Raw genomic sequence first — 57671 nt, forward strand, 5'->3', positions numbered from 1 at the left:
AAAAGCCGAGAAAGATGATGAAGACAATGCAGGTGAAGAGAACGAAGGAAACAACGAAGATGGAAACGGAAATGACCAAGGAAATGAAAATGGTCAAGACAACGAGAATGAAGACAATTCCGGCGGAGAAGGTGGAAATTCAGGTGGTGACGACGGCACAGCACCTCCTGAAGGAGACGGCACCGGGTCTGACGACGGTACAGGCGGCTCAGGTGGCGATACCGGAGGAAATACCGGCACCGGGTCAGGTACGGGATCAGGCAGCGGATCCGGAACGACAAATGGTACACCAGCCACTCAATCCGACTCCAGAAGATCACAGGAATAATCGAGTAGGAGGGGATGATTAATCCCCGACCTCTCACACCACCGTACGTACCGATCGGTATACGGCGGTTCAATCAAGATGGTTGACGAAGACTTTCATACCTACCGATAAGACTTAGGAGCCCTTGGCGATTCCAAAAGGAATTGCCAAGGGTTCTGTGTAGTATTGGACTTTGTGCGACCCTCCAATATCCCCTTCCGGGTATTTCCCCATTCATATGCCTTCCATTTTGGAACGCCGAGCGCAATGAGGTTACGGACTTTAGTTTTCGGCAGTTTCCACTGCTTCCACAGACACATTCGCAATCTTCTTCTGATCCATGCATCCAGGTATTTTAGGAAGCTGTGTGTATCAGCCAGCTGAAAATAGCCGATCCATCCCATTAAATATTGGTTCAGCTTTCTGATTCGTCCCTCCATCGACCATCCTGAAGATCTGGAAGTTAGATAACGGATTTTCTGTTTCAACCGTTTTATACTTTGGGAGGCAACTCTGACTTTTGGTTTACGATTCGATGTAAAACTAAAGCCAAGGAACGTTCTTCTCCAAGGTCGGTCCACCGCAGATTTCTTTCGGTTTACCTTCAGTTTAAGTTTCTTCTCAAGAAACGTTGTCACTGAAGTCATCACCCGGTTACCGGCTTTTGGCGAACGGACAAAGATATTACAATCATCTGCGTACCTTATAAAACGTAGCCCCCGTTTCTCTAATTCCTGGTCCAGCTCATTCAAAATGATGTTAGAAAGCAATGGACTGAGAGGTCCGCCCTGTGGCGTACCTTCCTCGCTTTTCACCTTTACACCTTCTATCATAATTCCTGCATTGAGGTAAGAACGAATCAGTTTCAGAAGTGCTTTGTCCTTTACTTTCTTCGCCAGAAGACCCATGAGCTTATCATGATTCACTCTGTCAAAGAATTTCTCTAAATCTATATCGATAACCCAGCGATATCCTTCCCGGATATACATCTTCGCTTTTCTAACGGCGTCATGGGCACTCCGATTTGGTCGGAACCCATAACTATGATCAGAGAAGGTCGGCTCGTATATCCCGGAGAGTATCTGGGCAATTGATTGTTGAATCATACGGTCTGTCACCGTTGGGATGCCTAACAACCGGACGCCGCCGTCTGGTTTCGGGATTTCGATTCGACGTACCGGGTCCGGCTTGTAGGTTCCCCCAAGGAGATTCTTGCGAATCGACTGCCATTCGCGCATGATATGCGATCGCAGGTTTTGTACGGGCATATCATCCACGCCATGGCTTCCCTTATTACGTTCTACACGTTTCAGTGCTTCAAGCATATTCGGTTTAGACAGAATCATATTCATCAACATCACTGATATTCCTTTCCTTCGTGTGTCACGTTTCCTCTTTCGATGGCCCTGCCTCACACTTCCACCAGCCCTCACGGAATTCACCGTTACCTCTAAATGGACAGCTCTTTTCAGATTGTCTGTGAGTCTCTCAGTTACCATGAGCCAGGTCGTGACACTCTCTTGATTGTTCAGTCCTTCCCGGCTTCCTCGAGAAAAGCCGGTACTATGACCTCGGCTGACTTCTGGCGGTTCAGCGGAGAATCGCTTCTCCGGTTACCAAGTGTTCAAGGCGTATCCGCCAGATCTCCCCGGGTAAGAGTGTAATCTTTCCCTCCATCTATCCGCCTCATTTACTTTCTGCACCTTCGACAGTTCGGACTTCATCTTGTATTGCAGACTCATCCAGTGCAACAAGCCTTATATGAGATTCGTGTTCCCCGGACCGGAGGTTTGCCGCCCGCTTCCTTCAGATTCCAGGTCACCCCGGACACCCTTGCGTTAAGCTAACCGCTACAACTGTCTTCACGGCTCGGGACTCTCACCCTATAGATTACACCCATGCCGGGCGCACAACGAAAGGCAACGGGAGAACTCCTCCCGTTGCCTTATTTTTTTCTATATTTTTTTAACGCGACCTGCTTGGCAAATAGTTTATGGTGTTCAGTAAAAAGCTGTGAAAGCTGAACATAAGCGTGATAAATGGATGCATTGGAACGAATGAAACTCAACCTTTCCGCTGCATTCACCGGCTTGATTGGCAGGCTATCTATCTTTCTCTCCCAATCCTTCAGCTGGACCGGCTGGCGGTTACTCCAGAATAAGAACATTAGAAATGCAGCAATCTCCCTTTTCATACTTTCACCGGTATGCTTGGAGCGGGATTTAAACAATGACTTGAGCTTCTCCTCTTCTTCTTTCCAGCATGAGAGGATTGAAGGAATGGCATCCTCGGGCTGGTTCCATGGGCGGACGTCCAGTTCGATTCCATTGTAATGGCGGATTTCAAAAGAGAACAGCGTGTGAACCGCCAAGTCCAACTCCACCACATCACTTGTGAAAAAAAAGGGATCCTTCAGCTCCTCTGGGACATTTAATACGGACATACTCATACCTTCGCCTTCTTTTTGAGTCTCTTTTGTCCTTCCCTGCACAAGTCCACCAATGGACATACCTCACATTGAGGTGATTGGGCCTTGCAGTGATAGCGGCCAAAAAAGATTAAGCGGTGATGGGTTTCCGACCATTCTTCCCGGGGAATCTTTTTCATCAGCGTCTTTTCCACTTCCAATACACTGTCTTTCCACCTGCAGATCCCCAGTCTTTTACTGACTCTCTCTACATGGGTGTCAACAGCTAAAGCCGGCACACCGAATGCAACGGACACGACGACATTCGCGGTCTTTCTCCCCACTCCAGGAAGCTTCACGAGATCTTCATGGCTTTCCGGCACCTCTCCACCATATTCGGTCAAAAGGATTTCGCACAGCTTGCGTATGTTCTTTGCTTTGTTCCGATACAGGCCGATTGAGCGGATATCCTGCTGCAATTCTTCCAATGATACGGCTATGTAGTCTTCAGGCCGCTTATATTTTTCAAACAGACCTTTTGTTACCTTATTGACAAGTGCATCCGTGCATTGGGCAGATAACAGCACCGCAATGACGAGTTCGAACGGATTTTCATGACGGAGTTCACAATGGGCATCCGGGAACATCCTTCTCATTTCATCCAGGCATATAGTGATTTGTTTTTTATTTAACATGAATCGATTTACCTCCATTTTGTCAGGGAGACATTGCTCCTTGGCCATATAGAAAACAGCTCTTCAAGTAAAAGGACTGAACGCCCACTGTATGAACGTCAGTCCCTCTCTATTTCTATTGCTCAAGCCAATTGTAAAATGGTACTGATTTTCGCTTTTGAGATGCCGGGGCATCATTTGGCGCCGGCGTCTTTTGATGTGAGCGGAAACGTTGGCTCTGATTGCGGGCATCTTCGATCGTCTTGACCCCATTTTTCTTCCATTCAAAAAGGATACGATCAATATATCTGAAGTTCAATTTCCCAGAAATGACGGCTTCCCTTAATGCTGCTTTGATGATGGTGGCATTATGATCATCCTGATCCAGCCACATGGCGAGCGTCTCACATTCCAGCGGGGAAAGCGGACGGCCAAATTCTTGCTCAAAAGTCGAATAAATATCAGCTTCTTCTTCCATCGACTGTTGCATTTGTTTCATCTTCGAATCCTGAATCACGAATTCAGCCATCTTTTCCCACAGGGGATTGAGTGAATACTTCTCAAAAAGGATGCCTTCTGCAGAATGACCTTCCTCAATCGCCAGGTATTGCTGTTGAATCAGCTTTCGCAGAAGGGATGAACAAAATTCGCTTGAAAGACTCATAGGTTTGGAAAGCTCTTCAGGTGTCGGAAAATGATTGCCTTTTTCCAGATGACCATAAATATGAAGAAGCAAAACAAATTCACTTTCATTCAAACCCATCTCATGATAATTCGATAATAATAATTGCGGGATATTCAGTGTCCCCTCTTCTATCCAGGACACCATCAAACGTTTATAATCCATAATCGGTACACCTCACTCATAAGTATATCATGATTAACTCTATGTGGACATGGCTATGGATTAGAAGAAATTTGGAAAAAAAGGACGTTTTAACTCTTTCAGCATTCTCCTGAACCGGACTGCACACACGAGGAAAGAAAAGAACCGGCCAGGATCGCCTGTTGGCAATCTGACCGGTCCGGGTTCGGTTTATTATGGATATAAGCGGTTCAACAGACGTGGGAATGGGATGGTTTCCCTTACGTGATCCACTCCGCTGATCCAGGCAACTGTTCTTTCGAGTCCAAGACCGAAACCTGAATGAGGTACAGAACCATATTCTCTTAATTCCAAGTACCATTTATATGCATCGGTCGCAAGCTCATGCTCTTCAATGCGGCGCTTCATAAGCTCTGCATCATGGATTCGCTCCGAGCCACCGATGATTTCTCCATAGCCTTCAGGCGCAATAAGGTCGGCACACAGCACGACATCATCACGATCTGGATCAGGCTGCATGTAGAACGGCTTTAATGATGTCGGGTAATGGGTGATGAATACCGGCTTATCATAGCTCTCTGCGATCGCCGTCTCATGTGGCGCACCAAAGTCGTCTCCCCACTCGATATCATCAAAACCTTTTTCATTTAATAATGTAAGGGCATCATCATAGGTGATGCGAGGGAAAGGTGCCTTGATCTGTTCTAATTTAGAAGTATCCCTTCCTAATCTCTCCAGCTCAAGCTTGCAGTTTTCCAATACCGATTGAACGATATAGGATACATATTGCTCCTGCACTTCCAGGTTATCTTTAAAATTATAGAAAGCCATTTCAGGCTCAATCATCCAGAATTCAATCAAATGACGGCGTGTCTTTGATTTTTCAGCCCTGAAAGTCGGGCCGAAAGAGAATACTTTCCCTAATGCCATAGCGGCTGCTTCCATGTACAGCTGCCCGCTCTGAGAAAGATATGCATCTTCTTCAAAATACTTTGTGGCAAATAACTCAGTCGTACCTTCAGGCGCACTTCCAGTCAGGATCGGCGGATCTACCTTAACAAATCCTTCTTGATTGAAAAATTCATAAGTGGCACGGATGATTTCGTTACGTACTTTCATAACAGCATGCTGTTTACGGGAACGAAGCCATAGGTGACGATGATCCATCAAGAACTCTGTACCGTGTTCTTTCGGTGTAATTGGATAATCCACTGCTTCATGGATCACTTCAACGCTCTTTACCTGCAGTTCATATCCGAATGGTGAGCGTGAGTCTTCAGAAACCGTTCCAGTCACATACAGGGATGTTTCCTGTGTTAACGATTTAGCTTTTTGGAACATTTCCTCTTCTACTTCACTTTTCACGACAACACCCTGAATGAATCCAGTTCCGTCACGAAGTTGAAGAAAGGCAATCTTCCCACTTGAACGTTTGTTGGCAAGCCAAGCCCCGATGGTGACTTCTTCCCCGACAAACTTACTTACTTGCGATATAGTAGTTTTCACAATATTTTCCCTCCAAAAAACGTAAGACGCTTATGTATCGATATTTATTATACATTTACCGGTACACCGTCGCAATAGATTGAGTAAAACGAGATCATTTTAAGGAAAAAGCAGACCGGTTATTGACGGCCTGCAAACCTCTCACTTATTCACTTTTATTTACGACAAATTCATGCATACGGCCGATTGCTTTTTCTAGTGCGTCAAGGCTTGTAGCATAGGACAAGCGGATATTGTCGTCTGATCCGAAACCTGAACCAGGAATCACCGCAACCTTCGCTTCTTCAAGCAAAGCTTTCGTAAAGGCATCGACATCATCGTATCCTGTCATTTTAGCGGCTTTTGAAACATTCGGGAATAAATAGAACGCACCTTGTGGCTTTAAGCAATGAAAACCGGGAATGGCGTTCAACTTATCGATGACAATATTCAAGCGTTCTTCAAATGCAGCCCTCATTTCCTCTACCGGCTGTTGATCGCCAAGATACGCAGCGATTGCCCCATATTGGGAGGTTGTTGTTGGATTCGAGGTCGAGTGGCTGGCAAGATTGGTCATCGCTTTAATGATGGTTTGATTCCCTGCTGCATAACCAATTCTCCATCCGGTCATGGAATGGGATTTCGACACCCCGTTGATGACGATGGTTTGTTCCTTTAACGCTGAAGATAATTCTGCAATGGACGTATGAGAATGCCCGTCGTACACAAGCTTTTCATAAATTTCATCCGATACGATCAAGATGTTGTGTTCCAAACACACTTCACCGATCTCCTGTAATTCCTCTTTGGAATACAGCATGCCTGTCGGGTTGCTTGGCGTATTGAGAATGACCGCTTTCGTACGGGTTGAAATGCTTTCCTTTAATTGTTGAGGTGTAATTTTATATTCATTTGCTTCTTTTCCTTCCACAATCACCGGATTCCCGCCGGCAAGCTTCACCTGCTCAGGATAGCTGACCCAATATGGCGTCGGGATGACCACTTCATCTCCATCATTCAGGATCACCTGAAATAATGTATACAGGGCGTGTTTTGCCCCGCTTGTTACAATGATCTCCGATGGTGAATAGGACAGATTTTGATCGGTTTGGAACTTTTGGATAATCGCGTCCTTCAAGGCAGCCGTGCCTCCGGATGGCGTATATTTCGTATGGCCTTCCGTCATCGATTCGTATGCAGCCTGGATGATGTGCTGCGGGGTATTGAAGTCCGGTTCACCTGCCCCAAGGCCGATCACATCGATCCCCTGTGACTTCATTTCCTTTGCTTTCGCGGTAATCGCTAAAGTAGTAGATGGTGTTAATGCACTCACTCTGTCAGCTAACGTAAATTCCATTGACTTATTCCCCCTGATCATAAGTTTTCGATCTTCCTCCACCATTCTCCGGTAGAAAATAATAGATAGAAATAATTTAAATTGTCCTGGTTATCCAAATACGTAATTTCCCACACCGGGCCAACCGATTCATAGCCCAATCGGACCGATAGAACTTCTTTAGGCTGCTTCTCATCTCTTAGTTTACTGAGGGCCTGATCTTTTGATAGACCATCTGCCCATTTCCGTTCAACAATCTTCCCTTTTTCATTCGGTATCCAAGCTACCATCGTCTCATTATTGCTGTTCTTCCCGGTCACAACCACATAGGGCTTTGAACCATTGTAAAAGCTGGTGTTTTCCACTGACTCAATTGACGTTTCTTTCTCGACCCTTAAAAGGGCCTTCTCTATCTTCAGATCCAGGGGATTACGGGAAGTCTGGTAGAGCAGAATCGAAGCTGCAGTGCCTATGACGATGAATACGGCTGCGGCGATTGTTATCCATTTTTTCATATCAATCACTCTTTATGTACGATAAATTGTTAGTACTGCTTGATTTTGATCTTCCGGATCTAATGCTAAACCAAACATATAATCATCTTTTTTTAACGTTCTATTCAATGTATCCACGATTTTATATAAATTATCCGTGTATTCGATACGGACGGTGGAAAGTATTTCAATTCGGCTCTCCATGGTGCTCCTCCTTTATGATGCTCGGGTGTATTCGTTTGTTTTCATTCTGACATGAAAACTCTACACATATTATAACAACATTGAGCACCGATATGGTAGAGGTTATCATAAAAATGAAACGGATGCCATAAGCTTATAGGCTGTTTTCCGTATACGCCGCTGCTCATAATCAGATTCCGGCTCAAGCACTCTTTGCAACAATCCTTAAGGAAATACTGTCAAAAAAGGAACCTGCACCTTTCCGAAGAGACGGCACAGGTTTCTTTCTGTTCAACCTCTGACTTTTTACGCTCCGTCCCTGTTGTCAAAGGTGAGCACTTCATAATTCCTGCGGTTGAATTTCACTGCAATCAGACCATGCTGACCTGTCAAATACAGGTCGATCCAAGCCTCATTGATCGCTTCAAGCATGTCACCATTGAGAAGCTTTTCTTTCGAACGGTAGAGGATCGCCGTCTGGGGATCAATATGCTTCAATAAGCGGTGAGACATGTTTTCCGCTTTGGAATGAAGGGGAATCTTCACGATATTAACGTTCTTAAGAGAATGGGTCAACAACACTTCTTCCCCGTGGGCGGATTGTGAACTGAGCCACAGGAAACGATGATGGAAGAAGGTGATGGAAAAATCCAACCCCTCCCCTTCATCGCTCCCCTCATGCAAAACATTCATGACCAGTCCTTCTGAAACTGTATAGGTTTGACCTTCTTCGAGTCGGCGTGTTTGCTGTGAAAGTCCCTCAGAAATGGAGGGGGCCAGTGTCTTCCCGATGATCAACTCATCCACACTGTACCTTTTCATCAATTCCTTGATCATATCCTCATGAACTTCACTTTTCTCTGTGATGACAATGGCTTTCAAATTTTGAATTTGAAGCTGTTTCAAGTAGTAATAAAGCTGATCCTTTTCCTTTATGGTTCCCGTATTGATCAGGTAATTTCCGCCGGATGATAAATGGATCACGGCTACCTCCCCGTGTAATACCGGCAGAAAGCTTATTGCATATTCCTCTTTTGTGATATGCAAATCCACCTGCGGGACTTTCATCCCCAGCACAGTCGCATGGGTAAGGAAAAAAGTAAGCATGACCGTTATGATGACTTTCATTTTATATCCTCCAATGATTTCATCTCCCCATTAGGTTGCGTTAAGGAATGAAATTTATCACAGAGGATTAGAGCCAGTCTTCGATCCAGGACACGAGATCATACAGGTCCCCTTCCCTCATCTCCATCGAAGGTATCGACTTTAAGAAAGCATTACCGTATCTCGTGGTCATGATTCTTCTGTCGTATACAATTACAATCCCACGATCACTGCTTCTTCGGATCAGCCTGCCGACCCCCTGTTTAAAACGGATGATTGCTTCAGGTAACGAATGGGCCGAAAACGGATTCTTTCCTTCCGCTTTGAGAATATCTGATTTCGCTTGGGTGACAGGCTCGTCAGGAGGGGAAAATGGCAATCTGACCATGGCAAGGCAGGAAAGGTCTTCTCCCGGTATATCCACCCCTTCCCAAAAACTGCTCGTCCCGAAGAGAATCGCCTTATCGAAGCGCTGGAAGTTCTTTGTCAGGCGGCTGCGGCTGCCTGAGGTAATCCCCTGCGCCATCAGTACGTATTCCTCCAACAATCCGCTTTCCTTCATAAGCTCATACGTCTTTCTCAGCATGTCATATGAAGTGAAAAGGATAAGCATTCTTCCTTTTGTCGCCTGTGCCACACCAATCAAATGAGAGCTGATCGCTTCGATATATTCTTCAGCCTGAACCTGCTGGATTTCAGGGACATCGGTCGGAACGAACAGCCTTGACACCTCATTGTAATCAAAAGGTGAAGATAGCTGCAGTTTTTTGACCCCCATGCCGGCAAGCCCTATCTCATTCAGGAAATATTGGAAAGAGCCGCTGACAGTCAGTGTTGCCGAAGTCAATACGACGCTTTTCTTTTTCGTGAATATCTCGTCCTGCAGATTCCTGTCGACCGTGACCGGCTGCGCCTGTATGGATAGGCTGTTTGGAAGGGATCTTGTGTCACCGTCCAGCCAGAGTACATGATCATCAAAATCCTTGATAAACACCCTTTGCAGATTCATCTTCAATTCAGACCAATCGACTAAAAAGCTGTGGAATTCTTCAACGAGGGCCTTTTCCTTGTCGGCGAGCTTAAGCTTTTTATCCTTGATTTCCTGAAGGATGTTTTGACATTCTTTTTCAATATACTTCATGCCGGAAATGACACGCTCCATCGCCATGATGACCGGCTGCCAATAACTGCTCTTCTTCATCTCCGCCGTGATTCTGAGCTGGATTTTCTGTACCCCGTGCCTTTTCTTGGCCTTTTTATAGAAAACACTGGTCAGGACCGTCATCGCTTCTTCCAGATCCTGATAGAACTGGCCGATACGTGCATCAATCTCGAATGGATGATGGCCCATTTCCACTGAATGTCCTGTAATCATCTGATCCAGACGATAAAACAACTGCTTATGATCCAGCATCCCTAATTGAGCGGTTGTGAATTTAATCGATAAGTAATCCAGTACAACCCCAAGGTGCTGCCTTGCCGATTTTTCGAGATGATGCGCTTCATCGATCACCAAATGATCATAAGAAGGAAGCATGCTGCTTTCCTTCACCATGTCCATCAGCAGCATAGCGTGATTTGTAATGATGATATCTGCTTCCTGTGCTTTTTTCCTGGCAGAGAGGTAGAAGTCCTTCCCGACCCACGGATCTTTCGTATGAGAAAGATGCCAGCCATCATGCTTTAAGCGATTCCAGAACAATTGCCCGCCAGATGTGAGGTTAAGTTCATCGCTATCACCCGACTCTGTCCGTGTCAGCCATACAAGGATTTGCATCTTGGTGAGGACAACGTCATACTGCGTTTCATCCTCTCTCAGGGACTGTTCGAATTTAAACAAGTTTATGTAATGATTTTTCCCTTTTAACAGTACTGTTTTGAAAGGGAACGGACACATTTTTTCCATGAGTTTGATTTCTTTACGGAGCAGCTGTTCCTGCAGCTGGATCGTGTAAGTACTGATGACCACCTTTTCACCTGTTTGTTTGGCAAAAAGAACGGAAGGCCATAAGTATCCCAGTGACTTCCCGACCCCTGTACCTGCTTCGATGACGATATGCTTTGATTCGTAGAAGGAGTTTTGAATTTCTTCCATCATCTGAATCTGCTGCTCCCTTTTTTCATAGAAAGGAACATGCCGGGAGAGATATTCCTCTATATTAAATGCTTCCGGATCAAGAACGTCCATGGGGGCTTCATCACTCGGTGAAGCATCCTTCTTTTTTAAAGCAATGCCCCGATAGACTTCCATCTCAGCCGGGAGATCGTCTACATGCCGTTGCTTTTCACTTACGATTCCATCAAATAATAACGACAGATCGCTCTTCAGGTGGTATGAAAGCTTGTAGAGTTTCTCCAGGGTGACCATTGGGAGCTTTGACAGCTCTTCAATGAAGTAAAGAAGAATCTCAGCCGTTACATAAGCATCACTATCTGCCTGATGGGGTCTCACGTGGCTTAAATCCAGTGAATTTGATAATTCACTCAATTTAAAGCTGTCAGCAGAAGGCAACACCACTTTTGCCAATTCCACCGTATCAAACGACGGTCCTTTGAAAGGGTTATAGCCTGCTTCTTCTAATTCAGCCTGAAGAAATGAAAGATCAAATTGGACGTTATGGGCAACGAACACCCCTTGATCCAGAATTTCAAGGATCTTTGGTGCAATTTCATGAAATGCCGGGGCATCCTTCACCATGTCGTCATTGATCCCGGTTAATTCCTCAATGAAAGCAGGAATGGGTTTACCTGGTGAAACAAATGAGGTGAACTGATCAATGATTTTTCCACCTTCTATAATAACCGCTGATATTTGAATGATTTTTTCTCCACGTTTTGGAGAATTTCCTGTTGTCTCCAAGTCCACGACAACGAGTTTGAATGGGTACATTTTCTTCACTGCCTTTATATAAATCCTGCATCATACTCTTATGATTTCTAAATAAGTGTACCATAATTCAATGTCGATGACACCAAAAGGGGTGGGGGCGTGAGGGCTGCATACAGCAAGGCTGAAATGAAGGAAATGATCCGTCAGTCTCAACATATAAAAAAATCCGGACGATCCCGACATTCATTGATGAAAGTCGGATTCGTCCGGATGATGATGAGAACCAGTTGTTTGCGGAAGGCAGTTCCCTGCTTTAATATGGCTTCTCCTTCCACCTCAATCATTCAACAGCTAACCGAGGCGAAACTGTCAGGTCCTTTCGTATAATTAATAGACTGTCGCTTCAGGCTCTGTCCCAATCATATCGATGATCGTATTGTTTTCACCCATGATCGCCACTTTCGGGATATGATCATGTACCATTTCTTCTGCAACGAGTTTATAAGAGATAATGATGACGATATCGCCTTTTTGGACAAGTCTCGCGGCAGCACCGTTCAAACAGACGACACCGCTCCCTCTTTCACCAGGGATGATATATGTCTCGAGGCGTGCACCGTTATTATTGTTCACGATTTGAACCTTTTCGTTCGCCATCATGCCGACAGCATCCAGGATATCCTGATCGATTGTAATGCTTCCCACATAATTCAGGTTCGCTTCTGTTACCGTTGCCCTGTGGATTTTCCCACTCATCATTGTTCTATACATGTGAATCCTCCTCTGTCCCTACACTGATGATGATATTGTCGATTAATCTTGCATGTTTAAATTGAACGGCCATGGCGATGATGACGTCGCCTTTAAGCTCATTCAAACTTTTCAATTCGGGATATGAATGTACTTCTATATAATCGATGATTCCTGATGTATGATCATGGATATAAGAAGTAATCATTGAAATGATGTCTGAAGGGTTGCGCTCCCCCGCTTCAATCTGCATCTTCGCCTTTACAAGGCTTTTGTAGATACAGGGCGCTTCTGCTCTTTCTTCTTCAGACAGGTATACATTTCTTGAACTTTTCGCCAACCCATCGCTTTCGCGGATGGTCGGTACCCTGATGATCTCGACCGGGAAGAAATAATCGCTTACTAGCCCTTCCACTACGGCAACCTGCTGGGCATCCTTCAAGCCGAAATAAGCGCTGTCAGGCTGAACGAGGTGGAACAGTTTCGTCAACACCGTGACCACACCGTCAAAATGACCTTCCCGCTTTCGTCCGCACATGACGCCGACCCGCTCTTTCACATTCATGACAATTGACTGTACGCCAGGGTAGATCCCTTCCACTTCAGGTATGAACAAGATGTCAACACCTGATTCGGCCGCCAACCTCGAGTCCCTTTCAACGTCACGGGGATAACGGTCAAAGTCTTCATTCGGTCCGAATTGAAGTGGATTGACAAATATGCTCATGACGACAACATCATGATTACTTCGCGCTTCCTTCACAAGAGTGAGGTGTCCTTCATGGAGGAAACCCATCGTCGGGACAAATCCTATAGATGCACCCTTTTTCTTCAGATGACCTATCTCTTTTTGTAAATGGGTGATTTCCTTGATTATGTTCATTTAGATAATCCTCCATACAGCGCCTGAAGCTCCTCATCACCCATGGTAAAAGATTGGGCATCATCCGGAAAGCTCTCGGCTTTCACTTCAGCTATATATGTGGCAATTCCGGAGCGCATGATCTCTGTGACATTGCTGTATTGTTTGACGAATTTCGGTACCCGGTCCACTCCAAACGTGACAAGATCATGAAAAACCAACACTTGACCGTCGGTATCCCTTCCTGCCCCGATACCGATTGTCGGAATCTTTAACGCTTCTGATACTTCTTTGGCAAGTTGTTTCGGTACACACTCAAGGACCAGGGCAAATGCCCCTGCTTCTTCACATTTTCGTGCATCTTCAATCAACTGCCTGGCTGCTTCGGCTGTCTTCCCCTGTACTTTGTATCCGCCTAGGACACCGACGGACTGTGGGGTCAACCCTAAATGTGCCACGACCGGAATGCCTGCAGAAGTCAGGGATTGGATGCGGTCGATGACATGTCCGCTTCCTTCCACCTTCACTGCATGTGCGCCTCCCTGCTGAAGGATCTCTGCAGCTGTCTTCAGGGTTTCTTCCCTTGATAGATGGTAAGACATAAACGGCATGTCCGTCACGATGAACGTGTCTTTCGCCCCTCTTTTAACTGCCTTCGTATGATGAATCATATCTGCAACAGTTACAGGCACCGTTGAATCATAGCCCAATACGACCATGCCGAGGCTGTCGCCGACAAGAATGACATCGATCCCTGCTTCTTCCGCAATTTTGGCGGTCGGATAATCGTATGCCGTCAACATCGAAATCTTTTTCTTTTCGTTTTTCATTTTGAGAAAATCTGTCGTTTGTTTCATAGTATCCTCCTTCTTTTCAGTCAGAGGTGACGAAAAACAATGAAAGCACTTTCATATTTAGAACAAAAAAACCTCCTGAAAAATGACAGAAGGATCATAAGTGTAAGATATCATTGTTTCGACCCTCTGTCCCAGTCCACAATGGATCAAGGCAGAAATTGTATTTATAGCATTTGTTTGACGCAGGGTGCAGTTCCAAGGATACTGCCCAAAGAAATTATACCATATTAAATGGGATGGAAGTACAAGTTTCGCTTCCATCCCTCTTCCTCTTATATATTCACTTCAATATCCGCAGAATATATCTGGTGCACGGTACCTGACGAGTCTTCTATTTTCAGCACCCCGTCCTCCGTGATGCCTAAAGCACGTCCTTCTATCGTACCGTTGATCGTCCGGGCACGAATCCTTTTCCCAATGCTGATGGCGTAACTTTCCCATAACAGCTTGATCGGCGTGAATCCTTCTTTCATATAAAGAGAATACAGCGCTTCGATCCGCTCTAACACTTTCTGGACAACCTCTGCCCTTGAGATATGTTCACCTTTTTCAAGTGAAAGGGAAGTGGCAATTCCCTGTATTTCGTCGGGGAAGTGCTCACTCTGTTGATTAACATTCATTCCAATCCCGATAATGATCGAATTGATTTTATCCGATTCAGCCTGCAATTCCGTCAGGATTCCGGTCACTTTCTTTCCGTCAATGAGAATATCATTCGGCCATTTGATCTGCGGCTCAAGGCCTGTTGCTTCCTCGATCGCCTGAACGACTGCGACTGCTGTGATAAGCGTGAACTGGGGAGCCTTTTGCGGAGGGAGTAACGGCTTCAGAATCAGACTCATCCAAATCCCGGTCCCCTTCGAAGAATGCCACTCCCTCATCAGCCTGCCCCTGCCTGCAGTCTGTTCATCCGCTATGACAAGGGTCCCTTCGACTGCTCCATCACTCGCCAGCATATGAGCGATTTTCTGGGTGCTTTCAACCGTTTCTTCGTAATGGATCACGGTCCCCAACGTCTTCGTCCCAAGGCCGAGCCGGATGTTGTTCCCTGAGACTCCGTCTGGTGTTTCAATGATCCGGTATCCTTTTTTCCTTACAGCTTCCAGCACAAACCCTTCTTTGCGAAGTTCTTCGATATGCTTCCAAATCGCCGTCCTGGAACAGCCTGCGATATCTGCCAGTGCCTGTCCAGAAAGGAACTCCTGATTCGATTCCGACAACGCTTGCAGGACCTTCTTTCTTATAGTCGATTGCATTCCTCCAGCCACCTCCTAATCTGATTTTTATCATTGGTGATTATTTCATCAAGGACTGCTATTTCAATGTCTGAGAGAAGCTCTTTTACCCATGGTCCGCCACTTAGATTCGTCCAGCCCATTAAATCCTTACCCGTTACGGCCAGCTCCTCCCTTGATGTAATCGATAACCGGCGGTATGCTTCCCTGATTTGTTCTTCATCCGACCGGCTATCGGCTTTCATACACCCGTAGACCGCTTCCACATTCAATGCAGCAACCAGGCCTGCCCTGTAAAGCAGAGCATTAGACCAGCCCGATTCAATTCTGTGTCCGAGGATTTCAAGTTCTTTGCAGCGCTCCTTGACCGTTTTCGTCGGCAGTCTCCAACCTTTTAAAAACGTCTGGGGATCTTTCATCTTCATCTCAGCCAATAGAAGGAGCCAGGATTTATCTCCACTCAAATAACCCACTGATGGCAAATCCGCCACTTTTTCCAACGCTTGCTTATAAGGAGAAAGGGAAGGGAGTTCTTGATAAAGATTTGTCTTTGTGAGAAGCTTCAAAGCCTCCTGAGAAAACGGACCAGACAGTAATTTCTGAAATTCCATCGTCTTTCTCTCAACCGCTATGTGGCCCAGCAGCTGAGAGTGCTCTGTCATTGCATCCATTGTAGCCCAATCGAGGCTAAAGCCCAATTGACTGACAAACCTGACTCCCCTCATCATCCGCAGTGCATCTTCTGAAAATCTTGAATGTGGAGACCCTACCGTACGGATTAATTTGTTATGTATATCCCGCTGACCATGAAAAGGATCATATATTTTCCCTTCACTATCCATGGCCATACTGTTCATGGTGAAATCCCGGCGGGTCAGGTCGCCATCAAGAGAACGGATGAATTCCACCTTGTCAGGCCTCCTGAAATCAGCGTACGCAGATTCTGTACGGAAGGTGGTGATTTCATAATCACTTCCTTCATACATCACGAGTATCGTGCCATGTTCGATGCCCACATCGACAGTTCTCGGGAAAATCTCTTTCATCTCTTGAGGGAGGGCAGAAGTGGCGATATCTACATCATTGATCGGCCTGCCCAGTATATAATCCCTGACAGATCCCCCAACGAAATAGGCCTCATAACCTGCATCTTCAATTTTTTTCAATACCGGTACAGCTTTTTGAAAAATTTCCGGCAACACTTTACACACCTGCTTTTATCATGGGCTCAGCCAACGATCGTTTTATTTCAGTACTTCATGATAAATACGCTCATACTGTTCGACAATCTTACTGGAATGAAACGTCGACCGTGCAGTGGTAAGGGCATTCTGAGAAAGCTCTTTATGGAGCGTCTCATCCTTCAGGACTTCGAGAGCCTTCCGGGTGACTTCCGTGATATTCCCCACTTCACAAATAAAACCGTTCCATCCATCCCGGATCACTTCAGGTATGCCGCCGACATTTGTTCCGATGCCCGGAACCCCGCAGGCCATCGCTTCGAGGGCAACCAGACCGAAGCTCTCCTTTTCAGAGAGGAGCAATTTAAGATCACTGATTGAATAAAGCTCCTCCAGATTATCCTGTTTCCCCAGGAATAGTACTTTATCCTTCAGTCCAAGCTCTCGTACCTGCCTGCATATGACCGTCATTTCAGGTCCGTCCCCTACGAGCAGGAGCTTTGCGGGAATCTCAGACTGAATACGGTGAAAGGCCGCAACTACATCCGTCACTCTTTTTACCCCTCGGAAGTTCGAGACGTGGATGATGACTTTTTCATCATCCTTGATCCCGTATTCTTTCTTCAGGTGATGGGAATCGACTGCCCGGTACACACGTTCGTCAATAAAGTTATAAACCGTCTCAATGTCTTTATCCGGTTGGATCAAATCATATGTTTGCTTTACGAGGGCAGAAGAAACAGCGGTCACTACGTCTGATTTTTCAATCCCGAAACGGATCGCACCGGTTAATGATGGATCATACCCAAGCACGGTAATATCTGTCCCATGCAGGGTCGTGACAATTTTCACGTCTTTTCCTGCCATCTGTTTGCCGAGGATCGCACATACAGCATGGGGGATGGCATAATGGACATGAAGGATATCAAGGTTCTCCCGCTCCGTCACTTCTGCCATTTTATTCGCAAGTGCTAGGTCGTAAGGAGGGTATTGGAACACCGAATATTGACTCACTTCCACTTGATGAAAATAAATATTATGATACATCTTATTCAATCTGAACGGAATGCTTGATGTGATGAAATGGATTTCATGGCCTCTTTCAGCCAATAACTTTCCGAGCTCTGTCGCCACGACGCCGGATCCCCCGACAGTCGGATAGCAGGTTATTCCTATTTTAAGTTTCATACTGTTATTCTCCTAACAAATCATGATGCAAGATAAGGGATTGATGGGAGAAGAAACCTTCTGCATATCGCAATCCTGCATCTTTCCCGATCATACGCTCCCTTGCCGCCACCGCTTCGATATACCCGTCCGTCAATGGCGTCATCACGCCGTCTGTCCCTTTGGCAAACTGGCTTTTATAAGCCTCCAGACTTAGGACCTTCTTCTCCATGAACCCTTCAATATCCACCACAAAATCCGGCTTATGAAATCCGTTGATCATATAAAAGAAAAGGTTCTCTGCCTTATGACCAGGGATGCTTGAATGGAATTTCCTGATTCCAGCAGAGAAAAAAGCTTCTTTCACCAATCTCGAAGCGTTTCCGTGGTCCGGGTGACGATCCTGTTCATACGGAGCGAATATCGCTTTCGGTTTATACTTCCTTATCACATTTACAACTTTCTTGATATTGTCATCTGTTATGTATATGCCCCTGTCGGGAATATCCAGCGTTTCCCGTTTATATGCTCCCAGTACGCGGGCAGCTTTCAAGGCTTCTTCTTTCCTGAGTGGAACGGAACCATTGGATGAAAGCTCTGCCTCAGTAAGGTCGCATATCACAATTTTCTTCCCAACTGACGCGTACTTCGCCAAAGTTCCGCCCATTCCGATTTCCACATCGTCTGCATGTGCCCCGAATGCCAGAATATCTGTTTGGTGCTCCACACTACTCCTCCTTATCCGTGATGACGCTTCTCCATTCGATATCCCCTTTTTCTAAGCCTCTGACCAGCACTTCCGCTGTCCCCATATTGGTGGCAAGCGGAACCGCGTACACATCACACAGCCTGATCAAGGCAGATACATCAGGTTCATGGGGTTGTGCCGTTAAGGGATCCCTGAAAAACAGGATGAGATCCATCTTATTATTTGCGATATAAGACCCGATTTCCTGGTCTCCCCCAAGCGGACCTGAACGGAATCGATGGACGGATAGACCGGTTTCGTCCTGTATCCGTTTCCCTGTCGTACCTGTCGCAAAGAGGGAATGCTTCTCAATGATTGATTTATAAGCCAATACAAAGCGAATCAGATCATCTTTTTTCTTATCATGAGCAATCAATGCAATATTCATCACACTCATCCTTAGTCTAAAATATTTTCTAATCCATATACCAGTGTGTCTAACTTCATGACGGTTTCAACCGAGACTTTTACGCCTGACATGAAGCTTCCCCGATTGAATGAATCATGGCGTATCGTCAGTGTCTGGCCTTCTGCCCCGAACATCACTTGCTGATGGGCAAGCAGCCCCGGCAGCCTGACGCTGTGGATATGCATGCCGTCGACATCGGCGCCCCTTGCACCAGGGATCGTTTCCTTCTCATCAGGATGTCCCTGCTTCTTTCCTTCCCTGACTTCCTTTATCATTTCAGCTGTCTTCACAGCTGTTCCTGATGGCGCATCCAGCTTTTGATCATGATGAAGCTCCAAAATCTCCACATCCTTGAAATATTTCGCTGCAAGCTGGGAAAATTTCATCATCAGTACTGCGCCAATCGCAAAGTTCGGCGCGATGATGCATCCTAATGACTTCGATTGTGCAAGCTCTTTCAATTCCTCCAGTTCATCCGTGGTGAATCCTGTCGTACCCACGACTGGTCTGACCCCGTATTGTAGAGCTGTTTTCGTATGATGATAACCGACTTCCGGAGTGGTCAGGTCAATCAATACATGTGGTGCCTCTTCCTGAAAGCATGATTCAATATCTCCATATACCGGGACATCCCCTAATGGCAGTTCCTTATGGTCGATGACGCTGATGAGTGTAAAATGCTCCGTATCATTTACCAACTGAACGGCTTCCTTACCCATTCTTCCCCTAGGTCCTGCAATGGTAACCTTAATTTGATCCATCTTCATCCCCACCTTCTATTCTAGTCCAGCGATCTTTATCTCTTGTATTAAATTTATGCATCACACGATCGTGGGCTTCCTCAAGGCTGATATCAAGTGAGTTCGCCAGACAAATGACGACAAACAGGAGATCCCCGAGCTCTTCCTCAATCGTTTTTTCTTTTTCGCTCTTCTTTTTTGGCTTTTCACCGTAGTGATGATTCACTTCCCTGGCTAGTTCACCGAGCTCCTCGCTCAGCCTTGCAACCATTGCCAACGGACTGAAATATCCTTCTTTAAATTGACTTATGTATTGATCCACTTCGTTTTGCATTTGTTGCATCGTTTTTTGATCCATATAAGAAGCCTCACTCCTTCATTATCTCCTATCATGTTAGCTAAATCCTGCATGATTTACAAATATAAAGATTGATTTGTGAACTCTTGATTGCCAGTTTGTTTTTCTTCTTATATAATGTCTCTGTCAACGAGATAATACAATAAAGGAGGGTATCGCTGATGCTCGGCTTACGTTTGAAGAATATTCTGTTCATTTTATTAGGTTCCGCTATTTTTGCTTTTGGCCTTGTCCATTTCAATATGCAAAACAAGCTGGCAGAGGGTGGGTTCACAGGAATCACACTTATCTTTTATTTCTTATTCGATATCGACCCGTCCTACTCCAACCTGGCTTTAAATATACCTCTATTCTTTTTGGGATGGAAGCTGCTCGGGAAGAGAGCTTTCTACTATACCGTCATTGGTACTGTTGCGTTATCGGTATTTCTTTGGATATTCCAGAGGTTCCAAATGACGATCAATCTTGAGGGTGATTTATTTCTCGCCGCGTTATTTGCCGGAGTGTTCATCGGAATAGGGCTCGGAATCATATTTCGCTATGGAGGAACGACCGGGGGCGTTGATATCATTGCAAGACTTGCCCATAAGTACATAGGCTGGAGTATGGGTAAGACAATGTTCATGTTTGATGCCGTCGTCATCGGTGCATCCCTTGTGACTTATCTTGAGTACCGGGAAGCGATGTATACATTGGTGGCAGTATTTGTGGCGGCCCGGGTCATTGATTTCATGCAGGAAGGCGCCTACTCTGCAAGGGGAGCGATGATCATTTCAGAAAGTAATGAGGAAATCGCGGACGCCATCAATGAAAAGATGGACCGCGGTGTGACAGTCTTAAGGGGACACGGATCATTTACGAAGCAGGAACGTGAAGTGCTTTACTGCGTTGTAGGAAAAAATGAGATCGTCCGACTTAAAAATATCATTACAAGCGTCGATCCCCACGCATTCGTCTCCGTGACCGTCGTGCACGATGTACTTGGAGAGGGATTCACACTGGATGCTGACAAGAACCCTTTACATGATTAGCTCTATACAAAAAGCAGCTGGACCCGTTAGCGGGCCCAGCTGCTTTTTATTGATTAATCTTCTCCATTCATTCCTGTGAAGATCAAGATAAGCCTTAACAGTTCAATAACTGCCACAGCCGCTGCTGCAACATACGTCATGGCTGCTGCATTCAATACTTTACGTGCATGCCGTTCTTCCTCGTTACGGATCAGACCGAGCGATACAATCTGGTCCATCGCACGGGAAGATGCATTAAATTCAACAGGCAGTGTGATTAATTGAAAAACAACCCCTGCCGCCATAAGAATGATCCCGAGAAGGAACATACCCGTCATTTGGGTAAACATACCGATCAGCAAGAAGATCCAGGACATATTCGACCCGATGTTCGCTACCGGTACAAGTGCGTGCCGGAATCTCAGGAACGCATAGCTTTCTGCATCCTGGATCGCATGTCCGACTTCATGGGCTGCAACTGCGGCTCCTGCTACAGAGTGGCCGTGATAATTATCGGGAGACAAAGCAACCGTTTTGGTGATCGGGTTGTAATGGTCACTCAAAAAGCCTCTGCCTTCTACCACTTTGACGTCATACAGGCCGTTTTCGTCAAGAATCCGCCTCGCCATCTCCCTACCGGTCATGCCTGAAGTGGTGGCTACCCTGGAATATTTCTTAAAGGTACTCTTCACACGCATCTGAGCACCTATTGGAATCAACGCTATCAGTAAAAAATAAATCAAAAATCCTGCCATTATCGCAATAACCTCCAGATGATTAGATACATAAATTTTATAGTTCCCCAAACGCTCTGTCAATTTTTTTGACGCTCGGATTTTTTCCCTTCATCCCGTCCCTTATACTTTCTCCAACCTACGTAAGATAATGTAGAGACGATGATACTGCCTGTTGAAATGATGACCCACCACAGGGACGGATCCGCTTCATCTTCCGTCATATTTTCAAATAAGTCGTGGAGATCTGTCTCAAGGGAAGCAAGTTCACTCATCGTTTCCGTGCTCTCTAACACATCCTGGCGGTAGTGATCCAAGTATGAGATCCGTGCCTCCAATGATTGGGATCTTTCCACCGGGATATCCAGCTTGATGCTCGGCTGAATGATATTATATTTGGATAAAAATACATTCAATGTCGTGTGGTAGGCTTCTTCATTCCCATTTTCCGCAGCCTGTTTCACCCCATTGAAGGCTTCCATGATCGGATCCTCCATTTCGACCCAGAGAGGCTGATAACGGCTGTTCAATGCATCCATCACCAGACGAAATTTCGTCATGGCGTTCACTTTTTGCTCTAAGTCAGCAGAAGTCTGATTGATACTCTCTACCGCATGATTATGTGAAATGGTAAGGATCCGGAGCTCATCCATGGAAAAAGAACGTTGGACGTTTAAAGAAGCAAATTCATCTGAAAAATAAACCAACAGCTGTTTCGCTTCTTCATATTTCCCAGCCTTGGTCATTTGCAAAGCCTGATCGGCGATATCATCCAGTTCGTTCATCGGAGACGTCGATTCAACTGCATTTAATGGCTGCGGCACTACTATAAGAAAAAAGAAAAGCGTAATCATGAATTGGATAAACTTCATACTTGTCCCCCCTAAAACTACTAATAAAGTTTATGAAGAGGTGGACAAGAGTAGACCAATTAATCAATCCAACGTAGAGCCAAGTGACAAACGGGTCGTCCTTTGGGTGAAGTAATACGCAATGGCGATGGACAAGATACTCAGCCAGAAAGTGAAATACCCGATATGCTGGATGTACATATATAATTTCGAATATACAGGGAACTGCATGTAGACATAGTCAATGATGTCATTATGCACCGTCCATACGGCCCCGACAGCAAGATGCCAAAGTTTCACTCTGTAAAATGATGAATACAGGATCCCCTGGATCGCCATTGCCCCGTGGGAGGCCATCAACATATATCCTTCCCAGGGCAAATCACCTGAAACCCACAGCGTCAATACATTCATGATCATCGCCCAGACGCCATACTTAAATAAAGTGATGATCGCCAACACCTCAAAAATCGGCCAGTTCCGATTCATTAAAAATGCAATCAGCACAAAGCAAAAAAACAGACTCGCCGTCGGGCTGTCCGGAACAAACAAAAAAAATTGCGAGGGGGTATTTCGTAATTGGGGGATATACCATATGTATCCATAAACAGTACCAAGTACGTTTATTACCAATAAAAGCCATAAAAAAAGCTTATTTCTTAAAATAGTCATGATCCAGAGCATGAATGATCCTCTCTTTCAGGTAGAAAAAAAGAGCCAACATGAGCCGGCCCTTTTTTTCATACTATTCTTCTAATCCAGAAATGAATTCAGAGAGCTTTTGCAACTCTTCATCCGTCCCTTTGAACAAACCTCCAGGCATACCTGGCGGCTTACCGTTCTTTGCGATGTCAGCTACTTCTTCTGGAGATAGTCCAGTTCCGATTAAGGATGGACCTGCTCCACCTTGAAGATTTTCACCATGACAGTTGATACAGCCATTTTTCTGATCTGCAAAGATTTTGTATCCTTCAGATTCCTTATCGATATCCACTTCAGCACGGATTTTCCCTTGTTCCTTAGCTGCCTCCCAATCATGGTTGACAACCGATTCCCAAGTAAGGAAATACGTAGCTGCGAGTGCCAATAACATGAAACCTACAGCAAGCGGACGTTTTGTCGGACGACGTTCAGGTCCTTTATCGATGAATGGTGCAAGTAAAAGCGCTCCAAACGCGATTCCAGGAATGACGAACGCGCCAATGACATTGTAAGGTCCAGATGCATACGTATACTTAAGTAATTGGTATAAGAATAAGAAATACCAGTCAGGTAATGGAATATATCCAGTGTCCGTCGGATCGGCAATACGCTCTAGCGGCGATGGATGAGCAATCGTCAAGCATAGATAACCGATTAGGAAAACAGCTCCAACCAACCATTCTTTCAATAAGAAGTTCGGCCAGAAAGCTTCTGTTTTACCAGGGAACTCCGAATAGTCTTTCGGTATATTCGGCTTTCTGTCTGCAGGAACACGGGAGTCCCCTACAAACTTCATCCCTTTTCCTCGATGCATAGTGTCCCCCTCCTTTTATTAGGTTCATTACTTACCATTGAATCTTATAGTGGTCCAGAAATACCTTGCTTACGGATCATCAGGAAGTGAGCTCCCATCAATCCAAGCAGTGCAGCAGGCAAGAAGAATACATGAATCGCGAAGAAACGAGTCAGCGTCTGAGCTCCAACAATATGAGCGTCACCGGCCAACAGCATTTTCACCTGATCTCCAATGAATGGAGTGGCTCCTGCGATTTCAAGACCTACCTTCGTTGCGAATAGCGCTTTCATATCCCACGGCAATAAATAACCCGTGAATCCAAGCCCTAACATAACGAAGAAAATAAGCACGCCAACAACCCAGTTCAATTCACGAGGTTTTTTGTATGCACCTTGGAAGAATACGCGCAGTGTATGTAAGAACATCATTACGATAACCAAACTAGCTCCCCAGTGATGCATTCCGCGGACGATTTGTCCGAAAGCAACTTCATTTTGCAGATAATACACAGATTCCCAAGCGTTCTTAATATCTGGAACATAGTACATTGTCAAAAACATTCCAGATAAAATTTGAATGACGGTTACGAAGAAAGTCAATCCACCGAAACAGTAAACAAACGCTGAAAAGTGATGCGCCGGATTTACGTGTTCAGGTACTTCGTGATCCGCGATATCGCGCCACATAGGCGTAATGTCTAAACGCTCGTCAACCCAATCATAGATTTTGTTCAGCACAGATTACGCCCCCTTACTTAACAAATTTATTTGGTTCAGGTTGTCCAAGATATAAAATCCCGTCTTTTTCTTTTGTTGGATATGAATCCAACGGTGCCGTCGGTGGAGTACCAGGTACGTTTTTACCGTTTTTGTGATAAAGTCCACCATGACATGGGCAGTAGAACATTTCTTTGTCATCTGGATTTCCATTCCAGTTAACAGTACAACCAAGGTGTTTACAAACTGGTGAAAGTGCAATGATTTTGCCCTCCTGGTTTTTATAAACCCAAGCAGTTTGTGTCACTTCTGATGTGTACCACGCATCTTTCTGCTCATAAGAGAAGTCGACGCGTACTGGTTCATTCGTTAATTCTGATACCTTTTGCTTTGTCGCTTTAAAATCTCCCGCAGCTTCCGTTTTCAACACTGGATCCACTGCAAAGCGAACCATCGGCATTAACATTCCCGCCGCCATGAAACCGCCTACACCCGTAAGAGTATAGTTAAGGAATTGACGTCTAGATACACGATGTTTGCTCATCCTTTTCCCCCCTCTATCGTAAGGTAAGTCCGTCGGACATATTTCGCACAAATATAAAACTAGGACATAACTATGATATATTAAACTCTATACAAGGTCAATAACTGTCTGTTCTAAAAGATGGAAACAATGTGAAGTTTTTATGAATTTTTTTGCCATTTTTGTACAATCACATTCAGCAGTTGTTTCACCTGATCTTCCATGATCGAGTGCTTATACTGATCATCAAGATTCTCAAGGGGAATGGAAGGAACCCAGATCAAGCGGTCGTCCATCCTTTCTTCTACTTGTTTCCATCCGCTGTCAGCTGTTAAGTAGAAGATATGCTTCACGCCGCTCTCACTCAATTCTCCTGCCCAAAGCGACAGCCTGGATACGTCGTCCTCTTTTCCCCCGTTCATTCTGTAAGTAAACGCCGGCGTCATCATCATCCTGCCTTTGAACTGCTTTTCAAGATGCATGGTGAGTAGATTGATAAATTCCGATTGTGCACCAGAATTCCTGATATCATCACCGAAGTCCACGGGGATCAATGGGATGACCGCCGTATCTATGTATGCTTTTTCCGCTTCAAACACTTCAATATCTTTCACATTCCAATTCATGTCATACCCTCACTTTATGTCTATTGTCACTCCCATCATATCATTTTATCTCCTTGCATATAAAGCGATTTCACTTCAGTGCGGGAAACGCCCGTCTTATGCCAGCCCTGCCGCATATTTCTAGTATGCTCCAACGGCAATCAAACTATATAAAATGACCATAAAAAAATCGAATGAAGAGCTCCCTCTTCATTCGATCATTCACGTTAAGCTATTCAATTCCTTCGTCAATTTCTTGAAGGTCGTTTCATCCCCCGAATCCAGCGCTTGATCGATCTGCTTCAACAAGCGGTCACGTTGAAACGATTGGAGGCTGTTCTTTAAGAATTGCTCTGCGACAATCCGGTCCTTTTCATTGATTAATAAATATTTCGGCATGAAAGGATTTTCTTCAAGCACAGCAGCAAATTGGTAACTGGAATTCGCCTTGCTGAAATTGAGCTGTATATAGATGTCTTCATCCTTGTTCAGCCGGATATCATGGAAAGACTTTTCAGCATCGGTCGTCATGATGTTTTCTTTATAAAATCTGAATGGCACATCTTCCACACAATGAGTCGACATCACCAAACCTCGCGGACAATATTGCGACTCTTCCACAAAATGAACCTTTTTCATTAACTGGTCATGACTCATCAGATAATTCAATATCCATACACATTCTCTTCTTTTTAATTGATAACGGTTCAAAAACCAGCGGATAAATTCTTTCTTCTCGTTGACAGAAACAGGGGTGGTCATGGTTTTCCCTCCTCTGCAGAATTTTTTTCAGTTCTTTCTCTCATTGGTCCATCAGTCAAAATGCGTGTATCCCCTCAGACGTCCACTTTGCTTGTTCAGCCCACCGACACCGGTCAGTCTTGTAATCTTTCAATCAAATCCTGCCATTCGTCATTCGAAGGATCCATTTCAATCAGGTGTTTATATACTTCTACTGCTTCACCCCTGAGTCCTTCTTCTACTAAAAATTGTCCGTACTCTATTAAAAACTCTTGATGATTCTTAAAATAAGTATATGCAATACGGTATTGTTTTAATGCATGATTATATTGTTCAAGCCCCTCATATGCTTTTGCAAGATCCCAGTTGATCTGTGGTTCTTCTTCCCCTTCAACCGTGATCATCCGGGCTATTTCCAATACATCTTCAAACCTGTCATGGGTAAAGAAAAATTTATTGATCACAAGTGCAGCTTCCAAATACCCGGGATCAAGCGCCAGCGCTTCCCTGAGAAATGCTTCAGCTTCCGTCTCCAGACCAAGTTTCAAGGAAATTTTCCCTCCGAATAAATTCAATTCCTTATTGAACTCATCCTGTTTGACTCCCTCCTGAACTGTTTCCAGGCTTTCCTGAAGCCGCTCTTCCCGTTCATATGATTGAGCCAACAGTAAATATACAGAGTGATATTCAGGGTCGAGCTCCCTGACCGCTTCAAACTTTTCAATGGCCTTCTCATAGAAGCCTGCCTGATAAGCCGTAAAAGCATATCCGAACAGTGTATTGATTTCCAGGTGGTCCTCGATCGCTTTTTCGTAATGGGTGAGCGCTTCTTCAAATGCACCACCCACACTATAAGCTTCCGCCAGCCTCTGATGGACATTCGTACCACCGATTTCGGTCGTTCCTTTGCCAATCAGTGTTTGATAATGTCTGATCGCCTCAAGGAACCTGCCTGTTTCGGAATATAACTCCCCGAGCCCGAAATCAATGACCGGTTCTTCAGGCAACAGCTTTTTCGCCTGCAGCAGCTTTTGTTCACTCACTTCAAATAATCCCTGCATTTGGTACAGGTCAGCCAATAGTAATAAAGCCCTTGGATAACTCGGGTCTTCTTCATCGATTTCCCCGAGCTTGTCGATGGCATCTTCTTCAAGGTCCATCTCTACTAGCACTTCTCCAAGCTCAATCAAAAGCTCTCCCTCACCCGGGTAATAGATGAGGAGATTTTCATACAGTTCCTTGGCTTCTTCCAGGAACCCCAAATGGTGCAATTCTTCTGCCAAACTATATTTTTCTTCGTGGCTTCCGAATTTCAACACTTGATTATAGTGTTTCTTCGCATCTTCTAATTTTCCTTCCTCCAAGGAAGATAACATTTGTTCAGCGTATGACATGGTCCATCCCTTTCTTTATAAAAAGCTTGTATTCATTTAAGTGAAGTAACCGGGCGTCTGGATGATCAATTCAACACCCGCTCCCGGATAAAAATAGCCTTTATCATTTACAAATTGATACTTCCCTTTGTTCATTGTACATTTTAGCACATGATGATCATTCAGGGATGATAATGGCTCATCGCCCAATTCTTCATGAGATTTCATATAAAGGTTATAACTTAATTCTCCACCAGCAAGAAAAGTTCCTCTATGGGGATATATACCAATTTTTTTCAGTGCATCCAAAGTCATTGGTTTATTTTGGGGAATTTCGTACGAAAGATGTGGAATTCTCTCCGAATCCATCGAAGTTTGCCATATTTTAAGATGCTTCATTTTCGTTTTATTGTCCATGGGTGTCGAAAAAAAGGGGACAAAAGTAATAGGGTAATCATACAATAAACCTTTTATCCATCCCCATGGAATGCTTTTGAACGATTCCAGCTCGTCTATCCGGATCCAGATGACAGGGACTCTGTGACGCTTGCAGGATCGTATGATGGATGGCGTGATGAGTTTCGGCTGCAGAATCAGCCCAATCGTGTAATCCAGGGGGCAGTTGATCAAAGAGGTCTTCCGTTCTTGAAGTTGTTTCATGAATTCATATTCATACGACAGGGAAAATGCTGTCAATACCGTAGTACAGCCTTTATGAATGAACTTACTGAGATAATATTCCTTGACTGAAGGGAAATTCCCACCCTCCGGCACATCCAAATCACACATCACATGCCCCGGTGTCATCATGAAGGGTGAAACATCCATCCTCATATGACGGTAATAGGCAAAACTGTCCCGCAGCGCTGACACTTTATGATCTTCCACCAGCATTGAAGTCTGAATGACTTTCTCCTCTTTTACCCAATTTGCATTTTCTATGATATAGGTACCCACTCTGCCATCCCCTTCCTTTATAGACAAGCTATGAAAGAAGAGAAGCAGACATGCAGACTGAACACAAAAAGAAGCGGTGGCAGGTCTCATATCCCCTGCCACCCCTTGATTCAGTTATGATTCATTCCCCAGCAGCAGATCAATATGATCAAAAAATTGAGGATAAGATATTTTCACAGCCTCTGAACCGTCAAGATAAACGTCTGAGTCGGTCAATAGAGACGCAACGGCAAGCGTCATCCCGATGCGGTGATCTCCCCATGAGTGGACTTCTCCACCGTGCAGTTCTGTCTTTCCATGGATGATCATGCCGTCATCCGTCCCTTCTATGTCTGCACCTAGTTTACCGAGCTCCTTTACGACCGCATCGATGCGATTGGTTTCCTTCACTTTCAGCTCCTCTGCATCTTTGATAACAGTCTTGCCGTTTGCCTGGGAGGCCAGCAGGGCAATGACAGGAATTTCATCAATCAGTGAGGGAATGAGCTCACCGCCGATTTCGATCCCGGTCAATTCTGATGATTGCACCACAATGTCTCCAATCGGTTCGCCTGACTTGGTGTGCTCAATCACCTCAATCGCGGCCCCCATCTTCTTCATGACCTCGATAATCCCGATTCTCGTTTCGTTCAGTCCGACATTTTTCAAGCGGACGCTGCTTCCGGGGACGATGGCAGCCGCCACCATAAAGAAGGCCGCAGATGAAATATCACCAGGCACATAAATGTCTGTGCCTTTAAATACTTGTCCACCCTTCACCTTGATTGTATCGCCTTCTCTTTCTACAGAACCCCCGAACTCGACAATCATTTTCTCAGTATGATTTCTTGTCTTTTCCGGCTCGACGATTTCAGTCGTTCCTTCAGCTTGCAGGCCTGCAAGGAGGATGGCTGATTTCACCTGTGCACTTGCTACAGGCAATGAATAGCGTATGGCCTTCAGGTTCCCCCCTCTGACCGACAGGGGCGTGTAGTTGCCCTCTGATCGCCCATCAATGTTCGTGCCGAACTGTCTTAACGGGATCGTCACTCTGTTCATCGGCCGCTTTGCAATCGAATCGTCCCCGATCAGGACAGAGTGAAACGGTCTGCCAGCCAAGATCCCCATAATCAAGCGTGTCGTCGTGCCTGAATTTCCTACGTCGAGTATATCTTTCGGTTCCTTTAAGTGATCCCAGCCTTTTCCGTGGACGACCACTTCATCTTCTGATACATCAATGTCGACACCCAGCTTACGAAAACAGGAAATGGTACTCAGACAATCTTCTCCCATCAGGAAATTATGAATGACCGTTTTCCCTTCCGCTATCGAACCAAACATGATGGACCGATGGGAAATCGATTTATCTCCAGGCACTTCAAGCTTACCTTTCAGCCCTCTTTTAGGATTTATCAGTCTTTTAGTCTCTTCCATCTTATTCACCCTCATCCCAATAATAATTCATAGCTAGTATATAGATTCAAACATTTTACAGCTCTGTCCCGGTCTGCCGAAGTTTGAAAACTGATGACCAGCACTCCGTATATGTCTTCTCTCGTCTCCATGATTCTGATATTAGTCAATGAGATTTCTTCCTTCGCCAGATACCCGGTCACTTCGGAAATCACCCCGGGATAATCGGGCACATTCACATAAAGATCATAAAATGAAGGGATGGCCCCTTTTTCAAGGATCGGCAGGTCATCCCGAAATGTTTTTGCTTCTTGAAAGTAATCATGGATTTTCTCAGAATCGCTTGCCGAGATGATTTCCATGACCTCATCCATCTCTTTCTTCCAATCGTCAAGAAGCGACAGCAATACGTTCTTATTTTGAAGCGTGATATCCTTCCACATCGTCGGGTTTGAGGAAGCGATCCGGGTGATATCCCGGAATCCACCTGCTGCGAGCCTCCTTAGATGAGGATGCCCTTCAGAAGAAGCCTTCGCCTGCCGTACGAGGGAAGCAGCCACCACATGTGGGAAATGACTGATCATACCCGTCAATTCATCATGTTCATGAGGCTCGACGATTAGGAATTTTGCATGTGTCCCTTTCAGCCATTCTTTCAGCTCATCCACTGTTTTTTCAGGCGTATCGGCACCGGGAGTCAACATGTAAAAGGCATTTTCAAACAGGATCTCTTTCGCAGCGGCCACCCCGCTCTTATGTGATCCTGCCATCGGATGACCGCCGATGAATGAAATCCCTTTTTCGATCAATGCTTCAGCACTGTTCATGATCTGTGCTTTTGTACTTCCTGTATCCGTGATCAATACACTCTCTTTAAGGGAGAATGCTTGAAATTGCTCAATGATCTTTTCTGTCTGAAACACGGGCGTAGAGACGACAATTAAATCTGCTCTTTCGGCGCCCTCTTGCAATGAAACAGCGATGTCGTCGATGACTCCTAACGATTTCGCCAACTTTACTTCTTTTTGGTTCACATCATACCCGATGATCACAGATTCGGGATGTTCTTTTTTTATTACCAGGGCCAGGGATCCTCCAATCAATCCCATCCCAATGACCAACACCGTCCCGTTCATAGTTGCCCTCCTCATCTGGTTTGAAAAAAAGCCGGAAAGGACCACATTCCCCCTCCGGCATTCCCCCGTTTATGCACGGTTTTGAAGGACTAAAAACTCCTTCATATTCTCAATCACTTGTTCATTTTGTTCAGTGGACCCGACTGTCACCCTGACTGTATGAGGATAGCCCAATGCTTCTCCAGATCTTACGATGAATCCCTTGCTCATCAGATATTGGAAAACTTCATCACCGCTCACGCCAAAATCGATGAGAACAAAGTTTGCCTGTGAAGGAAAGTAGTCCAGTCCATGCTCCCGGCAGAAGCTATAATACTGTTCGAGTCCTTTTCTATTATGCTCCCGGCACTCTTCGATGAACGACTGATCCTCTATTGAGGCAGCAGCGGCACCTTGTGCGAGTGCATTATTATTGAATGGTTCACGGATTGGCTCAAGCTTTCCGATCACTTCCTGACTCGCGACCCCAAATCCGATCCTGAAGCCCGCAAGCCCGTAAGCTTTGGAGAAGGTGCGTGTGATCAGTAATTGAGGATAAGATTTCAATAATTCCATTGAATCGTAATAGTCCTCTGCCACGACGTACTCGTAATAGGCTTCATCCAATACAACCAGTACATGGGAAGGAACCGAGTCCAAGAAGGAGACGAGTTCATCCTTCCTAATATATTCCCCGGTTGGGTTATTCGGTGAACACAGCCAAACGACTGAAGTGGTTTCATCGATTTCTTCCAACATGAGTGGCAGTTGATGCCGTCCTGCCGAATCAAGTGGCACTTCTCTTATTTCTGCCCCTTCCACGATGGCATTGTGCTTATATTGAGGAAAAGTCGGTGTTGCCATCACTGTACTTTTGTCCCGGTCAAGCAGTGCCCTTGAGATCATTTGTATCACTTCGTCAGATCCATTTCCGAACAGCAGCTGACCCGGATCAACCGACAGATGTCCAGCCACTGCCATACGCAATTTCTTTGCATAACCATCTGGATAAATCGCGTGGGAAAAGTCGTTCGATTTGAGAAACGAATCTACGTTTTTCGAGCAGCCGAACGGATTTTCATTTGATGCAAGCTTTACAACTTTCTCCAGATTGAACATTGCCTTGACATCATCCATCGTTTTGCCGGGCTGATACGCTTTGAGATTTTGAATCTGAGATTTCCACTTCATGTTTAACTTCCTTTCAGTCTATTTCAATTTAAATTACAGCGACTAGTATTACTTAAGGTCAGGCCGTAGACTGACCGCTTTTTTCATATAGATATGTTGGATATCCTTTTGGGGTGTTGATGTCTGATAATGGATCATCACCCTGATGCAAAGGGACAGGCCCTGTGGAATATCCAATTCTTGCATACACATGACAGGTACATATTTCCACTCTTCAAAACGCCTTAAAGCTTTTGCAGGAAATACACTTGTGATGTCCTCGGTTGCGGAAATGAAGACCGAAGCCACATTTTCCGGCTTGATGTCATTATGTATGATCATTTCTTTTAAGAGATTTTCAGTTGAAAGGAGAATGTCCTTTTCATCATCCCGATCTGCTGTCGTCGCACCCCGAATTCCCCTGATCATTCTTCCACTCTCCCTTATTTATGATAATTCCCTTATTTAAAGCGGAAGCTTACAGACTGCGAATAAAATCATCCGCTTGCCTTAAGTCCTCCACTGAAACATTCATCAGCGTGGGTTCGCCAATATCATTTAACAATACAAAAACAGGCTGTCCATTTTTTGACTTTTTATCATATTTCATCCCTTCATATAACATATCAAAGGTGATGCTTGAAGATATGGTCAAATCATAACCGAGGGATGATATCCACTCAATGAATGGGTCCAAATCAAATGAAAGGTTGCAGTATTGTCTGCTGAGGTATAGTGCAAAAACCATTCCAATCATGACCGATTCCCCGTGGGTTCGATTGCCATAGCCGCTTGCACTCTCAACTGCGTGACCATACGTATGGCCGAAATTCAAGAATGCGCGGACACCGGCCTCCCTCTCATCTTTCGATACAATTTCTCCCTTCACCCGTATCCCTTTCAAGAGGCAATCCATAAGGAAGTCCTGATCTATTTGGTCAGCTCTCTGGAAAGAATGCATCAAGTCAGTCAAGAAGTCATTGCCTGATAAAAAGGCATGTTTGATCACCTCAGAAATGCCTGACAAGACTTCTTTTTCCGGTAATGTCGCAAAGTATTTCAGGTCAAAAAACACTGCTTCAGGCTGAAAAAACTGTCCAACCATGTTTTTTCCCAGCGGGTGATTGATCGCAACCTTCCCACCAACAGCACTGTCATGGGCAAGGATTGTCGTAGGTACACCTATGAACGGGATTCCTCTCATATAGGTGGAAGCGACGAAACCTGCCAAATCACCAATCGCGCCGCCTCCAAAGGCAATGACCAGTGCGCTCCGGTCGACATTGTTACTCAGCCCATGGGTGATGGCATCTTCATATACAGCAAAGCTTTTAGCCTTCTCCCCTTGAGGTGCCAGATACGTCGTCATAGCGAAGTATTGCTGCAATCGCTGTTCGAATTCCCGGCCATGGATGTTATAAACCTCTTTATCAGCAATCAGCCAAAGCTTTGAAACTGCAGGGAAAGACTTTTTTATAAAAGAAACAATATCATCTGTCATACCCTTGCCGATCTTCACATCGTAAGTTTTCGATGCGGTTTGAATGGTTACTTCTCTCATTTATCAGTACTCCTTGGAGGCTTGACGTTGTCGTTCAATCTCTTCTGCGAGTTTCTCAAATTGATCGCTATTGAATTGTTCAACGATGGCGCTCGCAAGTTCCCATGCAACGACCGCTTCAGCGACTACGCTTGCAGCGGGCACTGCACAACTGTCCGATCTTTCGATGCTTGCCTTAAAAGGTTCCTTCGTTTCGATATCGACACTCTGTAAAGGTTTGTACAACGTAGGGATTGGCTTCATGACCCCTTTCACACGGATTGGCATACCGGTTGTCATGCCACCTTCAAATCCGCCTAGACGATTCGTTTTCCGGTAATATCCTTTTTCTTCACTCCAGGCAATTTCATCATGAACTTCACTTCCAGGCTTCCTGGCCATTTCAAAGCCCAATCCGAATTCCACACCTTTGAAAGCGTTGATGCTCATGACGGCCATGGCGATTTTGGCATCGAGCTTCCGGTCGTAATGCACATAACTGCCGACTCCCTGCGGCATGCCTTCAACGAGTACTTCGACCACTCCGCCGATGGAATCTCCATTTTGTTTCGCTTCGTCGATTAAATCCATCATTTTCTGCGCAGCATCTTCATCCAGACAGCGTACAGGCGACGCTTCCGTCACTTCCCGTACCTCATCGATGGAATCGTACGCTAGTTTCTCTGATTTGATTCCTCCGATTTCGAGCACATGCCCGACCACTTCAATGCCCAGCAGTTTCAATAATTTCTTTGCGACTGCGCCTGCTGCCACCCTGACGGTCGTTTCCCTTGCTGAAGATCTTTCAAGTACATTCCTTAAGTCTCTATGTCCATATTTCATTCCGCCGACAAGGTCTGCATGACCTGGTCTCGGTCTTGAAATCTTTCTTTTCACTTCGTCTTCCTGACCCTCTTCAAGTGGTTCGATCCCCATCACTTTTGTCCAGTGGGTCCAGTCTTTATTTTCCACCACAAGGCCTACAGGTGAACCAAGGGTTTGGCCGTGCCTGACCCCGCCTACAATGGAAGCACGGTCTGTTTCGATTTGCATTCTTCTGCCCCGGCCGTGTCCTTTTTGCCTTCTTGCCAGATTCTCATTGATATCCTCGGCTACCAACGGCATTCCCGCAGGTAGTCCTTCAATGATTGTTGTTAGTTGCGGTCCATGTGATTCTCCAGATGTTAAGTATCTCATTTCGCTTTCCCCCTTCAACTCGCTAAAGAATTATGTACCAATATAACATAGATTTTATATTCATTCCTAGTATAATCGTTTAAATAATTTTCTAAAAATATGATTAATGGCAAAAAAACGATGTGAATCCGTCATGTCCCAAAGAGACTGCTGTACCCATCATTGTTATGATAAGGCACGGCTCTTTTAGGACGATGAAGATTGACATCGTTATTTTTACATCTTTTTGTAAAAAAATGTATCTTCCGTTTCAAATCCATACTGTGATGGATTGAAAATTTGTTCCGTACTACCCACAAACAGGACACCGCCGGGCTTTAACGAAGCATGGAACTTTTTGTATAAAAGATCTTTGGCTTCCTCGGTGAAGTAAATCAATACGTTTCGGCAGACAATCAGATCAAATTTCCCTTCGAAAGGGTCGGACAGTAAGTTCTGCTGTTTGAACGTAACGCTTTTTTTCACTTCGTCCTTGATTTTATATAGCGCGCCTTCTTTAGAAAAGAATTTTTCTTTCATTTCAGCAGGCACTTCATTCAAGGAACGTTCCGGATACACACCGTTCATCGCCCGTTGAAGCGCATTTTTATCAATATCAGTAGCGGTGATGGAAGCTTTCCCACCCCCTGTATGTTTAGACAGCAGCATCGAGAGGGTATATGGCTCTTCCCCGGTTGAACAAGCTGCGCTCCATACTTTCAGAGACTGATTTCCTTTCAACAGTCTTGGCAGAATTTTTGTCTCAAGAATTTCCCATCGTTTGTAATTACGGTAGAATTCTGACACATTGATCGTCATCCGATCAAGGAATTCCTCCATCTCTTTTTCATCCCTGCTCAATACGCTGAAAAATTCTCCGAAACTTCCATATTTCTTTTTTTCATATAGAGCAGTCAGACGCCTTTTCATCTGGGCTTCTTTGTAAAGGGCAAGGTCGATTCCAGTCTTCCGTTTAATCCCTGAAATAAATTCACTATAATCATTTGACATTGTGATCCACACTCTCTTTGCGACATAAAGGTATAAGACTATAATTACTATATCGAACATTAATGTAAAAACTTAAGTTCATTTTCATAGAAAAAGCAAGCTGTCCCAAAACAGCTTGCCCTTCATCTCATATAAAACGGAAATTCCGTAATAGCTATATTAGTATACCCACTCATTCATTAGCTTGGCGTATTCAACAAGTTCTTCTTCCTTGAAGAATAATCCAATTTCTCTAACAGCGCTTTCAGCAGAGTCAGAGCCGTGGATGATATTCTTTCCGACTGTCAGTCCGAAATCACCGCGGATCGTTCCTACCGCTGCATCTTTAGGATTTGTAGCACCCATCATCCCACGTGCCGTTGAGATCACGTTTTCACCTTGCCACACCATGGCAAATACAGGACCGCTTGTGATGAAGTCAACCAGTTCCCCGAAGAAAGGTCTTTCTTTGTGTTCGCCATAATGCTCTTCTGCAAGTTCATTTGAAATGCTCATTAATTTGGCCCCTACAAGTTGGAAGCCCTTTTTCTCGAATCGGGATACGATATCGCCGATTAACCCTCTTTGTACACCGTCTGGTTTTACCATTAAAAACGTCTTTTCCATCTTCCCCACTCCTAAATTATGTATGTATAGAAGTCCTAAGGACATCCCACGAAAATAGTAACACTGATTGGGGGTTTTGGCAACGTTTCCATTTTAAATTTTCTTAATATTTTCTCTTGCCAATAAAGTTCGCGATATTTTTCAAGGTTTTCTTCACACGGTTGTATGGAAGATGGTCCAGATCCTTCAGCGCCCTGTCCAAATACATTCCGCTCAATTGGTGTGACCGCTCGATGGCATCTGTCGAAAGGATGGATGAGATGATCTCTCTCATTTCTTCGCGGGAAGTATATTCGGTCACCTTTTCGATCTTCGCTTTTAACTGGGGATCCTCCATCGCATAGAGAATCGGAAGGGTGATGTTCCCTTGCCACAGATCGCTTCCGGCAGGCTTCCCAAGTTCTTTTTCGCTTGCCGTTAAATCCAGGATATCGTCTGTGATCTGAAAGCTCATCCCCACATTGTAACCAAACCGGTACAGTCGTCGATGAACTTCTTCAGGCGCACCCGATGAAATGGCGCCAAGCTGGCAGCTCACAGCGATCAAGAGGGCTGTTTTTCGTTTGATTCGCAACAGATAATTTCGGAGATTTTGCTCAAAGTCATACTTATCCTCGATTTGAGCGATTTCTCCCTTGCACAGCTCCACTAAAGTGTGGGAGAGGATCTGATGGGCCTCTGGACTTTTGATTTGGGTCATGTACTCAAGCGCCCTGGCAAAGATATAATCTCCGGTATACATGGCGATACGATTATCCCACTGGGCCTTGATCGTCGGTTTTCCCCTTCTTAATTCAGCGTCATCAATGACGTCATCATGGACAAGGGAAGCCATATGCATCAATTCCAGTGCCACAGCCACGTTCTTAACAATGTTGATGTCATATTGTCCAAATTTAGCCGACAATAATACAAAAACAGGGCGGATCCTTTTACCACCTGCCTGGAGGAGGTGAAGGGAGGCTTCTTGTAAGAGATCAGATTCGGACTTGATCGCCACTTCCAATTCCTTTTCAATTTCATCGATATCCGTCTTAAGAAACGAATACATCCTGTTTAGCTTCATAATTTTTCCACCTATTTTTACGAATTTCTTACTTTTTACCGGAGTGCATGGCCGCAACGCCACCGCTATATGGCTTTACAGTGATCTCTTTGAAACCTGCTTCTTTAAACATGTCTGCCAGTTCCTTCATGCCCGGAAAGTCCCGTGCAGATTCCTGGAGCCAGGAATATTCAGAGAAACTCTTCGCAAACAGCTTCCCAAACAGGGGCATCACAAAGCGGAAATACATATAATAAAGCTGTTTGAAACCGAACATGGTAGGCTGGGAGGTTTCAAGACAGACAACCATGCCGCCTGGCTTCACGACACGATGCATTTCTTTGAGGACATGCAGGTAATCAGGTACGTTCCTCAGACCGAATCCAATCGTGACATAATCAAAGGAATTGTCGTCAAAAGGCAGCTCCATTGCATTTCCATGGATCAGCTCAATATGATCGAGGTGGGATTCTTTCACTTTCTCTTCTCCGATTGAAAGCATGTTCTGACTGAAATCCAAGCCGATAACCTTTCCGGTGTCCCCGACTTCCTCGCCTATTGCCAATGTCCAATCTGCAGTGCCGCAGCATACGTCGAGAGCCGATGCACCTTTCTTGACGTCCATATGCTTCATCGTTTCTTTTCTCCATTTTTTATGCTGCTGGAAACTGATCACCGAATTCATTTTGTCATAATTGGAATAAATCTTTTCAAATACTCCATGGACTCTTTGTTCTTTGGACTGCTGCATTTCGTTTACCCTTCTTCCGCGTATAGTTTGGTCATTGGTTCAGGCTCAGTGAATGGAAACAACTCCACCATCATCTTTTTGGAGAACGGGGTGTCCGACTCCATTCTTTTCAGCTGGGTGTGAATCGAATCCTTCACCTGACCGATCAATCCATCCAGTTGTGCGATCATCACTTGAGTGCGTTCCTGTATAAAGAGTGCATCGGTTTCTTCGTCCCCGGCATGATTCATGACCGCAGCCAAGGCCTTGATAAAACTCGTGTACTCAGAATGTTGGAGGCAAACCTTCTCTTGGACAAGCTTCTTGTAAAGGAGGGCTTCTCCGACCACCCCGATCCACTTATCATCTTCAAAGAAGGAATAAAATGCCGAAATGATGGCAGACTCCCGTTTCTTTAACTCATTCATGAGTCCGTCAAGATCAGGCAGTTCGTTCTTGTATATGGAAATCTTACTTTCATTCACTTCTTTAATCGCTTTCGCTAAATATGCTATCAGGTCTACATCACTTGTTTCTGCAAGAATCTTATAATACAGACTGCTGAAGTATACGCCAGCAAGTACGGTCAGCTGTCTTTCCTTCAGAGATTCCCGATCAGAGATTGTAACCTTTTCATGGGTATCTAGGGCTATCTGCAATAACATGGCAGTCGAAATCCACTGCATCACTTCTTCATCCACGGTTCGCCCTTCACGCATGAAAGGCATGAGCAGAAAATAAATCCGGTCACGATCGATATAAGGCTGATCGATATACTCCTTCAGATAAGAGTGATGCAACTGCTCTTCTATGTATTGATGAATGATATTCGCTTGATGGTTACAATCAATGAATTTCATACCCTTTCGTCCCCATTTCTACTATGTATCAGTCTAAAAATTTCAGCATTAAATATTATACCATAAAATTCCCCATCATAGGGAACGAGTCTTCACCGGCATACGGCTGATTATAACAAAGGGGACGACCAAGAAGCTTCACTCTTCTTGATCCGTCCCACCCGATACCCGAGCCTTGACCGGCTGCAGCATTATTTCTTGTTATCGCTCTCCACTTCACCGTAGCTGGTCACGATCGTAGCTTTTCCTCTTACTTTGATCGCAGAAGTATGATCTGTAAACTGGGCAATCATCACTTCTCCTTTATCAAGCTTCTCTGAATGATGAAATCGGGTATCCGTCCCTCTTGTCAGGCCGATCACATTCACACCGTCTTCAATTGCTTTAATGACAATATAATCGTTTGAGCTCATCATGGGTCACTCCTAATTCTTGATAAAAGTAAGAACTTCGTTGCGCGCCTGGGCATCTTCTTTGAAAGAGCCCCTTACAGCCGTTGTCACAGTACTTGATCCAGGCTTCTTCACGCCTCGCATTGTCATGCACATATGCTCGGCCTCTACGACGACCATTGCACCATATGGTTCAAGGGTTTCCATGATTGTATCTGCTACCGTTGAGGTGATTCTTTCCTGCAGCTGAGGACGCTTCGCGACAGACTCTACCGCTCTCGCCAGTTTACTCAAACCAGCCACGCGGCCATCCCGCGGGATATATGCGACATGAGCTTTCCCGTAAAAAGGCACAAGATGATGCTCGCACATGGAATAGAATGGAATATCCTTCACAAGTACCAATTCTTCATGATCTTCACTGAATATTGTCTCAAAGTATTCTTTCGGGTCATGATCGAGGCCTGAGAATACTTCTGCATACATCTTAGCCACACGTTTTGGCGTATCTAATAATCCTTCTCTATTAGGATTCTCTCCAATAGCTTCTAATATTAACCGAATCGCTTCTTCTATTTGGCCGTGATTGACTTCTGCCATACTGTTGTCCTCCTATAGTAACTTAAAGAAATAGTAACATTGTTAATATTAGCACAAGCCTATAATGTCATCAAAGACTAGTGCTTTAGAAGTTTTATCATAATACAAAAAGGCCGGGAAGAGAATAAATTCACTTACATATTTTCTTAATAGGGGGTGAATAGTATAAAAAGACACAAAAAAAAAGGCCGCATAAACATGCGACCTTCCGTTCCGCTCAAAGTATGTAATTATTTTACAGCTTCTTTAAGCGCTTTACCTGGTTTGAAAGCAGGTACTTTGCTAGCTGAGATTTCGATCTCTTCACCTGTTTGTGGGTTGCGACCTTTACGGGCTGCGCGCTCACGTACTTCGAAGTTACCGAATCCGATTAATTGTACTTTATCACCGTTTGCAAGTGAATTTTGAATTGTATCGAAAACAGCGTCAACCGCTTTAGTAGCGTCCTTCTTAGATAGCTCAGCAGCTTCTGCAACAGCATTGATTAGTTCTGTCTTATTCATGCCATTCACCTCCTCCCAAGGAAATGTCTCAGTCATGATTCATTTACTTTAATATCATTAGTAAACAACTTTAGCGAATTCTATACATAAAGTCTAGAAAAAACGCTTGAAAACGTTGCTGAATCAATATTCAACAACAATTCTGTTAAAAGATTATCACAATAGAATCACCTTAGCAAGAATAAATCAAGAAATAATGGGAATCTTTTCTTATTTGAAACACAAATGTAATAGAAACGCCATCAAACCCTTTATTCTCGCAGTCTCTCCAACTTATCACTTCCGTTCGGAGACTGCAACTTTTATCCTCCTGGCCAGGTACTCTATCTACCTTCCCGACCTTGCTTCAGCTTAAACATCCGGCTCCCTCTCCCTGGATGGGATGTATACCCAGTCCTCGTGCCGGACACCTCCCCATTCCTTTATAAATACCGATACAGAGGGATTTCTCTTCGCTTTCATTTTGACTTTCCACTGACCCTTCCCAATGAAATTAATAAATATACAATGCGGGAATACCAGGTATTCTATTTTCCCGTGCACGGAAAATGTTTTTTGTCGACTATGTAACCATACAATTTCGACCTCTGTCGGACGGGTAGATTTCATGAAAAACTCTCAGGAGATAAAACCTTTGCAATAACGTGTTCCATCATCCCTCTCCCGCTTATCCTCAGCACAAATAAGAAATCCGGCTACAGTTAAAGAAAAAAAAGACCTTCCGGGGAAGGTCAACAGATTTTTATAATATGATGGCGATCAATCCACCGGATCCTTCGTTGATGATTCTTTCGAGCGTATCTTTGAGTTTGTATCGGGCATTTTCAGGCATAAGTGAAAGCTTTGCTTGAATGCCTTCCCTTACAATCGAACTTAGGCTTCTGCCGAATATATCTGAATTCCAGATCGAAAGTGGGTCATCTTCAAAATCCTGCATCAAGTAGCGCACAAGCTCTTCGCTCTGTTTTTCGGTGCCGATGATCGGTTCGAATTTAGACTGTACATCCACCTTGATCATGTGAATCGATGGTGCCACCGCCTTCAAACTTACGCCGAATCTGGATCCCTGTCTGATGATTTCAGGTTCATCGAGGCTCATATCATTCAATGACGGAGCAGCGATCCCGTACCCGGTCTGTTTCACCATCCGAAGTGCATCGGAGATTTGATCGTATTCTGCTTTTGCGTGGGCAAAGTCCTGCATCAGCTCTAGAAGATGATCTTTCCCCCTGATTTCCACCCCGACGATTTCTTTCAACACCTCATCGTACAGCTCATCAGGCGCATACAGGTCAATCTCCGCAATCCCCTGCCCCATATCGATCCCTGCAAGTCCTGCACGTTCAATATGATCGAATTCACTGAAGTGGTGAACGACACGGTCCACATCCCGCAATCGTTTAATATCCTTCACTGTCTCCTTTACAGCTTCCTGATAGTTCTGTCTCAACCAGTGCTCTTCCTTGAGAACCATCACCCAGCTCGGAAGATTCACATTCACTTCCAATACTGGGAATTCAAACAGAGCTTCCCTTAACACACTGAGTACGTCCGAATCTCTCATGCTCTCCACACTCATCGCAAGGACAGGTATATCATATTTATCCTGAAGCTTCACTCTCAGGTCTTCTGTCTCCGGTGCATGGGGCCTAGCCGAGTTGATCACCATGATAAACGGCTTACCGACTTCTTTCAGCTCTTCTATGACCCTTTCCTCGGCCTCGATGTAATCACCCCTGCCAATTTCCCCGATGGAACCGTCTGTCGTCACGACGACCCCGATCGTGGAATGCTCCTGAATGACCTTCCGGGTGCCGATCTCGGCGGCTTCATGAAATGGTATCGGTTCTTCATACCATGGCGTGTTGATCATCCTAGGACCATTCTCATCCTCGTATCCTTTGGCCCCCGGGACTGTATATCCTACACAATCTACCAATCTCACATTCACTTCAAGCCCTTCATCCACATGAACGGAGATCGCTTGATTCGGGACAAACTTCGGTTCGGTCGTCATGATTGTCCGTCCGGCTGCGCTTTGTGGCAGCTCATCCTGCGCTCTCGCCCGCTCTGATTCACTCGCGATGTTAGGAAGGACAACCAGTTCCATAAATTTTTTGATGAACGTTGATTTACCTGTTCTTACTGCTCCTACCACACCTAAATAGATATCTCCGCCAGTTCTTTCGGCAATGTCTTTAAATAGATCGACTCTTTCCAAGAGATTCCCTCCCATCTTATATTCCAGGGATGTTTCATCCGTGTATTCTGTCTCACATTCTATATTTATGATGTTGTCCCAATGACTTATGACTATAAATATGCTTTTTTTCCCCTCCTTATGATGAAAAGTTGAATGTATTATGTCTCTGCATTTATGAGCGTTAATTTGATGAAGGTGCCTATAAAGGATGACATAAAAATAATAACCCTTCCCTTACAATATATTTTGCAAGGAAAGGGTTATGCCTAATTTGTCATAAAGACCGGTTCGTTATTTTCATCAATGGTATATGGCAGTGAATATGCAGGTACAAAGAGCGAGTCTTTCACAAGCATATCCCGGATATCGTCACCTTCGTTATAGGTTTCATCACTTTCATTAAGCTTTTCAAATAAGTCCATGGAATAATCAACAAATATGTCACCGTCCCCATTAATGACCAGGGGCAGGTTTTTACTTGAATACGGGCTGTTTACATAGACTTCCTCATCATAACCAAGCTCTTTATAGTTGAGTGTATACACATTGTTTGCCACTTCCTCTTTAAAGGGAGGATAATCCTTTGCCTGAATCCTGATTTTCAATTCCCGGATTTGCTCTGCGATACGTAAATCAAATATTTTGACTGAAGGATCTTCTTCAACGTCCACTAAAACATATTGAAAAATCCCGCCGTTTTCAAACGCATTACCTGGTATATCAGGCAGATATCTTGGCGAAAGCTTCCGGAAATCAATCGGATACTTCTGATAAACAGGTGTATCCTGGTCCCTGGTCTTGATGGGAAGCAGTCCGCTGTTATCCATTTGGTAACTGTCTACTGCCTCTTGTGCAGCTTTCACCTGGGTATCATAAGGGATCTGGTTTTGGCTCAGATTTTCCTCAGGATACATACAGCCTGAAAGAATACTCATCGTAAGTATGAGGGAAATTGCGGTTATACATAAGCGCTTCAATCTAAAACGTCCTTTCAATCGGGCGGCACCTAATTGGTCGGTCCGCTGAATACTATATAAATCATCATAAGCCCGCCAGCGATCATCAATATGTATGCTGTGAAAGCGGTGATAAACCGAAAAAATTTCTGTTTGATCTTATATCTGCTAAAATAGATCGCCAATATGGCAAAAAACATGAATCCCATTGATGCAAACGAAACCCACATCTTCATCATCGAATCCAAACTGCATCCCTCCTGTTAACGAATGTATTATATCATAAGAGTTTTACTTAGGAATAGAAAAGATTGGTTGTTCAAGAATCTGTTAAAAAGGCCGTGCACGTATGCACGGCCTTTTCCCGCCCCGCAAAAAAAGAGCGCCTCATGTATTTTGACATCACTTGGGATGATGTCAAAATACGAGAGGTGCTCTAAATAAGGGAGACCTACCCATCCATAGGCAAAGCTGTATATATTCATCACAGTGTATGCAGGAGGAACATAGTTCGCATCCTCGAATGCCCATATATACAAGAATAATTACTTGTTTTTTCCAAAAAGGAAAGGCAGGACTCCTGCAGGTTCATGGTGATCAGGTTAAACGTTCACCCAGAATATTCACAAGGTCTTCCATTTCGTTCGTTTTGACACGTCCCATTAAATGGTCCACCGCTTCTTTTGCATCTACTTTATTGAATAGGACATCGTACAGGGCATTGGTAATCGGCATATTCACCTCATACTTTTCAGCAAGCTGGTGCCCTGCTTTGGTGGTTCTTACACCTTCTACCACCATCCCCATGTTTTCCAGGACCTCATCAAGATTATGACCCTTTCCAAGCATATTTCCCGCCCTCCAGTTCCTGGAGTGGACGCTCGTACAAGTCACAATCAAATCACCAATCCCGGTTAACCCTGAAAACGTCAATGGATTCGCGCCCATTTTCGTCCCTAGACGGGCGATTTCTGCCAGTCCGCGTGTGATGAGGGCGGCTTTGGCATTATCACCATAACCAAGCCCGTCTGTTATTCCGGCAGCAAGCGCGATGATATTTTTTAAGGCCCCGCCGATCTCCACACCGAGCATATCGGGATTTGTATACACACGGAAATTCATATTCATGAATAAATCCTGGATCTCTTCGGCAGCTTTCATATCCTTCGAAGAGACTGTAACGGTGGTCGGATGTCTCAGGCTGACTTCTTCAGCATGACTTGGCCCGGACAATACCACAACAGTATGCAGATTCTCAGGTTGCATTTCATCTTCGATCAGTTCCGAGATCCTCAACAGTGAATCAGGTTCGATTCCCTTGCTGACATGGACCACAGTCAACGGACCATGCTGAACCTCCTGAATTTGACCGAGAACGCCCCGGATCGCTTTCGTCGGAACAGCGAGGATGATCGTGTCGACACCTTCCAATGATTGACCAAGATCATGAAATCCCTGTATGGTTTCAGGCAGCTGAATCCCTTTTAAGTACTTTTGATTCGTATGCTGCGTGTTGATTTCATCGATTTGTTCTTTCTTGTGTCCCCAGATCCTGACGTCTACGCCGTTATCTGCAAGGACCATGGCAAGCGCCGTCCCCCAGCTTCCTGCACCTATTACCGTTACTTTTTTTGAATTCTTCATTTTTACACCCACCTTATTATTTTCTAGCACGGGCAATAATACGAATAGGAGTTCCTTCAAATCCAAATGCATCACGAATTCTATTTTCAAGGAATCGCTCATAAGAGAAGTGCATCAATTCAGGATCATTTACAAACACAACGAATGTAGGCGGCTTAACGGCCACTTGCGTTGCATAATAGATTCTTAATCTCTTGCCATTATCCGTAGGAGTAGGATTCATGGCAACCGCATCCATGATGACTTCATTCAGGACGCTTGATTGAACGCGCATTGCGTGGTTTTCACTTGCTGTGTTGATGATTGGCAGCAGCGTGTGGATGCGTTTCTTTGTTTTGGCAGATAAAAAGACGATCGGTGCATAATCAAGGAATTGGAAGTGTTCACGAATATTCTTTTCCCATTTATTCATTGTCTTTTCATCTTTATCAACAGCATCCCATTTATTGACGACAATCACAACTGCACGGCCTGCATCATGGGCATACCCAGCGATTTTCTTATCTTGTTCGATGATTCCTTCTTCACCGTCAATGACCGCTAAGACGACATCTGAACGCTCAATCGCTCTGAGGGCACGTAGCACACTGTATTTTTCAGTGGTTTCATACACTTTCCCTCTTTTTCTCATCCCGGCAGTGTCGATGATGACATAGTCCTGTCCATCATACGTATAGGACGAATCGATCGCGTCCCGGGTCGTACCGGCAACATTGCTGACGATTACGCGGTCTTCTCCCAACAACGCGTTGACCAAGGAAGATTTCCCGACATTCGGTCGGCCGATCAGGGAGAATTTGATGACATCTTCCGCATACTCCTCTTCTTCTTCTTGTTTGAAGTTCTTCACCACTTCATCAAGCAGGTCTCCAAGCCCCAAACCGTGTGATCCCGAGATCGGGTACGGCTCGCCGAATCCGAGTGCATAAAAATCGTAAATCATTTCTCGCATTTCCGGATTATCGATTTTGTTGATTCCAAGGACAACCGGTTTTTTGGAACGATATAGGATTTTTGCCACGATTTCATCCGCTGCCGTCACGCCTTCACGACCGTTCGTCAGGAACACGATGACGTCTGCTTCGTCGATGGCGATCTCAGCCTGCTGCCTGATTTGATCCAGGAATGGTTCATTCCCGAGCTCGATTCCACCTGTATCAATAATATTGAATTCATGCGTCAGCCACTCGGCAGAACTATATATACGGTCTCTTGTCACTCCAGGAACATCTTCAACGATTGATATTCTTTCGCCGACTATTCTATTAAAGATCGTGGACTTCCCAACGTTTGGACGTCCTACGATTGCTACCACTGGTTTTGTCACGTTATTCACCCTTTCTGTAAGAAGATATCCTTTTCTTACATTTCCTCATTTTTACCTTTTTCAACCATTTTCATTTCGGACTATGCATAAGAAGGACTGACCCTTAAGGTATTGTTTCCTTATGGGACAGTCCCCTAACTTTAGTATTTTATCAATAAAAAGTTAAACTAGCAATCAATGTTTTACAATGATGAATAGCCCGTCGTCTATTTCGTGGGCGATACCGTCCAGGATCGCCTCCAGGTTTGCGCATATTTTTTGACATTCTTCGTCTGTTTGACAATAGTAAACACTTGTGCCGCCCAGTACCTTTTCTTTAGTAGTCGTGACAGTGGCAAGGATGAATTTTTGGATGGTCGTGCTCATTTCAATTCACTCCCCTCCTTGTTGGCTTTTGATTCTGAGGGCATTCTGATTGCATTTTCAAGGGTTGGAACCTGTCCGAGAATCGCGATTGCCTTTTCGACATCTTTACGTTGCGGAAGGACGAACACCCCGATCCTGCCATCATCCAGATCCCTTTTCGCAAGCGGCGTCAAGGCCGGTGTGCCAGAGTCCTTGAAGATGCCCAGTGAAGTCGACATATCATGTAGAATGGCTTGACGTTGACCGAGGTTGGCAAGTGTTGATCTTGCATCAAAGGACTTTGGTGAAAGAATGAACCCCATCCCATATTTCAGTATTTCTTCCTGCCTGACCTTCAGCCCGATATTCATGATATAAATATTATCTACATATAAGCCTGCCCCTTCAAAATGGGGTTTAACATATTCAATGTTTACGATATCCTTCAACCGGCCGCCGGACATCAATTTATGTGCAAGCAACATGCATAGTCCGCTGATCAACAAAGCGGCATAAATATTAAATATGATATAAGCAATCGTAGCGAGGAGGGATGTGAAGATGACTAGATAATTCCTGCTTTCAAAAGCAACGGCAATCCCCTCGATATAGGTAGCTCCCCTCGGCACCAGCTCATATGCATCTAATTCAGTGAGCGTATTTCTCTCCATATTCCGTACATCCCTGAACTGGGAAGCTGCAACGGTCAAGAAGGTGATGGCCGTAAAGTTTTCTTCCAAGAGTGCCGGGATCGCGATGGTCCCGAGCCCGGCTGCGATGAACCCCAACGCTATGTGAATGATTTTCCCATGCAAATATGTAGGATATTGACGATAATCTGTACGCAACATGAAAATTCTGGTCAGTGTCCCCACCACCACTCCGAAAATCACAGGATAAACATATACATTCATAAGTTTTTCATTTCCCCTTTACTACTCTGTGTCTTGAAGTTCAATAAAAGATTCACCTCTCCGAGTACTTTCAAGGCGATGAGCACGCCGAACGATACGGCGAGCGTATCAAGGTATGCATGGCCCCCAATTGAATAAGTGAAACCAATCTTGATCAACGGAATTCCGAGAAAGAATTCACCGATCAGACTGCCCATCACAATGACGACGGACCGTCTCTTGGCATGATCCGGGTGCCCATAGAAAATGAGAGCCAGGATCACCATTCCGGCAGCCACGATCCACCTTTGTTCAATGGGGATAAGTACAGGATCATAAATGGCGATGAACCCTATCCCCGCATAAAACATCCCGACTGTCAGAACTGCAATCAGCATGTACATTTTTTCATGAACATACAATTTTCTTATGTAATAGAAACAAATAAGAGCAAAAACAATGGCAGGAACTGCAATCTCAAGGGATTCAAACCTGACCCCAAATGGATACACAACAATCAGGAGCAAGCACAGGAAAGATGCCATAAAACGACCAGGGTGCGCTTTATCTAATAAAAATGTCGTATACACCCAAATCCCCCACATCAGCCATAAAAACAATATCCCACTCAACTGGTGACCCTCCTTCCTTATTATCTACATTATGGAAAATCTTTATGTATCTCATTCATGTATGAATCAACTTTTCTAAGAAAAAATATGGATGGGAGGTGTGGACCGATGGGCAAAGATCGCCAAGAGAAGAAATTAAAACAAAGTAAAAGAGTGGAATCAGACCGAGATCAAGGCTTGCATTTTAACGGGGCAACAAGTCTTGAAGCGAAAAAAGGTACGACAAAATAAAAGGCTGTTCGTAAACATTGTGGCTTTTAAAAAAGTCAGATGCGGTTGATTTCCGCTCCAGATGCTCGCTTTCCGCGGGGCTGGCGGTGAGCCTCCTCGGACTTCGTCCTGCGGGTCTCACCTGTCCAGCGGTTCCCGCAGGAGTCGAGCATCTTCCGCTCCAATCAACCATCGAAGATAAAAACCGGAAATTCAATGAATTAACTGCTTATTCATTTTTTGAAGAGTAGTGATTTACGTCAATGAAGCACATTGCCCTTGATTCATTGCTATGGGAATTTTTTCATCCCATAGTCTCTAATTTCCGAAGGTGCTCACATGTTCGTCTAATAATAGAAACAATCAATGCGAAAAGAGCCAAATAAAAAGAGAGCGGGCTTCCAATTATGGAAACCCGCTCTCTTTTTTATTCATTCTTTTCTTTTACTGTATTGATCAGGATACATACCTCTGACCTTAAGCCAGTGGTACACCCCGCCTGACAGGATGAGTGGTACATACTGGAGGTCCTCGATCCTTGAACAGCCGAGCGCACACATCAGGAACCTGATGTCCCCATGAATGCTGTTCACTTCCTGGATTGTCTCTTCAAGACCTTTTTCTACCAGGTTCCTAAGAATTACCCCCGCCATTCCTGCAGCAGATGCCCCCAGACTTAAAGACTTTACAATGTCCAGGCTGTTTTGAATACCGCCTGAAGCGAGCACCGGTTTCGTGGAGGCTGTTCGGCATTCTGCAATGGATACCGCCGTCGGAATTCCCCACCCGTCAAAAAAGTCCAACATCCGGTCTCTGCGTTTATTTTCAATTTTGGAGAAATTCGTTCCTCCAAAGCCGCCTACATCAATGGCTGAAATTGAAGTATCCTCCAAATCGGCTGCAGTTTCCCGGCTGATTCCGAAGCCTGTTTCTTTCACAATGACAGGAACAGATAGGTCCTCTGCTATCAGGCCGATCCTTTCAATCGCACCCTTGAAATCCCGATCTCCCTCTGGCATCGTCAGTTCCTGTATGACATTCAGATGGATCTGTAAAGCATCGGCTTCAAGCATCTCCACAGCATCTCGTGCTTGTTGAACGGTGGCCTCGCTCCCTAAGTTGCCGAGTATGACTCCGTCAGGGTTACATCTCCGCATGATTTGATACGTTTCCCGTTCAGCAGCTTCTTTCAAAGCCGACATCTGAGATCCTGACGCAATGGCCATTCCGGTTTCACGTGCAAGGATCGACAGCTCTTCATTGATCTTTAAAGTGGAATCTCCACCGCCACCTGTCATAGCGTTGATAAAAATTGGCGAACTTAAGGTAAGTTCGCCAATTCTCGTGGATAGATGAACATCATCTACCGCTATATTCGGTAAGCTTTGGTGGACAAAAGCCACTTCATCAAATCCAGTTAGCCGCTGCTGACCTGTTGATAAAGCATAATTAATATGATCTTGCTTTCTTTGAGCTCTTGTCACAATTCATCACCATTACTTCAGATCTTTTAGTTTGTCTCCAATCATTTCTCCCAATTGGAATCCGGTGCTTTCTTCCGGCATTTCATAATCCGTGATTTCTTCTTGTTTTTCTTCAAGTGCCTTGATGCTTAGAGATAATCGTTGTTCATTCTCATTCACATCGAGCACCTTTACCTTGACGTCCTGATTTTCTTTCAGGACTTCGTGAGGCGTACCGATATGCTGGTGAGAAATTTGAGAGATATGAACAAGTCCTTCTACACCAGGCAACACTTCAACAAAGGCCCCATAAGATACTAAGCGTTTGACAACACCTTCGAGCACAGCGCCTTTTGGTGCTTTCTCAGAAATTTCACTCCATGGTCCAGGAAGTGTTTCTTTAATGGATAACGAGATGCGTTCATTATCACGATCAACACTTAACACCTTCACCTGAACTTTTTGACCTTCTGTCACAACGTCAGACGGTTTCTCCACATGCTCATGGGACAATTGAGAGATATGGACAAGCCCGTCAACTCCGCCGATATCAACGAACGCCCCGAAATCGGTAATGCGCTGAACAGTCCCTTCCAGGACAGCTCCCGTCTCAATATCAGTCAGAAGCTGTTTCTTCTGCTGTTGTTTTTCAGCTTCTACCACTGCACGATGGGATAAGATCAGACGGTTCTTCTCCTGATCAAGCTCTACAATCTTGAATGTTAATGTTTTATCCTTATAGTCAGAGAAATCCTCGACATAATAATCCTCAACCAATGAAGCCGGCACAAATCCCCTTACGCCAAGATCCACTACAAGACCGCCTTTTACAACGTCTTTGACCTCAGCTTCAAATACGTCACCGTTTTCGAAGCGGGATTTCATTTCTTCCCAGGCTTTTTCAGCATCCACTTTACGCTTTGAAAGCACAAGCAGTTCTTCTTCCACTTTCGTCACGATTAACTCCAGTACATCCCCTTCACTGACTACATCAGAAGCTTTTTCGATATGAAGGCTTGAGAGTTCACTAATTGGAATGATGCCATCCACTTTGCTATCTTGAACGTCAACTAAGACTTGCTTTTCTTCAACCTTAGTGACAGTCCCTTTAACTTTTTCACCAATTTCAAGGTTTTTCACTTCAATTCCATTCATGTCTTCCATTATGTACTCCTCCTTAATCCATGACTGCAAAGATTTTGATAATTGCAACACTTCGCAATTTAAAATATTCTTTCTACTAACTTCTAATAAATACACCTTTTTGTCAAGCGGAAAACCTTATCTTATTCATGTGCATGTATGAGGTCTTCAATACACTCCATGATGATTTCAGTCGTTTTCTCCGCATTGAGTTTGTCTTGTCGGATACTTTCCATAGGAATCGGCGGGCCAAATACAACCTTTAATTTTCTGAAGGGTTTATAAGGTCCGATGATCGCACACGGTACGACCTTTGCATCGGAACGGAGTGCGAAAAAGCCTGCACCGGCTAACCCCTTGCCAATTTTTCCTGTTTTACTTCTAGTACCCTCTGGAAACAAACCTAAAACATCTCCCTCTTTCAGAACCTTAAGTCCTTTTCTGAGGGCTTCCCTGTCACTCATTCCCCGCTTGACAGGGAATGCACGCAGATCAGGCAGCAGCTTGCCGAGGACCGGCACGCGGAAAAGTTCTTCTTTTGCCATGAAAGAGACAGGCCTCGGTGCAGAAATCCCGACAACCGGGGGATCCAGATTATCAATATGGTTGGCACAAAGCAGAACGCCGCCTTCTTTCGGGAAATGCTCGGTCCCCTGAACCTCTATCCGGTATAGAGGGGACAGTATCGATTTAACCAGACCTCTCGCAAAGGTATATAAGTTCACTTTAACCTTTCCTTTCTACTAACAGCATGATTTGTTCCACCACTTCCGGGATTGACAGGGAAGTGGTATCGATTTCGGTCGCATCCTCCGCTTTTTTCAGCGGTGCAACTTCTCTTTCCGAGTCAATTTTGTCCCGGAGCGCGATTTCCTCTTTCAACTTTTCCAAGTCACTCGGGAATCCCTTTGAAAGGTTTTCATCATGTCTGCGCTGGGCTCTTTCATCTACGCTCGCAAGCAGGAATACCTTCACCTCGGCATCAGGGATGACGTGCGTTCCGATGTCCCTTCCGTCCATTACGACAGCCCCTTCTTTCGCGAGCTGCTGCTGTCTGTTGACCATTTCTTCCCTTACTTCTGAATGCACGGCAACATGGGACACAGAATTCGTCACGGCTGCTTGTCTGATTGCATCCGTTACGTCATTGCCATCCAGGAATACAAGCTGGCCCTCTTCAGACGGTTCCAGCTCGATTGTCGTTTGAGATAATAGATCCTTTAATGCACTTTCATCATGCAGATCTACATTTTCATTCAAAGCTTTATACGTTAAAGAGCGGTACATCGCCCCGGTATCAATATAAAGATAAGATAATTTTCCTGCTACGATTTTCGCCACAGTACTTTTCCCTGCCGCCGCAGGACCATCGATTGCAATTCTTAATTTCTTCAATTCATCCACCTACTAACATTCCTATTAATTTTCTTACCCATTTTAACATAAATCTCCCGATTGGTTTATAGATTCTTTGTTTAGAATCTTCTCTGTATGAGAACAAGCTTATCCAGTGAGCACCCCACGAAAAAGAGCAGGCATCAATCCCCTGCTCTACCTGAAATGGTTTCAACGATTTCACTGTATTCCATTTTCTCCACCCCTTCATAAAAGACGATTTTATGAAGGCTTGGAATCATATCGGTCTCTTGAAAGAGAACCTGGACGACAATCAATAAAATAAAATGAATAATGGCCAGTTTGATCAAAATCCGTTCAATGGTTTTCAAAGACCTCACCCTTTTTCTTTCCTTAGAAAAAGTATGTGCCTTTTAAAGGGTTTTATTCAAGCTGACCCTTTTTTCTTAAATCCAATTGTCTTTCAAAGCAGTATCTTAAGATGAGCTGCCGCTGATTTTCCGTTAAATGGACGAATTCTATGCTCGCAGCCTTGTAAGGATCTTTTTCAAATACTCTTATGACCTTTCCTTTGATCTGTACATACTGACATTCACCTGTTTGCATCGGAAGAACGATGACAGTCGTGATTTCTTTACCATCCTGCAGCTCCATGCCTTCCCTTACTTTGACCGCACAGCCCCCTGCGCTGAGGTCCTCAGTGATTGTGGGGTGGTATGCCCCATTGATCTGCAGCGATATATTCGTGTGGGCTTCAACCCGGACGAATTGCCTTCTTTGGATCTTGATCAGCCCTTCCTCCCCAGGGTAATGGAGATGGATCATCGGGATCTTGGCTAGTTTACGGCCCACAACTTCGGTTTCGAACATCATCACAGTATGCTCGTTTATGACAAAGCTTGCTTTTAGCTGGGTTCCATCTATGAGAAAAATGGCTTTTTCCGTTTTGGTGTTGATCGGATAATCAATGTATATCCCCTCCGTGCCCATTTCAACGACCCGGCATCTGTATTTTTCGAAAGTATCATTATGTAAAGGTTCCAACTGTAATACGGTGCCTGTTTTTATCATAGTCCTAAACTCCCACTTCCCATTTTATGTATCTTTATTATGTCATGACAATCGTCACCTTTCCACCTCTTTTTTATAAACGCTGTTTGATAGAAAATGTAGTGGAACGCAGTTGTTTTCCTTTAAAGATTTTCCCCCAGAAAGCATGGAAATCAATTGGCGTTCAGCAGCCGAAATGAAGCATGCTGTTAACAAAAAAATCCTATCGACCCTCGATTTTCAATCAGAAAATCACAGGGTCGTTCGGATTTTTTCTCATTCCAAGCTTAAAGCTATGCCAATATACCCGCGAAGATAATCATAAATTGTTTAGGGGCTTGCAGACTTCTCACCTATACTACCTCTTCATATATCGGCTCTGCATTTTTCAGTTTTTCTACTTTTTCTTCTTCAGCTGTTTGTGCATTGATAAAGATTCTGTAGGTATCTTTTCCAAGCTTGCCTAAAAATTCGTAGCAGAGGACTTCTTCATTCAAATCGTTCACGATCACCGCTTTTCGCTCTTCCATGATCTTCAGATTAGGATTGGCGGTCTCTCGTGCCTCTGCCTTCGTGATTGCAGGCTTCTTCAATTCTCTTATGTGATTATTCGTCAAGTATTCTTCAGCGGCGAAGCCGACTATCTGCCCATTATCCAATGCCACTTTTATTTTGACTGAGTCCGGATAAATCCTCACTCCGTCCAATACGGTCACATAGGTAAAGATTCCGATCTTGTCATATTGGGCACTTTCATATAACTCAAGGTTTTTAAAATTATTTTCCTTTAAAAATGCAGTCGCTTTTTCCGCCGCCTGATTCAAGCTGATTTTCACATTCTTAATTTCACGGTTGTTGATATACCAGATCGGATATCCTCCTTTTTGAGTGACATCCATGCTTGCTTCTGTATTTCCGTTTCCAATCGAGACGCTGTAAAATTTATAATCTGAACCCTTTCCGCTTTTGGATACTTTCGCGTCCTTCGATTTTGATATTCCGGAATACTTACGGAGGATCTGCACTGCCTCTTCTTTTGAGATTTGTTCGCCTTTCAACTTTTTAAAATTTTGATTCTTTCTTTCGCTGTTCACGGATGTTGTTGTACCGAAACTCGCTTCATCATAACCAGTCACGTTTTTCTCCACGGTCTTGAAGCCGTCGATAATCGTATTATCTGCCTGCTCATCTCCTGACGCCAAGGCAAGTTCAACATCCATCCAGCGTAGATTGTTCTCTATGACGAGGTGTTGAACCTTACGTAATTGATTCTGAATGTCGGCACTTTGTTTATACAAATGTTCAAGTGATTGATATTCTTTTTCTGTCAGCGGGTTTTTATCAAGGTCCCTTACAGCCACCCGGTAGCTGAAATCTCCGATATTGCTCAGGAATTCTTCCGTTTTGTTAAAAGGGAGCAGGGTCAGTGGGAGCTGACCTACATCGCTATGAGCCTGTGAAGTCAGTCTCCATACATCTGCAAGAGCAGGGGATAATGATTTCCTCGAATTCATCGCAAGTGTGGCACCGATTTTGTCATGTAGAAGATCCATTTGATAGGTTAACTCATGGAATGCCCTTTGATAGTTATTCTCGGCATTGATCAAAATGGCATTCTTCTCCTGATGCTCCTGGTATCCCCAGAAGGCAGTACCGGCAACGCCGAGGACGAGTACGGTAATTAGTATGATTCGCAGCAATTTCATCCACCTCTTTAACTACAGAATATGTGCTTTCCGATTTTTTTGATTTGCGGCCGTGACCAGATCCATTTGCTTGTTGCAGTTGCTGGATTGAAGTAGTACAGTGCACTTGAAGAAGGATCCCAGCCGTTGATTGCGTCGAGGACAGCTTCTTTCGCCCTGTCATTCGGCGTCAGCCAGATTTGTCCGTCGGCAACAGCCGTAAATGCACCGGGCTCGAAGATGACGCCAGCGGCTGTATTCGGAAAGGACGAACTGTCAACACGGTTAAGGATGACAGCAGCCACCGCCACCTGTCCTTCATACGGTTCACCCCTTGCTTCCCCATATACGGCATTCGCCATCAATTGGATATCATTCTGGGAGAACCCATTTGGTGTATTTACCGCCGTAGGTTTTGAAGGCGTCGCTTTCTCACTGCTATCTGAAGCGGATTTTCCGCTATCAGGTGTACTTTGTTTGCTCATATCGGTACCGCCATAGTGGCTGAATTTATTTCCTTTTTCTATCTGCTCTTTTACAAACTGTTTATTGTACTTCGAGGCCTTTACTAATTTATCTTTTGTTTCCTTTCCGGCGAGTCCGTCGATCGGAAGCCCGAACTCATATTGGAAGTTTCTGAGGGCCCAGTATGTTCCCCACCCAAACACCCCATCAATTGCGCCATTATAGTAACCGATATATTGAAGCCTGGACTGAAGCTCAATGACATCTTCTCCTGTAGCCCCATGTTGAATGACTTGATTTGTGAATGCGTCCGCCCTTTTACCCTCAGTGGAAATCATCAAGAGTGAACAGAGAAGCACCATGACGACAGATGTTGAAACCACTTTGAAACGATTATTCATCATGCATTAACCTCCATATATTCAATTATCATTAACTCTAGTTTTTGTAGAGGTTCCCATTTTATACAAATCTCCTCACAAAAAGCATTTTCGCAAAAGCTGGCGACCAACAGCCCAATAACAGCCGGGTTGAAAAAAACAAAAAAAGACGCTCCCATAAGGAACGTCTTTAAATAATTTCATTTTCCAATTCAGTTTTATACTTGTTTTCTGTCAGTCTGTTGGCACTCTTCACTTTCTTCAGTCCCAGCCACCACAGGAAAAGCATGAACGGTACCATATAATAAACCCAGTTCGTTTCCGCTAAGAAGATATAATTGTACGTTCCGTGCAATATAAAAGGAATCGTCATGGCAAGGAACAGCCATTTTCTTCTTTCTTCCTTTGAAGAGAATTTGGCCTTCCCCAAATAATACCCCATAATGACACCGAACAGGGCATGACTGGATACAGGAAGCAAAGCCCTTCCGAAAGCGTGCTCCACTCCGTTGGCGATCAAGTAAAGGATATTCTCTACTGTCGCAAATCCCAATGAAACACTTGCCCCGTAAATGATGCCATCATAAGGGTCATTAAAATCAACATGCTGAAATATCGCAAACATTAATATAAACCACTTAAAAAATTCTTCCAGGAAACCTGAGGAGATAAAAGCTGTGGACCAATTGGAGCCGATGATTCCTTCGACTTCCAAGACATATTGTAAAAACATGATCGGAAAAGTAATGAGGGCCCCGTACATAAACGTTTTGAACACCAATGCAACAGGTTCCGCCTCGTATTGATCACGTAAA

The 57671-nt window shown here is 44.6% G+C and carries 63 protein-coding genes and 1 pseudogene (2 of these 64 cut by a window edge); 3 read left to right on the top strand and 61 right to left on the bottom strand.

Annotation, left to right across the window (positions count from 1 at the left end):
- On the top strand, positions 1-328 hold the end of the coding sequence (locus tag KH172YL63_RS13265) for a transglycosylase domain-containing protein (protein WP_173106552.1). 2363 nt of this gene lie to the left of the window's left edge; the window shows 328 of its 2691 coding nt (coding positions 2364-2691); its start codon lies beyond the left edge, outside the window; it ends in the stop codon at positions 326-328.
- Between the two features lie 73 nt (positions 329-401).
- Here KH172YL63_RS13265 and ltrA read toward each other — a convergent pair.
- The 20 genes and pseudogenes from ltrA to KH172YL63_RS13365 all read right to left on the bottom strand — a co-directional run bounded on the left by ltrA (position 402) and on the right by KH172YL63_RS13365 (position 19956).
- Positions 402-1665, bottom strand: a pseudogene (gene ltrA, locus KH172YL63_RS13270) (group II intron reverse transcriptase/maturase).
- A 587-nt stretch (positions 1666-2252) separates the two neighbouring features.
- Positions 2253-2756, bottom strand: a complete 504-nt coding sequence (locus tag KH172YL63_RS13275) for a YpoC family protein (RefSeq protein ID WP_173106553.1) — start codon at positions 2754-2756, stop codon at positions 2253-2255.
- Positions 2753-3409, bottom strand: coding sequence for an endonuclease III (nth, locus tag KH172YL63_RS13280; RefSeq protein WP_173106554.1), 657 nt, complete (start codon positions 3407-3409; stop codon positions 2753-2755). Before nth ends, KH172YL63_RS13275 begins: the two co-directional genes overlap by 4 nt.
- A 115-nt stretch (positions 3410-3524) precedes the next feature.
- On the bottom strand, positions 3525-4235 hold the full coding sequence (locus KH172YL63_RS13285; protein WP_173106555.1) for a DnaD domain-containing protein: 711 nt from the start codon (positions 4233-4235) through the stop codon (positions 3525-3527).
- A 192-nt stretch (positions 4236-4427) separates the two neighbouring features.
- Positions 4428-5720: an asparagine--tRNA ligase gene (gene asnS, locus KH172YL63_RS13290; protein WP_173106556.1), complete on the bottom strand. Its 1293-nt coding sequence runs from the start codon at positions 5718-5720 to the stop codon at positions 4428-4430.
- Between the two features lie 145 nt (positions 5721-5865).
- The gene (locus KH172YL63_RS13295) at positions 5866-7056 is read right to left on the bottom strand and encodes a pyridoxal phosphate-dependent aminotransferase (protein ID WP_173106557.1); all 1191 of its coding nucleotides are present in this window, start codon (positions 7054-7056) and stop codon (positions 5866-5868) included.
- Between the two features lie 17 nt (positions 7057-7073).
- A complete protein-coding gene (locus tag KH172YL63_RS13300) occupies positions 7074-7550 on the bottom strand; it encodes a cell wall elongation regulator TseB-like domain-containing protein (RefSeq protein ID WP_173106558.1) in 477 nt (158 codons plus the stop codon).
- Between the two features lie 12 nt (positions 7551-7562).
- The gene (locus KH172YL63_RS13305) at positions 7563-7733 is read right to left on the bottom strand and encodes a YpmA family protein (protein ID WP_173106559.1); all 171 of its coding nucleotides are present in this window, start codon (positions 7731-7733) and stop codon (positions 7563-7565) included.
- A gap of 285 nt (positions 7734-8018) precedes the next feature.
- Positions 8019-8840 (bottom strand): ComEC/Rec2 family competence protein, encoded by an 822-nt coding sequence (locus KH172YL63_RS13310; protein ID WP_173106560.1) that lies wholly within the window; start codon positions 8838-8840, stop codon positions 8019-8021.
- A gap of 67 nt (positions 8841-8907) precedes the next feature.
- On the bottom strand, positions 8908-11709 hold the full coding sequence (gene dinG, locus KH172YL63_RS13315) for an ATP-dependent DNA helicase DinG (protein WP_173106561.1): 2802 nt from the start codon (positions 11707-11709) through the stop codon (positions 8908-8910).
- A gap of 327 nt (positions 11710-12036) precedes the next feature.
- Complete coding sequence (gene panD / locus KH172YL63_RS13320) at positions 12037-12420, bottom strand: aspartate 1-decarboxylase (RefSeq protein WP_173106562.1); 384 nt, start codon at positions 12418-12420, stop codon at positions 12037-12039.
- Positions 12413-13282: a pantoate--beta-alanine ligase gene (gene panC, locus KH172YL63_RS13325; RefSeq protein WP_173106563.1), complete on the bottom strand. Its 870-nt coding sequence runs from the start codon at positions 13280-13282 to the stop codon at positions 12413-12415. The genes panD and panC overlap by 8 nt, the downstream gene beginning before the upstream one ends.
- Entirely contained in the window at positions 13279-14118 is an 840-nt protein-coding gene (gene panB, locus KH172YL63_RS13330; protein ID WP_173106564.1) for a 3-methyl-2-oxobutanoate hydroxymethyltransferase, read from the bottom strand. The genes panC and panB overlap by 4 nt, the downstream gene beginning before the upstream one ends.
- A gap of 272 nt (positions 14119-14390) precedes the next feature.
- A complete protein-coding gene (locus KH172YL63_RS13335) occupies positions 14391-15374 on the bottom strand; it encodes a biotin--[acetyl-CoA-carboxylase] ligase (protein ID WP_173106565.1) in 984 nt (327 codons plus the stop codon).
- On the bottom strand, positions 15359-16555 hold the full coding sequence (locus KH172YL63_RS13340; RefSeq protein WP_332066849.1) for a CCA tRNA nucleotidyltransferase: 1197 nt from the start codon (positions 16553-16555) through the stop codon (positions 15359-15361). Before KH172YL63_RS13340 ends, KH172YL63_RS13335 begins: the two co-directional genes overlap by 16 nt.
- Before the next feature lie 42 nt (positions 16556-16597).
- Positions 16598-17722 carry an N-acetyl-alpha-D-glucosaminyl L-malate synthase BshA gene (gene bshA, locus KH172YL63_RS13345; protein ID WP_173106567.1) on the bottom strand — a complete coding sequence of 375 codons (1125 nt, stop codon included), beginning with the start codon at positions 17720-17722 and terminating at the stop codon, positions 16598-16600.
- A 4-nt stretch (positions 17723-17726) separates the two neighbouring features.
- A complete protein-coding gene (bshB1, locus tag KH172YL63_RS13350) occupies positions 17727-18428 on the bottom strand; it encodes a bacillithiol biosynthesis deacetylase BshB1 (protein WP_173106568.1) in 702 nt (233 codons plus the stop codon).
- Between the two features lies 1 nt (position 18429).
- A complete protein-coding gene (gene mgsA / locus KH172YL63_RS13355; RefSeq protein WP_173106569.1) occupies positions 18430-18837 on the bottom strand; it encodes a methylglyoxal synthase in 408 nt (135 codons plus the stop codon).
- Between the two features lie 11 nt (positions 18838-18848).
- Positions 18849-19619 carry a 4-hydroxy-tetrahydrodipicolinate reductase gene (gene dapB, locus KH172YL63_RS13360; RefSeq protein WP_173106570.1) on the bottom strand — a complete coding sequence of 257 codons (771 nt, stop codon included), beginning with the start codon at positions 19617-19619 and terminating at the stop codon, positions 18849-18851.
- On the bottom strand, positions 19606-19956 hold the full coding sequence (locus KH172YL63_RS13365) for a nucleotide pyrophosphohydrolase (RefSeq protein WP_173106571.1): 351 nt from the start codon (positions 19954-19956) through the stop codon (positions 19606-19608). Before KH172YL63_RS13365 ends, dapB begins: the two co-directional genes overlap by 14 nt.
- Before the next feature lie 161 nt (positions 19957-20117).
- Between KH172YL63_RS13365 and KH172YL63_RS13370 the strand changes: the two genes are divergently transcribed.
- On the top strand, positions 20118-20987 hold the full coding sequence (locus KH172YL63_RS13370; protein WP_442858731.1) for a YitT family protein: 870 nt from the start codon (positions 20118-20120) through the stop codon (positions 20985-20987).
- Positions 20988-21040: 53 nt separating this feature from the next.
- Here the strand turns inward: KH172YL63_RS13370 and KH172YL63_RS13375 are convergent, their stop codons facing one another.
- The 32 genes from KH172YL63_RS13375 to KH172YL63_RS13530 form a co-directional block, all read right to left on the bottom strand.
- A complete protein-coding gene (locus tag KH172YL63_RS13375) occupies positions 21041-21721 on the bottom strand; it encodes a zinc metallopeptidase (protein ID WP_173106572.1) in 681 nt (226 codons plus the stop codon).
- Between the two features lie 59 nt (positions 21722-21780).
- Positions 21781-22572 (bottom strand): sporulation protein YpjB, encoded by a 792-nt coding sequence (ypjB, locus tag KH172YL63_RS13380; protein WP_173106573.1) that lies wholly within the window; start codon positions 22570-22572, stop codon positions 21781-21783.
- Positions 22573-22635: 63 nt separating this feature from the next.
- Positions 22636-23235 (bottom strand): lipoprotein heptaprenylglyceryl N-acetyltransferase LhaT, encoded by a 600-nt coding sequence (locus tag KH172YL63_RS13385; protein WP_173106574.1) that lies wholly within the window; start codon positions 23233-23235, stop codon positions 22636-22638.
- Between the two features lie 61 nt (positions 23236-23296).
- A complete protein-coding gene (locus tag KH172YL63_RS13390) occupies positions 23297-24067 on the bottom strand; it encodes a menaquinol-cytochrome c reductase cytochrome b/c subunit (RefSeq protein ID WP_173106575.1) in 771 nt (256 codons plus the stop codon).
- Positions 24068-24111: 44 nt separating this feature from the next.
- A complete protein-coding gene (gene qcrB / locus KH172YL63_RS13395; protein WP_138775785.1) occupies positions 24112-24786 on the bottom strand; it encodes a menaquinol-cytochrome c reductase cytochrome b subunit in 675 nt (224 codons plus the stop codon).
- A gap of 13 nt (positions 24787-24799) precedes the next feature.
- Positions 24800-25309 (bottom strand): QcrA and Rieske domain-containing protein, encoded by a 510-nt coding sequence (locus KH172YL63_RS13400; protein WP_173106576.1) that lies wholly within the window; start codon positions 25307-25309, stop codon positions 24800-24802.
- A 140-nt stretch (positions 25310-25449) separates the two neighbouring features.
- The gene (locus KH172YL63_RS13405; protein ID WP_173106577.1) at positions 25450-25914 is read right to left on the bottom strand and encodes a YpiF family protein; all 465 of its coding nucleotides are present in this window, start codon (positions 25912-25914) and stop codon (positions 25450-25452) included.
- Between the two features lie 201 nt (positions 25915-26115).
- Positions 26116-26655 carry a ReoY family proteolytic degradation factor gene (locus KH172YL63_RS13410; protein WP_173106578.1) on the bottom strand — a complete coding sequence of 180 codons (540 nt, stop codon included), beginning with the start codon at positions 26653-26655 and terminating at the stop codon, positions 26116-26118.
- Positions 26656-26768: 113 nt separating this feature from the next.
- Positions 26769-28028 (bottom strand): tetratricopeptide repeat protein, encoded by a 1260-nt coding sequence (locus KH172YL63_RS13415; RefSeq protein WP_173106579.1) that lies wholly within the window; start codon positions 28026-28028, stop codon positions 26769-26771.
- 36 nt (positions 28029-28064) lie between these two features.
- Positions 28065-28964, bottom strand: coding sequence for a hypothetical protein (locus tag KH172YL63_RS13420; protein WP_173106580.1), 900 nt, complete (start codon positions 28962-28964; stop codon positions 28065-28067).
- A gap of 114 nt (positions 28965-29078) precedes the next feature.
- Positions 29079-30377: a 3-phosphoshikimate 1-carboxyvinyltransferase gene (gene aroA / locus KH172YL63_RS13425; RefSeq protein ID WP_173106581.1), complete on the bottom strand. Its 1299-nt coding sequence runs from the start codon at positions 30375-30377 to the stop codon at positions 29079-29081.
- An 11-nt stretch (positions 30378-30388) separates the two neighbouring features.
- Positions 30389-31492, bottom strand: coding sequence for a prephenate dehydrogenase (locus KH172YL63_RS13430; protein WP_173106582.1), 1104 nt, complete (start codon positions 31490-31492; stop codon positions 30389-30391).
- 69 nt (positions 31493-31561) lie between these two features.
- Positions 31562-32662, bottom strand: a complete 1101-nt coding sequence (hisC, locus tag KH172YL63_RS13435) for a histidinol-phosphate transaminase (RefSeq protein ID WP_173106583.1) — start codon at positions 32660-32662, stop codon at positions 31562-31564.
- A 48-nt stretch (positions 32663-32710) separates the two neighbouring features.
- Positions 32711-33070, bottom strand: coding sequence for a chorismate mutase (gene aroH / locus KH172YL63_RS13440; RefSeq protein WP_173106584.1), 360 nt, complete (start codon positions 33068-33070; stop codon positions 32711-32713).
- Between the two features lie 49 nt (positions 33071-33119).
- Entirely contained in the window at positions 33120-34202 is a 1083-nt protein-coding gene (aroB, locus tag KH172YL63_RS13445; protein ID WP_173106585.1) for a 3-dehydroquinate synthase, read from the bottom strand.
- Between the two features lie 3 nt (positions 34203-34205).
- Positions 34206-35378 (bottom strand): chorismate synthase, encoded by a 1173-nt coding sequence (aroC, locus tag KH172YL63_RS13450; RefSeq protein ID WP_173106586.1) that lies wholly within the window; start codon positions 35376-35378, stop codon positions 34206-34208.
- Positions 35379-35594: 216 nt separating this feature from the next.
- Positions 35595-36368 (bottom strand): CheR family methyltransferase, encoded by a 774-nt coding sequence (locus KH172YL63_RS13455; RefSeq protein WP_173106587.1) that lies wholly within the window; start codon positions 36366-36368, stop codon positions 35595-35597.
- Between the two features lie 159 nt (positions 36369-36527).
- Complete coding sequence (ndk, locus tag KH172YL63_RS13460) at positions 36528-36974, bottom strand: nucleoside-diphosphate kinase (protein ID WP_173106588.1); 447 nt, start codon at positions 36972-36974, stop codon at positions 36528-36530.
- 103 nt (positions 36975-37077) lie between these two features.
- Entirely contained in the window at positions 37078-38040 is a 963-nt protein-coding gene (gene hepT, locus KH172YL63_RS13465; RefSeq protein ID WP_173106589.1) for a heptaprenyl diphosphate synthase component II, read from the bottom strand.
- Between the two features lie 28 nt (positions 38041-38068).
- Positions 38069-38770 carry a demethylmenaquinone methyltransferase gene (locus tag KH172YL63_RS13470; RefSeq protein WP_173106590.1) on the bottom strand — a complete coding sequence of 234 codons (702 nt, stop codon included), beginning with the start codon at positions 38768-38770 and terminating at the stop codon, positions 38069-38071.
- A 5-nt stretch (positions 38771-38775) separates the two neighbouring features.
- The gene (locus KH172YL63_RS13475; RefSeq protein ID WP_173106591.1) at positions 38776-39609 is read right to left on the bottom strand and encodes a heptaprenyl diphosphate synthase component 1; all 834 of its coding nucleotides are present in this window, start codon (positions 39607-39609) and stop codon (positions 38776-38778) included.
- A gap of 191 nt (positions 39610-39800) precedes the next feature.
- Complete coding sequence (mtrB, locus tag KH172YL63_RS13480) at positions 39801-40025, bottom strand: trp RNA-binding attenuation protein MtrB (protein WP_442858732.1); 225 nt, start codon at positions 40023-40025, stop codon at positions 39801-39803.
- Positions 40026-40034: 9 nt separating this feature from the next.
- The gene (gene folE / locus KH172YL63_RS13485; protein WP_173106593.1) at positions 40035-40601 is read right to left on the bottom strand and encodes a GTP cyclohydrolase I FolE; all 567 of its coding nucleotides are present in this window, start codon (positions 40599-40601) and stop codon (positions 40035-40037) included.
- 230 nt (positions 40602-40831) lie between these two features.
- The gene (locus tag KH172YL63_RS13490; RefSeq protein ID WP_034758336.1) at positions 40832-41104 is read right to left on the bottom strand and encodes an HU family DNA-binding protein; all 273 of its coding nucleotides are present in this window, start codon (positions 41102-41104) and stop codon (positions 40832-40834) included.
- 742 nt (positions 41105-41846) lie between these two features.
- Positions 41847-43325: a stage IV sporulation protein A gene (gene spoIVA, locus KH172YL63_RS13495; RefSeq protein ID WP_138775747.1), complete on the bottom strand. Its 1479-nt coding sequence runs from the start codon at positions 43323-43325 to the stop codon at positions 41847-41849.
- Positions 43326-43573: 248 nt separating this feature from the next.
- Positions 43574-44242 carry a hypothetical protein gene (locus KH172YL63_RS13500; protein WP_173108176.1) on the bottom strand — a complete coding sequence of 223 codons (669 nt, stop codon included), beginning with the start codon at positions 44240-44242 and terminating at the stop codon, positions 43574-43576.
- A gap of 71 nt (positions 44243-44313) precedes the next feature.
- Positions 44314-44502, bottom strand: a complete 189-nt coding sequence (locus KH172YL63_RS13505) for a DUF2768 domain-containing protein (RefSeq protein ID WP_173108177.1) — start codon at positions 44500-44502, stop codon at positions 44314-44316.
- Between the two features lie 358 nt (positions 44503-44860).
- Positions 44861-45907 (bottom strand): NAD(P)H-dependent glycerol-3-phosphate dehydrogenase, encoded by a 1047-nt coding sequence (locus KH172YL63_RS13510; protein ID WP_173106594.1) that lies wholly within the window; start codon positions 45905-45907, stop codon positions 44861-44863.
- A gap of 16 nt (positions 45908-45923) precedes the next feature.
- Positions 45924-47234, bottom strand: coding sequence for a ribosome biogenesis GTPase Der (der, locus tag KH172YL63_RS13515; RefSeq protein WP_173106595.1), 1311 nt, complete (start codon positions 47232-47234; stop codon positions 45924-45926).
- A 174-nt stretch (positions 47235-47408) separates the two neighbouring features.
- Positions 47409-47600, bottom strand: a complete 192-nt coding sequence (locus tag KH172YL63_RS13520; RefSeq protein WP_173106596.1) for a capping complex subunit for YIEGIA — start codon at positions 47598-47600, stop codon at positions 47409-47411.
- Positions 47597-48493, bottom strand: a complete 897-nt coding sequence (locus tag KH172YL63_RS13525; protein WP_173106597.1) for a YIEGIA family protein — start codon at positions 48491-48493, stop codon at positions 47597-47599. Before KH172YL63_RS13525 ends, KH172YL63_RS13520 begins: the two co-directional genes overlap by 4 nt.
- Positions 48490-49104, bottom strand: a complete 615-nt coding sequence (locus KH172YL63_RS13530; RefSeq protein WP_173106598.1) for a YphA family membrane protein — start codon at positions 49102-49104, stop codon at positions 48490-48492. Before KH172YL63_RS13530 ends, KH172YL63_RS13525 begins: the two co-directional genes overlap by 4 nt.
- A gap of 108 nt (positions 49105-49212) precedes the next feature.
- Here KH172YL63_RS13530 and KH172YL63_RS13535 point away from each other — a divergent pair, with 108 nt between their 5' ends.
- Positions 49213-49335 carry a YpzI family protein gene (locus KH172YL63_RS13535; RefSeq protein ID WP_173106599.1) on the top strand — a complete coding sequence of 41 codons (123 nt, stop codon included), beginning with the start codon at positions 49213-49215 and terminating at the stop codon, positions 49333-49335.
- A gap of 410 nt (positions 49336-49745) precedes the next feature.
- Here KH172YL63_RS13535 and fni read toward each other — a convergent pair whose 3' ends face one another.
- From fni to prsW, 9 genes are all read right to left on the bottom strand, one after another.
- Positions 49746-50798, bottom strand: coding sequence for a type 2 isopentenyl-diphosphate Delta-isomerase (fni, locus tag KH172YL63_RS13540; RefSeq protein WP_173106600.1), 1053 nt, complete (start codon positions 50796-50798; stop codon positions 49746-49748).
- Positions 50799-50810: 12 nt separating this feature from the next.
- Positions 50811-51944 carry a 30S ribosomal protein S1 gene (gene rpsA, locus KH172YL63_RS13545; RefSeq protein ID WP_173108178.1) on the bottom strand — a complete coding sequence of 378 codons (1134 nt, stop codon included), beginning with the start codon at positions 51942-51944 and terminating at the stop codon, positions 50811-50813.
- A 119-nt stretch (positions 51945-52063) separates the two neighbouring features.
- Complete coding sequence (locus KH172YL63_RS13550) at positions 52064-52645, bottom strand: lysophospholipid acyltransferase family protein (RefSeq protein ID WP_173106601.1); 582 nt, start codon at positions 52643-52645, stop codon at positions 52064-52066.
- Between the two features lies 1 nt (position 52646).
- Positions 52647-53315, bottom strand: coding sequence for a (d)CMP kinase (gene cmk, locus KH172YL63_RS13555; protein WP_442858733.1), 669 nt, complete (start codon positions 53313-53315; stop codon positions 52647-52649).
- A 143-nt stretch (positions 53316-53458) separates the two neighbouring features.
- Positions 53459-53647: a YpfB family protein gene (locus tag KH172YL63_RS13560; protein ID WP_173106603.1), complete on the bottom strand. Its 189-nt coding sequence runs from the start codon at positions 53645-53647 to the stop codon at positions 53459-53461.
- Between the two features lie 52 nt (positions 53648-53699).
- Complete coding sequence (locus tag KH172YL63_RS13565) at positions 53700-54347, bottom strand: flagellar brake protein (RefSeq protein ID WP_173106604.1); 648 nt, start codon at positions 54345-54347, stop codon at positions 53700-53702.
- A gap of 332 nt (positions 54348-54679) precedes the next feature.
- Complete coding sequence (gene ypeB / locus KH172YL63_RS13570) at positions 54680-56026, bottom strand: germination protein YpeB (RefSeq protein WP_173106605.1); 1347 nt, start codon at positions 56024-56026, stop codon at positions 54680-54682.
- Positions 56027-56040: 14 nt separating this feature from the next.
- A complete protein-coding gene (sleB, locus tag KH172YL63_RS13575) occupies positions 56041-56838 on the bottom strand; it encodes a spore cortex-lytic enzyme (RefSeq protein WP_232066199.1) in 798 nt (265 codons plus the stop codon).
- A 208-nt stretch (positions 56839-57046) separates the two neighbouring features.
- On the bottom strand, positions 57047-57671 hold the 3' portion of the coding sequence (gene prsW, locus KH172YL63_RS13580; RefSeq protein WP_173106606.1) for a glutamic-type intramembrane protease PrsW. Its footprint extends 59 nt past the window's final position; only the last 625 of its 684 coding nucleotides appear in the window; the start codon falls outside the window, past its right edge; it ends in the stop codon at positions 57047-57049.

Source organism: Bacillus sp. KH172YL63 (assembly GCF_011398925.1).
Classification (GTDB): Bacteria; Bacillota; Bacilli; order Bacillales; family Bacillaceae_B; genus Rossellomorea.

What these genes read in the sequence shown, in the direction of transcription:
- KH172YL63_RS13275 (WP_173106553.1), bottom strand. Translation starts at nt 2,756, where the DNA reads ATGAGTATGTCCGTATTAAATGTCCCAGAGGAGCTGAAGGATCCCTTT.
- nth (WP_173106554.1), bottom strand. Translation starts at nt 3,409, where the DNA reads ATGTTAAATAAAAAACAAATCACTATATGCCTGGATGAAATGAGAAGG.
- KH172YL63_RS13285 (WP_173106555.1), bottom strand. Translation starts at nt 4,235, where the DNA reads ATGGATTATAAACGTTTGATGGTGTCCTGGATAGAAGAGGGGACACTG.
- KH172YL63_RS13295 (WP_173106557.1), bottom strand. Translation starts at nt 7,056, where the DNA reads ATGGAATTTACGTTAGCTGACAGAGTGAGTGCATTAACACCATCTACT.
- KH172YL63_RS13300 (WP_173106558.1), bottom strand. Translation starts at nt 7,550, where the DNA reads ATGAAAAAATGGATAACAATCGCCGCAGCCGTATTCATCGTCATAGGC.
- KH172YL63_RS13305 (WP_173106559.1), bottom strand. Translation starts at nt 7,733, where the DNA reads ATGGAGAGCCGAATTGAAATACTTTCCACCGTCCGTATCGAATACACG.
- KH172YL63_RS13310 (WP_173106560.1), bottom strand. Translation starts at nt 8,840, where the DNA reads ATGAAAGTCATCATAACGGTCATGCTTACTTTTTTCCTTACCCATGCG.
- dinG (WP_173106561.1), bottom strand. Translation starts at nt 11,709, where the DNA reads ATGTACCCATTCAAACTCGTTGTCGTGGACTTGGAGACAACAGGAAAT.
- panD (WP_173106562.1), bottom strand. Translation starts at nt 12,420, where the DNA reads ATGTATAGAACAATGATGAGTGGGAAAATCCACAGGGCAACGGTAACA.
- panC (WP_173106563.1), bottom strand. Translation starts at nt 13,282, where the DNA reads ATGAACATAATCAAGGAAATCACCCATTTACAAAAAGAGATAGGTCAT.
- panB (WP_173106564.1), bottom strand. Translation starts at nt 14,118, where the DNA reads ATGAAACAAACGACAGATTTTCTCAAAATGAAAAACGAAAAGAAAAAG.
- KH172YL63_RS13335 (WP_173106565.1), bottom strand. Translation starts at nt 15,374, where the DNA reads ATGCAATCGACTATAAGAAAGAAGGTCCTGCAAGCGTTGTCGGAATCG.
- bshA (WP_173106567.1), bottom strand. Translation starts at nt 17,722, where the DNA reads ATGAAACTTAAAATAGGAATAACCTGCTATCCGACTGTCGGGGGATCC.
- mgsA (WP_173106569.1), bottom strand. Translation starts at nt 18,837, where the DNA reads ATGAATATTGCATTGATTGCTCATGATAAGAAAAAAGATGATCTGATT.
- dapB (WP_173106570.1), bottom strand. Translation starts at nt 19,619, where the DNA reads ATGGATCAAATTAAGGTTACCATTGCAGGACCTAGGGGAAGAATGGGT.
- KH172YL63_RS13365 (WP_173106571.1), bottom strand. Translation starts at nt 19,956, where the DNA reads ATGGATCAAAAAACGATGCAACAAATGCAAAACGAAGTGGATCAATAC.
- KH172YL63_RS13370 (WP_442858731.1), top strand. Translation starts at nt 20,118, where the DNA reads ATGCTCGGCTTACGTTTGAAGAATATTCTGTTCATTTTATTAGGTTCC.
- KH172YL63_RS13375 (WP_173106572.1), bottom strand. Translation starts at nt 21,721, where the DNA reads ATGGCAGGATTTTTGATTTATTTTTTACTGATAGCGTTGATTCCAATA.
- ypjB (WP_173106573.1), bottom strand. Translation starts at nt 22,572, where the DNA reads ATGAAGTTTATCCAATTCATGATTACGCTTTTCTTTTTTCTTATAGTA.
- KH172YL63_RS13385 (WP_173106574.1), bottom strand. Translation starts at nt 23,235, where the DNA reads ATGCTCTGGATCATGACTATTTTAAGAAATAAGCTTTTTTTATGGCTT.
- KH172YL63_RS13390 (WP_173106575.1), bottom strand. Translation starts at nt 24,067, where the DNA reads ATGCATCGAGGAAAAGGGATGAAGTTTGTAGGGGACTCCCGTGTTCCT.
- KH172YL63_RS13400 (WP_173106576.1), bottom strand. Translation starts at nt 25,309, where the DNA reads ATGAGCAAACATCGTGTATCTAGACGTCAATTCCTTAACTATACTCTT.
- KH172YL63_RS13405 (WP_173106577.1), bottom strand. Translation starts at nt 25,914, where the DNA reads ATGAATTGGAATGTGAAAGATATTGAAGTGTTTGAAGCGGAAAAAGCA.
- KH172YL63_RS13410 (WP_173106578.1), bottom strand. Translation starts at nt 26,655, where the DNA reads ATGACCACCCCTGTTTCTGTCAACGAGAAGAAAGAATTTATCCGCTGG.
- KH172YL63_RS13415 (WP_173106579.1), bottom strand. Translation starts at nt 28,028, where the DNA reads ATGTCATACGCTGAACAAATGTTATCTTCCTTGGAGGAAGGAAAATTA.
- aroA (WP_173106581.1), bottom strand. Translation starts at nt 30,377, where the DNA reads ATGGAAGAGACTAAAAGACTGATAAATCCTAAAAGAGGGCTGAAAGGT.
- KH172YL63_RS13430 (WP_173106582.1), bottom strand. Translation starts at nt 31,492, where the DNA reads ATGAACGGGACGGTGTTGGTCATTGGGATGGGATTGATTGGAGGATCC.
- hisC (WP_173106583.1), bottom strand. Translation starts at nt 32,662, where the DNA reads ATGAAGTGGAAATCTCAGATTCAAAATCTCAAAGCGTATCAGCCCGGC.
- aroH (WP_173106584.1), bottom strand. Translation starts at nt 33,070, where the DNA reads ATGATCAGGGGAATTCGGGGTGCGACGACAGCAGATCGGGATGATGAA.
- aroB (WP_173106585.1), bottom strand. Translation starts at nt 34,202, where the DNA reads ATGAGAGAAGTAACCATTCAAACCGCATCGAAAACTTACGATGTGAAG.
- aroC (WP_173106586.1), bottom strand. Translation starts at nt 35,378, where the DNA reads ATGAGATACTTAACATCTGGAGAATCACATGGACCGCAACTAACAACA.
- KH172YL63_RS13455 (WP_173106587.1), bottom strand. Translation starts at nt 36,368, where the DNA reads ATGTCAAATGATTATAGTGAATTTATTTCAGGGATTAAACGGAAGACT.
- ndk (WP_173106588.1), bottom strand. Translation starts at nt 36,974, where the DNA reads ATGGAAAAGACGTTTTTAATGGTAAAACCAGACGGTGTACAAAGAGGG.
- hepT (WP_173106589.1), bottom strand. Translation starts at nt 38,040, where the DNA reads ATGAAGCTAAACAGGATGTATTCGTTTCTTAAGACGGATATCGATGAA.
- KH172YL63_RS13470 (WP_173106590.1), bottom strand. Translation starts at nt 38,770, where the DNA reads ATGCAGCAGTCCAAAGAACAAAGAGTCCATGGAGTATTTGAAAAGATT.
- KH172YL63_RS13475 (WP_173106591.1), bottom strand. Translation starts at nt 39,609, where the DNA reads ATGAAATTCATTGATTGTAACCATCAAGCGAATATCATTCATCAATAC.
- mtrB (WP_442858732.1), bottom strand. Translation starts at nt 40,025, where the DNA reads ATGATGAGCTCAAACGATTATATTGTCATTAAAGCAATTGAAGACGGT.
- folE (WP_173106593.1), bottom strand. Translation starts at nt 40,601, where the DNA reads ATGGCAGAAGTCAATCACGGCCAAATAGAAGAAGCGATTCGGTTAATA.
- KH172YL63_RS13490 (WP_034758336.1), bottom strand. Translation starts at nt 41,104, where the DNA reads ATGAATAAGACAGAACTAATCAATGCTGTTGCAGAAGCTGCTGAGCTA.
- KH172YL63_RS13500 (WP_173108176.1), bottom strand. Translation starts at nt 44,242, where the DNA reads ATGAGTATTCTTTCAGGCTGTATGTATCCTGAGGAAAATCTGAGCCAA.
- KH172YL63_RS13505 (WP_173108177.1), bottom strand. Translation starts at nt 44,502, where the DNA reads ATGATGAAGATGTGGGTTTCGTTTGCATCAATGGGATTCATGTTTTTT.
- KH172YL63_RS13510 (WP_173106594.1), bottom strand. Translation starts at nt 45,907, where the DNA reads ATGAAGAATTCAAAAAAAGTAACGGTAATAGGTGCAGGAAGCTGGGGG.
- KH172YL63_RS13520 (WP_173106596.1), bottom strand. Translation starts at nt 47,600, where the DNA reads ATGAGCACGACCATCCAAAAATTCATCCTTGCCACTGTCACGACTACT.
- KH172YL63_RS13525 (WP_173106597.1), bottom strand. Translation starts at nt 48,493, where the DNA reads ATGAATGTATATGTTTATCCTGTGATTTTCGGAGTGGTGGTGGGGACA.
- KH172YL63_RS13535 (WP_173106599.1), top strand. Translation starts at nt 49,213, where the DNA reads ATGGGCAAAGATCGCCAAGAGAAGAAATTAAAACAAAGTAAAAGAGTG.
- KH172YL63_RS13565 (WP_173106604.1), bottom strand. Translation starts at nt 54,347, where the DNA reads ATGATAAAAACAGGCACCGTATTACAGTTGGAACCTTTACATAATGAT.
- sleB (WP_232066199.1), bottom strand. Translation starts at nt 56,838, where the DNA reads ATGGTGCTTCTCTGTTCACTCTTGATGATTTCCACTGAGGGTAAAAGG.